The organism is Thermaerobacillus caldiproteolyticus (genome assembly GCF_013761245.1).
GTDB classification, from domain to species: domain Bacteria; phylum Bacillota; class Bacilli; order Bacillales; family Anoxybacillaceae; genus Thermaerobacillus; species Thermaerobacillus caldiproteolyticus.
Genome location: NZ_JACDUT010000004.1, coordinates 115344 through 173014, shown reverse-complemented (window position 1 = coordinate 173014; position 57671 = coordinate 115344). Strand labels below are relative to the sequence as shown.

Annotated in this window: 58 protein-coding genes and 1 pseudogene (2 of these 59 cut by a window edge); 21 read left to right on the top strand and 38 right to left on the bottom strand. The window is 40.8% G+C overall.

What is annotated here, in order from left to right; all coding sequences use genetic code 11:
* Window positions 1-324 (bottom strand): annotated as a pseudogene (locus HNR31_RS07845) (malate synthase A) (its annotated part extends 362 nt beyond the left edge of the window); the annotation flags it as partial.
* 223 nt (window positions 325-547) lie between these two features.
* Window positions 548-1813, bottom strand: coding sequence for a M48 family metallopeptidase (locus HNR31_RS07840; protein ID WP_181555700.1), 1266 nt, complete (start codon window positions 1811-1813; stop codon window positions 548-550).
* A 142-nt stretch (window positions 1814-1955) separates the two neighbouring features.
* Here HNR31_RS07840 and HNR31_RS07835 point away from each other — a divergent pair, with 142 nt between their 5' ends.
* The gene (locus tag HNR31_RS07835) at window positions 1956-2546 is read left to right on the top strand and encodes an SCO family protein (protein WP_181555699.1); all 591 of its coding nucleotides are present in this window, start codon (window positions 1956-1958) and stop codon (window positions 2544-2546) included.
* A gap of 22 nt (window positions 2547-2568) precedes the next feature.
* On the opposite strand, the gene HNR31_RS07830 is transcribed toward HNR31_RS07835, so the two are convergent.
* From HNR31_RS07830 to ade, 3 genes are all read right to left on the bottom strand, one after another.
* A complete protein-coding gene (locus tag HNR31_RS07830; RefSeq protein ID WP_181555698.1) occupies window positions 2569-2874 on the bottom strand; it encodes an AzlD domain-containing protein in 306 nt (101 codons plus the stop codon).
* Window positions 2867-3586, bottom strand: coding sequence for an AzlC family ABC transporter permease (locus tag HNR31_RS07825; protein ID WP_181555697.1), 720 nt, complete (start codon window positions 3584-3586; stop codon window positions 2867-2869). The genes HNR31_RS07830 and HNR31_RS07825 overlap by 8 nt, the downstream gene beginning before the upstream one ends.
* A 182-nt stretch (window positions 3587-3768) precedes the next feature.
* A complete protein-coding gene (ade, locus tag HNR31_RS07820; protein ID WP_181555696.1) occupies window positions 3769-5514 on the bottom strand; it encodes an adenine deaminase in 1746 nt (581 codons plus the stop codon).
* A 255-nt stretch (window positions 5515-5769) separates the two neighbouring features.
* On the opposite strand from ade, the gene HNR31_RS07815 reads away from it, so the two are divergent.
* The 5 genes from HNR31_RS07815 to HNR31_RS07795 all read left to right on the top strand — a co-directional run bounded on the left by HNR31_RS07815 (window position 5770) and on the right by HNR31_RS07795 (window position 10977).
* A complete protein-coding gene (locus HNR31_RS07815; RefSeq protein ID WP_220129453.1) occupies window positions 5770-6876 on the top strand; it encodes a sensor histidine kinase in 1107 nt (368 codons plus the stop codon).
* Window positions 6873-7511, top strand: a complete 639-nt coding sequence (locus HNR31_RS07810) for a response regulator transcription factor (protein ID WP_181555694.1) — start codon at window positions 6873-6875, stop codon at window positions 7509-7511. The genes HNR31_RS07815 and HNR31_RS07810 overlap by 4 nt, the downstream gene beginning before the upstream one ends.
* A 148-nt stretch (window positions 7512-7659) precedes the next feature.
* Window positions 7660-8592 (top strand): ABC transporter ATP-binding protein, encoded by a 933-nt coding sequence (locus HNR31_RS07805; protein ID WP_181555852.1) that lies wholly within the window; start codon window positions 7660-7662, stop codon window positions 8590-8592.
* Between the two features lie 13 nt (window positions 8593-8605).
* The gene (locus HNR31_RS07800; RefSeq protein WP_181555693.1) at window positions 8606-9880 is read left to right on the top strand and encodes an ABC transporter permease; all 1275 of its coding nucleotides are present in this window, start codon (window positions 8606-8608) and stop codon (window positions 9878-9880) included.
* A complete protein-coding gene (locus HNR31_RS07795) occupies window positions 9877-10977 on the top strand; it encodes an ABC transporter permease (protein WP_181555692.1) in 1101 nt (366 codons plus the stop codon). The genes HNR31_RS07800 and HNR31_RS07795 overlap by 4 nt, the downstream gene beginning before the upstream one ends.
* Before the next feature lie 85 nt (window positions 10978-11062).
* Here the strand turns inward: HNR31_RS07795 and HNR31_RS07790 are convergent, their stop codons facing one another.
* From HNR31_RS07790 to HNR31_RS07775, 4 genes are all read right to left on the bottom strand, one after another.
* Entirely contained in the window at window positions 11063-11857 is a 795-nt protein-coding gene (locus HNR31_RS07790; protein WP_181555691.1) for an ABC transporter ATP-binding protein, read from the bottom strand.
* Window positions 11823-12827 (bottom strand): ABC transporter permease, encoded by a 1005-nt coding sequence (locus HNR31_RS07785; protein WP_181555690.1) that lies wholly within the window; start codon window positions 12825-12827, stop codon window positions 11823-11825. Before HNR31_RS07785 ends, HNR31_RS07790 begins: the two co-directional genes overlap by 35 nt.
* A 57-nt stretch (window positions 12828-12884) precedes the next feature.
* Entirely contained in the window at window positions 12885-13874 is a 990-nt protein-coding gene (locus HNR31_RS07780) for an ABC transporter substrate-binding protein (protein ID WP_181555689.1), read from the bottom strand.
* A gap of 142 nt (window positions 13875-14016) precedes the next feature.
* A complete protein-coding gene (locus tag HNR31_RS07775; RefSeq protein ID WP_181555688.1) occupies window positions 14017-15561 on the bottom strand; it encodes a fatty acid--CoA ligase family protein in 1545 nt (514 codons plus the stop codon).
* A gap of 927 nt (window positions 15562-16488) precedes the next feature.
* On the opposite strand from HNR31_RS07775, the gene HNR31_RS07770 reads away from it, so the two are divergent.
* Window positions 16489-16737 carry a hypothetical protein gene (locus HNR31_RS07770; RefSeq protein ID WP_181555687.1) on the top strand — a complete coding sequence of 83 codons (249 nt, stop codon included), beginning with the start codon at window positions 16489-16491 and terminating at the stop codon, window positions 16735-16737.
* Window positions 16738-16831: 94 nt separating this feature from the next.
* On the opposite strand, the gene HNR31_RS07765 is transcribed toward HNR31_RS07770, so the two are convergent.
* Window positions 16832-17566 (bottom strand): MBL fold metallo-hydrolase, encoded by a 735-nt coding sequence (locus tag HNR31_RS07765; protein ID WP_181555686.1) that lies wholly within the window; start codon window positions 17564-17566, stop codon window positions 16832-16834.
* A 150-nt stretch (window positions 17567-17716) separates the two neighbouring features.
* Between HNR31_RS07765 and yhfH the strand changes: the two genes are divergently transcribed.
* Window positions 17717-17854 (top strand): protein YhfH, encoded by a 138-nt coding sequence (gene yhfH / locus HNR31_RS07760; protein ID WP_181555685.1) that lies wholly within the window; start codon window positions 17717-17719, stop codon window positions 17852-17854.
* 91 nt (window positions 17855-17945) lie between these two features.
* Here the strand turns inward: yhfH and HNR31_RS07755 are convergent, their stop codons facing one another.
* The 14 genes from HNR31_RS07755 to HNR31_RS07690 all read right to left on the bottom strand — a co-directional run bounded on the left by HNR31_RS07755 (window position 17946) and on the right by HNR31_RS07690 (window position 35108).
* Complete coding sequence (locus HNR31_RS07755; RefSeq protein ID WP_181555684.1) at window positions 17946-18773, bottom strand: carbohydrate ABC transporter permease; 828 nt, start codon at window positions 18771-18773, stop codon at window positions 17946-17948.
* Window positions 18774-18788: 15 nt separating this feature from the next.
* Entirely contained in the window at window positions 18789-20126 is a 1338-nt protein-coding gene (locus tag HNR31_RS07750) for a carbohydrate ABC transporter permease (RefSeq protein WP_181555683.1), read from the bottom strand.
* 68 nt (window positions 20127-20194) lie between these two features.
* Window positions 20195-21502, bottom strand: a complete 1308-nt coding sequence (locus HNR31_RS07745; RefSeq protein ID WP_181555682.1) for an ABC transporter substrate-binding protein — start codon at window positions 21500-21502, stop codon at window positions 20195-20197.
* Window positions 21503-21559: 57 nt separating this feature from the next.
* Entirely contained in the window at window positions 21560-22573 is a 1014-nt protein-coding gene (locus tag HNR31_RS07740; protein ID WP_181555681.1) for a LacI family DNA-binding transcriptional regulator, read from the bottom strand.
* Between the two features lie 415 nt (window positions 22574-22988).
* A complete protein-coding gene (locus HNR31_RS07735) occupies window positions 22989-25394 on the bottom strand; it encodes a YhgE/Pip domain-containing protein (RefSeq protein WP_181555680.1) in 2406 nt (801 codons plus the stop codon).
* 75 nt (window positions 25395-25469) lie between these two features.
* The gene (locus tag HNR31_RS07730) at window positions 25470-26042 is read right to left on the bottom strand and encodes a TetR/AcrR family transcriptional regulator (protein ID WP_181555679.1); all 573 of its coding nucleotides are present in this window, start codon (window positions 26040-26042) and stop codon (window positions 25470-25472) included.
* 97 nt (window positions 26043-26139) lie between these two features.
* On the bottom strand, window positions 26140-27564 hold the full coding sequence (gene hemY / locus HNR31_RS07725; RefSeq protein WP_181555678.1) for a protoporphyrinogen oxidase: 1425 nt from the start codon (window positions 27562-27564) through the stop codon (window positions 26140-26142).
* A 16-nt stretch (window positions 27565-27580) separates the two neighbouring features.
* Window positions 27581-28516 (bottom strand): ferrochelatase, encoded by a 936-nt coding sequence (gene hemH / locus HNR31_RS07720; protein WP_181555677.1) that lies wholly within the window; start codon window positions 28514-28516, stop codon window positions 27581-27583.
* A 4-nt stretch (window positions 28517-28520) separates the two neighbouring features.
* Window positions 28521-29567 carry a uroporphyrinogen decarboxylase gene (hemE, locus tag HNR31_RS07715; RefSeq protein WP_181555676.1) on the bottom strand — a complete coding sequence of 349 codons (1047 nt, stop codon included), beginning with the start codon at window positions 29565-29567 and terminating at the stop codon, window positions 28521-28523.
* A 197-nt stretch (window positions 29568-29764) separates the two neighbouring features.
* Window positions 29765-30895, bottom strand: a complete 1131-nt coding sequence (locus tag HNR31_RS07710; protein ID WP_258561033.1) for a M20 family metallopeptidase — start codon at window positions 30893-30895, stop codon at window positions 29765-29767.
* A 166-nt stretch (window positions 30896-31061) separates the two neighbouring features.
* Window positions 31062-32462, bottom strand: coding sequence for a hypothetical protein (locus tag HNR31_RS07705; protein WP_181555675.1), 1401 nt, complete (start codon window positions 32460-32462; stop codon window positions 31062-31064).
* A 195-nt stretch (window positions 32463-32657) separates the two neighbouring features.
* A complete protein-coding gene (locus HNR31_RS07700) occupies window positions 32658-33164 on the bottom strand; it encodes an antibiotic biosynthesis monooxygenase family protein (RefSeq protein ID WP_181555674.1) in 507 nt (168 codons plus the stop codon).
* Window positions 33161-34375, bottom strand: coding sequence for an ABC transporter permease (locus tag HNR31_RS07695; RefSeq protein ID WP_181555673.1), 1215 nt, complete (start codon window positions 34373-34375; stop codon window positions 33161-33163). The genes HNR31_RS07700 and HNR31_RS07695 overlap by 4 nt, the downstream gene beginning before the upstream one ends.
* Window positions 34368-35108 (bottom strand): ABC transporter ATP-binding protein, encoded by a 741-nt coding sequence (locus HNR31_RS07690; RefSeq protein WP_181555672.1) that lies wholly within the window; start codon window positions 35106-35108, stop codon window positions 34368-34370. Before HNR31_RS07690 ends, HNR31_RS07695 begins: the two co-directional genes overlap by 8 nt.
* A gap of 520 nt (window positions 35109-35628) precedes the next feature.
* Between HNR31_RS07690 and HNR31_RS07685 the strand changes: the two genes are divergently transcribed.
* Complete coding sequence (locus tag HNR31_RS07685) at window positions 35629-36057, top strand: HIT family protein (RefSeq protein WP_220129452.1); 429 nt, start codon at window positions 35629-35631, stop codon at window positions 36055-36057.
* A 39-nt stretch (window positions 36058-36096) separates the two neighbouring features.
* Here HNR31_RS07685 and HNR31_RS07680 read toward each other — a convergent pair whose 3' ends face one another.
* Window positions 36097-36930, bottom strand: coding sequence for a peptidylprolyl isomerase (locus HNR31_RS07680; protein WP_181555670.1), 834 nt, complete (start codon window positions 36928-36930; stop codon window positions 36097-36099).
* A 185-nt stretch (window positions 36931-37115) separates the two neighbouring features.
* Between HNR31_RS07680 and HNR31_RS07675 the strand changes: the two genes are divergently transcribed.
* Window positions 37116-37202 carry a YjcZ family sporulation protein gene (locus tag HNR31_RS07675; RefSeq protein ID WP_099458908.1) on the top strand — a complete coding sequence of 29 codons (87 nt, stop codon included), beginning with the start codon at window positions 37116-37118 and terminating at the stop codon, window positions 37200-37202.
* A 105-nt stretch (window positions 37203-37307) separates the two neighbouring features.
* Here the strand turns inward: HNR31_RS07675 and HNR31_RS07670 are convergent, their stop codons facing one another.
* Window positions 37308-37487, bottom strand: coding sequence for a hypothetical protein (locus HNR31_RS07670; protein ID WP_181555669.1), 180 nt, complete (start codon window positions 37485-37487; stop codon window positions 37308-37310).
* A 204-nt stretch (window positions 37488-37691) separates the two neighbouring features.
* Here HNR31_RS07670 and HNR31_RS07665 point away from each other — a divergent pair, with 204 nt between their 5' ends.
* On the top strand, window positions 37692-38039 hold the full coding sequence (locus HNR31_RS07665) for a YhaI family protein (protein WP_181555668.1): 348 nt from the start codon (window positions 37692-37694) through the stop codon (window positions 38037-38039).
* On the opposite strand, the gene HNR31_RS07660 is transcribed toward HNR31_RS07665, so the two are convergent.
* On the bottom strand, window positions 38034-38624 hold the full coding sequence (locus HNR31_RS07660) for an HTH-type transcriptional regulator Hpr (protein ID WP_181555850.1): 591 nt from the start codon (window positions 38622-38624) through the stop codon (window positions 38034-38036). The genes HNR31_RS07665 and HNR31_RS07660 overlap by 6 nt on opposite strands.
* 166 nt (window positions 38625-38790) lie before the next feature.
* Here HNR31_RS07660 and HNR31_RS07655 point away from each other — a divergent pair, with 166 nt between their 5' ends.
* Window positions 38791-38979, top strand: a complete 189-nt coding sequence (locus tag HNR31_RS07655; protein ID WP_181555667.1) for a hypothetical protein — start codon at window positions 38791-38793, stop codon at window positions 38977-38979.
* A 47-nt stretch (window positions 38980-39026) separates the two neighbouring features.
* On the opposite strand, the gene HNR31_RS07650 is transcribed toward HNR31_RS07655, so the two are convergent.
* From HNR31_RS07650 to HNR31_RS07625, 6 genes are all read right to left on the bottom strand, one after another.
* Window positions 39027-39551 carry a tryptophan transporter gene (locus HNR31_RS07650; protein WP_181555666.1) on the bottom strand — a complete coding sequence of 175 codons (525 nt, stop codon included), beginning with the start codon at window positions 39549-39551 and terminating at the stop codon, window positions 39027-39029.
* A gap of 115 nt (window positions 39552-39666) precedes the next feature.
* A complete protein-coding gene (gene serC, locus HNR31_RS07645; RefSeq protein WP_181555665.1) occupies window positions 39667-40749 on the bottom strand; it encodes a 3-phosphoserine/phosphohydroxythreonine transaminase in 1083 nt (360 codons plus the stop codon).
* A gap of 104 nt (window positions 40750-40853) precedes the next feature.
* The gene (locus HNR31_RS07640; RefSeq protein WP_181555664.1) at window positions 40854-41042 is read right to left on the bottom strand and encodes a sporulation YhaL family protein; all 189 of its coding nucleotides are present in this window, start codon (window positions 41040-41042) and stop codon (window positions 40854-40856) included.
* Between the two features lie 478 nt (window positions 41043-41520).
* On the bottom strand, window positions 41521-42468 hold the full coding sequence (gene yhaM, locus HNR31_RS07635) for a 3'-5' exoribonuclease YhaM (RefSeq protein WP_181555663.1): 948 nt from the start codon (window positions 42466-42468) through the stop codon (window positions 41521-41523).
* An 89-nt stretch (window positions 42469-42557) separates the two neighbouring features.
* A complete protein-coding gene (locus tag HNR31_RS07630; RefSeq protein WP_181555662.1) occupies window positions 42558-43796 on the bottom strand; it encodes an ABC transporter permease in 1239 nt (412 codons plus the stop codon).
* Window positions 43789-44688 (bottom strand): ABC transporter ATP-binding protein, encoded by a 900-nt coding sequence (locus HNR31_RS07625; protein WP_181555661.1) that lies wholly within the window; start codon window positions 44686-44688, stop codon window positions 43789-43791. The genes HNR31_RS07630 and HNR31_RS07625 overlap by 8 nt, the downstream gene beginning before the upstream one ends.
* Before the next feature lie 154 nt (window positions 44689-44842).
* Between HNR31_RS07625 and HNR31_RS07620 the strand changes: the two genes are divergently transcribed.
* A complete protein-coding gene (locus HNR31_RS07620; RefSeq protein ID WP_181555660.1) occupies window positions 44843-45028 on the top strand; it encodes a YhzD family protein in 186 nt (61 codons plus the stop codon).
* Window positions 45029-45209: 181 nt separating this feature from the next.
* On the top strand, window positions 45210-45353 hold the full coding sequence (locus HNR31_RS18430; protein WP_220129451.1) for a hypothetical protein: 144 nt from the start codon (window positions 45210-45212) through the stop codon (window positions 45351-45353).
* Between the two features lie 835 nt (window positions 45354-46188).
* On the opposite strand, the gene HNR31_RS07615 is transcribed toward HNR31_RS18430, so the two are convergent.
* From HNR31_RS07615 to HNR31_RS07600, 4 genes are all read right to left on the bottom strand, one after another.
* A complete protein-coding gene (locus tag HNR31_RS07615; protein ID WP_181555659.1) occupies window positions 46189-47688 on the bottom strand; it encodes a coproporphyrinogen III oxidase in 1500 nt (499 codons plus the stop codon).
* Window positions 47689-48082: 394 nt separating this feature from the next.
* Complete coding sequence (locus HNR31_RS07610) at window positions 48083-48970, bottom strand: Cof-type HAD-IIB family hydrolase (RefSeq protein WP_181555658.1); 888 nt, start codon at window positions 48968-48970, stop codon at window positions 48083-48085.
* A gap of 79 nt (window positions 48971-49049) precedes the next feature.
* Window positions 49050-49403 carry a YlbF family regulator gene (locus HNR31_RS07605; protein WP_181555657.1) on the bottom strand — a complete coding sequence of 118 codons (354 nt, stop codon included), beginning with the start codon at window positions 49401-49403 and terminating at the stop codon, window positions 49050-49052.
* 116 nt (window positions 49404-49519) lie between these two features.
* Window positions 49520-49924: a DUF445 family protein gene (locus HNR31_RS07600; RefSeq protein ID WP_181555656.1), complete on the bottom strand. Its 405-nt coding sequence runs from the start codon at window positions 49922-49924 to the stop codon at window positions 49520-49522.
* 204 nt (window positions 49925-50128) lie between these two features.
* On the opposite strand from HNR31_RS07600, the gene HNR31_RS07595 reads away from it, so the two are divergent.
* From HNR31_RS07595 to HNR31_RS07580, 4 genes are read left to right on the top strand one after another with little or no spacing between them, the layout of a single operon-like run.
* A complete protein-coding gene (locus tag HNR31_RS07595) occupies window positions 50129-51220 on the top strand; it encodes a YheC/YheD family endospore coat-associated protein (RefSeq protein ID WP_181555655.1) in 1092 nt (363 codons plus the stop codon).
* 5 nt (window positions 51221-51225) lie between these two features.
* Window positions 51226-52293, top strand: coding sequence for a YheC/YheD family endospore coat-associated protein (locus HNR31_RS07590; protein ID WP_181555654.1), 1068 nt, complete (start codon window positions 51226-51228; stop codon window positions 52291-52293).
* A complete protein-coding gene (locus HNR31_RS07585; RefSeq protein WP_181555653.1) occupies window positions 52290-53642 on the top strand; it encodes a YheC/YheD family endospore coat-associated protein in 1353 nt (450 codons plus the stop codon). Before HNR31_RS07590 ends, HNR31_RS07585 begins: the two co-directional genes overlap by 4 nt.
* Window positions 53639-54814 (top strand): YheC/YheD family endospore coat-associated protein, encoded by a 1176-nt coding sequence (locus tag HNR31_RS07580; RefSeq protein WP_181555652.1) that lies wholly within the window; start codon window positions 53639-53641, stop codon window positions 54812-54814. The genes HNR31_RS07585 and HNR31_RS07580 overlap by 4 nt, the downstream gene beginning before the upstream one ends.
* Here the strand turns inward: HNR31_RS07580 and HNR31_RS07575 are convergent.
* On the bottom strand, window positions 54771-55181 hold the full coding sequence (locus HNR31_RS07575; RefSeq protein ID WP_181555651.1) for a hypothetical protein: 411 nt from the start codon (window positions 55179-55181) through the stop codon (window positions 54771-54773). The genes HNR31_RS07580 and HNR31_RS07575 overlap by 44 nt on opposite strands.
* A 103-nt stretch (window positions 55182-55284) precedes the next feature.
* On the opposite strand from HNR31_RS07575, the gene HNR31_RS07570 reads away from it, so the two are divergent.
* From HNR31_RS07570 to HNR31_RS07560, 3 genes are all read left to right on the top strand, one after another.
* Window positions 55285-55473 (top strand): hypothetical protein, encoded by a 189-nt coding sequence (locus tag HNR31_RS07570; RefSeq protein WP_181555650.1) that lies wholly within the window; start codon window positions 55285-55287, stop codon window positions 55471-55473.
* 93 nt (window positions 55474-55566) lie between these two features.
* The gene (locus HNR31_RS07565) at window positions 55567-56469 is read left to right on the top strand and encodes a PucR family transcriptional regulator (RefSeq protein WP_181555649.1); all 903 of its coding nucleotides are present in this window, start codon (window positions 55567-55569) and stop codon (window positions 56467-56469) included.
* A gap of 119 nt (window positions 56470-56588) precedes the next feature.
* Window positions 56589-57671 carry the 5' portion of an ABC transporter ATP-binding protein gene (locus HNR31_RS07560; RefSeq protein ID WP_181555648.1) on the top strand. The gene runs 27 nt beyond the window's last position, so the window shows 1083 of its 1110 coding nt (coding positions 1-1083); the start codon lies at window positions 56589-56591; the stop codon falls past the right edge of the window.

The following is a 57671-nucleotide window of genomic DNA, read 5'->3' as shown; positions in this document are numbered from 1 at the left end:
TCGATTTTGTCCTTCGATGCAGGTTTCCCAAGTTGGAGAGTTTGCGTCTTCAAAATCCGCCATAAATACTTTTGCTCCGGAGTTTAATGCACTGATGATCATTTTTCTGTCGACTAAATCGGTAATTTCAACACGGCGGTCTAATAAATCTTGAGGAAGTGAAACTACTGTCCAGTTGCTGTTGCGAATATGCGCCGTTTCCGGCAAAAAGCCTAGCAATTTTCCGGCGTCAATTTCCTGTTGTCACTCTTTTCTTCGTTCTAACAGTTACCCTCTTCGTTCTCCGAAATTACTCTCTAATTTTTTCAATAAGCTCAAGCGCATCCGCTGTTAAAACCGGCTCCTACCGCTCCTTCATGGGTCATGGTCATTGACATGAAGCCCTAACATTAGCGTCTCCATATTTCCCCGCCCCTCTTGTTATAATACAAAAATCGAAAAATCCATTTTTATTATATAACAGAGTTTCTAAAAATAAAACTGTTTTTTTTAAAATTTCAAAAAAATAAGCAGAAAGGGAATCCTTTCTGCTTCGGACTTATCGATGTTATTGAGACTTGGAAGACTGTACATGCTGTAAAAAGACGATTCGCTCCAAAATTGTCGGATGTGTATAGCGAAACAGCTTCACTATATACGGCGGGTTCACTTGGCTTAGCCCCGCTTTCGTCAACTTTTGAAACGAGGAAACCGCCGCCTCTGTATCCCCCGTCAGCTCAATTGCATATTTGTCAGCGGCATGTTCTTCGTACCTTGATACCGCATTGACTAAAGGGCTGACCGAAAAGTTCAGCAGCGAAATAATCAGCAAAAATAATGGAAGTGATGCGATATCTCTCATTTTCTTGATTCGCAAGTGCGCTCCCCACCTTGCAATGACCCACTTCATCAACCAGTTTGCAACGAGCAGCCCAAAAAAAGTGAGAACGATATACCCAGCAACTCCCCAATATACATGTTTCATCACGTAATGTCCCATTTCGTGCGCCATAATAAATAACACTTCATCTTCCTGCAATCGCTTTAATGTCGTGTCCCATAACACGATGCGCGAATGAGAGCCAATACCGGTGACATAGGCGTTTAACGCATTCGTTTTTTCTGACATATTCACTTCAAATACATGTTTCGCAGGGATATGCGCTTCTTGTGCTAACGTTAAAATTTTCGCCTCTAGCGCTTTATCTTTTAGCGGATAAAAATCGTTATATAACGGGTCGATGACAACCGGCTGTATGAACATGAAAAAAATCGTAAACGGTACAGATAACCCCCATGCATACAACCACCACCGTTTTTCAAAACGACGAATGAGCCCATACAACACTGTTACAATGAAAAACGTGAGCACATAATTCACGAAAAAATCGATCAGCTCATCTCTTAGCCAACTAGAGACCGGCTGTGTGCTGATGTCATACGCTCGTGAAATGCGATAGCTCACAAAATCAAGCGGTAGCGTCAGGGCCATAACGATAAGCGATAGCCAAAATACATAAAGCGCGACTTGAAGAACAAACAGCTTCGTCGCACGCGTAGCGCATGTTTGCAACACCTTTGATACCCCTAATCCTAGCACTCCAAAATAAACGAGCCAGTCATAAGGAACGGATACAAAAAATAAAAAATTTTTGAGTTGTGAATATTGCTCGCTTAACAGCTGTTCCCTCGGCGTTAAAAACGTCGCCGGATCCGCGCTTGTCCCTTTCCATTCCGGCGGAATCGACGTATCGGCAAACGAAAATAAATACCATGCCATCCCTACACAATACAAAACATAAATAGCGACAGCCCAACCTATGATCTTTTTCACAAAATCCCCCCTTTTATATGGACAATGCTACTATTTAGTGTAATCAAATTTGTGTCAATTAGAACGCCAAAGAAAATTCACAAATAAAATTCGTACGTGCTTTTATTTTCTTGTATGATAAAAAATAAGGAGAGTGATTTGTTTGAAAAAAATATATTTGACATTAATCAGCTTATTTATTATTTGTGTCGGTGCCGGCATTTTATATCTTACCGTCTATCGCCAGGCAAAGATGGAGCTCCCTCGTGATATCACAATGGAAACAGCTTGGGGAGATGAATACCGTTTTAGCGAAATGAAACCGAAAGTGCGGCTTCTCGAATTTATTTATACGAATTGTCCAGATATTTGCCCAAACACGACCTTTCAAATGAAAAAAGTTCGCGATAAACTAGAGAACCAGCACGTTTTTGGCAACAAGGTCGAATTTATCACTATTACCATTGATCCAAAACGGGATACAGCGGAAAAATTACAAGCGTATGCGAAAACATTCGGCGTTGATAAAGGAGATCAAGGATGGATTTTCCTTCGTGGAAGTGAAGATGATACGAAAAAACTTGCTGACACATTTAACTTTCAATATCGTGACCCGGGAAACGGCATGATCATCCATACGACGTCGACCTATTTGTTAGATGAAAACAATCATGTCATCAAACAATTTGGCATGGGGGAAAAAGGCTTTCGACAACAGGACGTATATGAAGCAATTATGAATAAAATAAAGTAAACCACCGAAACATCGGTGGTTTTTATATCAAAATCGCATATATACTTAAAACGGCAACCGAAGTCAGTACAACAAGAATGACGTTGGCACCCAGCCACGCTGCAATAAATGCGCTAAGAAATCCAAGAATGCCAAACCAAATATCTTCATGAATGAAAAAAATGCCCGGAACTATAAGTGCTCCTAATGTGGCATACGGAACGTTTTTTAAGACGCCTTGCAAAAACGGCGGCAGTTTCACATTATGAAACACAACAAGCGGAAGCATGCGCGGAATATACGTCACAATCCCCATACCAATGATCATCCAAACAATTGTGCTATGCATGACGTTCCGCCTCGCTTTCCTTATCAAAAAATTGTACAATGACGGCTGCTAACACTGTTGCGATAACAATCGCCCAGCCTTTTGGCACATGAAACACAAGCAGGCATACCGAGTTAAGAATAGCTGCCGTTCCTGCAAGCCAAATCGTTTTTCGTTGTTTTTTCAATGCCGGCACTAGCAAACCGATAAACATCGCATAAAGCGCAACCGACATGCTTTCTTGCAAACTTTGTGGCAAACTCGCTCCAACAAGATGACCGATGCCCGAGCTAATCACCCAGCTTCCGTAAGAAACGGCAATGAGCCCAAACATGTAAGAAGTCGTGACCGTTCCTTCTTTTGTCGCGGCAACAGAAAACGTTTCATCAGTAATGCCAAACGCATAAAGCGCTTTTTTCCATAACACATCTGGCTCTACTTTTTCATTAAGCGATGCAGACATGAGGAAATGACGAATGTTTAAAATAAACGTCGTTAAAACTATTTCAAAAGCTCCTGTACCGAGAGAAAGCAAGTTTAAGGAAATATACTGGGATGCCCCCGCATAAACGATTACACTCATTAATACCGTCTCAAATAAACTTAACCCCGTCGTTTTCGCCAGCAATCCAAACGTAAGCGCGATCGGCATATACCCGATAGCAATGCTCGCTCCTGCCTGAACCCCTTGTCGAAAATGCGATATTTTCCTCGTTGCAAGTGTTGTTTCCACCTGTTTTCCCCCCTGTTCTTTGCAGTCACTTATTTTTATTTTCATAAAATTTCATCAAATTTTCAAATAAAAAATGACAAAACAGACTATTCCGCAAAAACATAGGCTGTTGTGATGTCAATTTTCGTTCTTCATTGTACAGTAGTGTTCTTTCCTCTTTTAGTTGCAAAAAACAAGATACTTTATTTCTCAGCTGCTTCTACGGAAATATGTTGAAATACTTTCACATCAAATAATCCTTTGTCGGTGATTTTTAACTCCGGAATGACTGGAAGTGCTAAAAATGCTAAGGTGACAAACGGGTTAAATTGTTGAGATGCTCCAATGTCACTCAGCGCTTTGTTTAATTCCTTTAGCTGCTTATAAACGGTTTGGTAACCGCTAGAAGACATTAATCCCCCAATTTCAAGTGGCAAGGAAGCAAGTACTATCCCATTTTTTACGATGACAAGTCCGCCTCCGATTTCATTTAAATAATTGGCAGCTGCGGCTAGGTCAGCATCGTTTGTCCCGACAGCAATGATGTTGTGTGAATCGTGAGCAACGGATGAGGCAATGGCGCCACATTTTATTCCAAACCCTTTTACTATCCCTACACCGATGTGGCCTAACCGTTTATGTCTTTCAACGACAATAAGCTTTAATACGTCTTTTTCAATCGATGGAACAAACACACCATTTTCTACATCTACGTTTTCGATGATATGCTTTGTATGCAAATTGTTTGGTATCACTTGAATGACATGAGCTGTACGCCCTTTTGTAAAATGAATTTGTATATCGTCTGCGGTAATTTTCGGTGCATTCATTGAATGGAACAATTTCTCATCAATTTTCGTTACTTTGTTTTGTTGGTTCAATACATATGCCCCATTTTCCGCCACAAGCACTCCTGCTTTATAAACATGGGTAATGTTCATCGTTTCAAGGTCATCCAGCAACAAAAAATCTGCATCGTATCCCGGAGCAATCGCCCCTTTTGTATGTAATTGATAGCACTGTGCAGCATTAATCGTCGCCATCTGTATCGCTGTAACCGGATCAATCCCGTTTTGAATCGCCAAGCGAACGTTATAATCAATGCTTCCCTCGCTCAACAAATCATCGACATGCTTGTCGTCAGTACAAAACAAAAAGCGACGTGACGTTTGAGGATTCACAGCCGGGATTAATCGTTCTAAATCTTTCGCCACCGTTCCTTGCCGAAGCAACACATACATTCCACGTCTCACCCGATCGAGTGCTTCTTCTGCGTTTACACATTCATGATCCGTCTTAATTTGTGCGCTTGTATAAACATTAATGGCATCCACATTTAATCCAGCAGCATGTCCGTCAACTCGATTGGTATATCGGAACGTAGTCACGAGCTTGTCAATGATATGCGAATCTCCCTGTAAAAGAGCTGGGTAATCCATTACCTCCGCTAATCCTATGACTCTAGGGTGAGAAAACAGCGGCTCTAAATCCTTTGCTGTCAATGCAGCTCCAGCATGTTCAAAAGGAGTAGAAGGAACACAAGATGGAATCATAACATATACATCTAATGGTACATGTTCGGAATCGTCTAACATAAACTGAATACCGTCTATGCCAGCCACATTCGCGATTTCATGCGGATCCGTAATCACCGTCGTCACTCCATGTGGTACAACCACTTTTGCAAATTCGCTCGGCCTTACCATCGCTGATTCGATATGAACATGGCCGTCAATCAATCCGGGACAAATGTACTTTCCATTCGCATCAATCGTAATTTTGCCTTCGTACTTGCCAATTCCTGCGATTACTCCATCGACAATAGCGATATCTTCTTCAATGATTTCATGCGTAAAGACATTAACGATTTTTCCATTTTTAACAACGATATCGGCTTGTTCTTTTTTGGACGCAACAGCGATCCGCTTGATAAGTGAATGTTTCTTCATACTAGATCTCCTTTCTTGAACTCTATCGTAACAACTTGGCTGACATAAGAAGGATATAGCTCCTCTTAGTTAAATCATGCATGGTAATAGTTTCATAGAATTTGGAATGAGCATAAATTTTTCTTATTTTATTATTAAGCCCATCGGCTCGTCAATGGGGGCTTCAAGTATTTTAGCCAAAGCGACAAAGTGACGATTGACCTTAACAATTCATTCCAGTAAATTAAAAAATAGACTGAGATATAGGATGGGGATATGGTGAAACTATTTATCGTGCGTTCGCTTGTTTTTGCTATTTTGTGGATGGGGTATTTATATGAGCACTTTCAAAATACAAATGAATTCTCCCTTCTCCTGTTCATTAGTGCTTGCACGATCGGCACATACTTTTTTCTTGCCATTGTCAAAGAACCGCTTATTCTATACATTCTTATCGATTGCCTCATTCTTTTGGAAGAATGGCTTTATCCGCTGCCGAAAAATATGTATGTGCTATTACTATTTCTTTATATTTATTTAGAAGCCATTTTTCAATTAAACACCAGAAAATTCCGTTTATTTACAGTTGCCACTTTTCTATGTTCTGTAGCGATTACGATGCTTTTCCAAGACAAAGAAGTAGAATGGCTCATTGCTTTGGGGATTTTTTCGATAATTTCCATCACCTTAAATGAATATGTATACGAAAGAGAAGAACAGAGAGAAATGTATGAACAATTATTAGGAGAGTATCGGCGGCTAAAACGGTTGAATTATGAGATGGATCGTTCAGCGCGGCTCGAGGAACGGACAAGAATTGCTCGTGACATTCACGATTCAGTAGGACATAAATTAACCGCTTTACTGATGCAGCTCGAAATGCTATCCATTAATGAACCGAAAAAAGAATATGATGAATTAAAGAAATTAGTCCATGATAGTTTAGAGGAAACGCGCCATGCGGTAAAAGCATTAAAAACCGAGGAGAATGAAGGAATTTCTTCTGTGTTACAGCTAATTCGAAAATTAGAATCAGAAAACCATATCATGGTTCATTTCACAACAAAACAAGGGGTATTATCGGTTAAGCTTTCTAATCAACAAAATATTGTGTTATATCGCGTTATTCAAGAAGCATTAACGAACGCCATGCGGCATGCGCAATCGCGTGAAGTATTTGTGACATTAGGGAGGTCAGCGATAGGAGATTTAGAGTTTTCTGTGAAAAATCGCGTGTTTGAACCGAAATTGTTTCAACTCGGCTTTGGGTTAACAAATATGAAGGAGCGAGTTAAAGAAGTGGGAGGAACACTACGCATTTTTCAAACCGATCAGGAATTCGTTGTTCAAGGAACCATTCCGGTAAAGGGGAATTCACGATGATTCATATTTTGTTGGTAGAAGATCAGGCTCTTGTAAGACAAGGGTTAAAAATGATGATTGAACAAGATGAGCAGCTACAAGTCATTGCCGAGGCGGAACACGGACTCGAAGCGCTGCAAAAAATGGAAAAGCATATGATAGATCTTGTCATCATGGATATCCGTATGCCTGTGATGAATGGTTTAGAAGCGACAAGAAAAATAAAAGAGCAATGGCCAAATGTCAAAATTTTAATTTTGACTACGTTTAACGATGATGAATATGCGGTTCAAGCATTGAAAGATGGGGCGAATGGTTTTTTGCTGAAAACAGCTGAACAGCAAAAGCTGATTCAAGCCATATATAGTTGTATGAGAGGCGGAATGGCTATTCATGAAGATGTAGCAGCGAAAATGTTACCAAGATTATTAGAAAAATCGAAACAAGCACCTACTACAAACATTCCATTAACTCCCCGTGAACTAGCGATTACAAAATTAGTTGGGGAAGGAAAAACAAACAAAGAAATTGCCGCAGTTCTCCATTTATCAGTAGGAACTGTCAAAAACCATATTACGCAAATCTTACAAAAGCTCGATCTACGTGATCGTACACAACTTGCGATTTATGCGGTTAAACATGATATTACCTCATAAACATTGACCGGAGCAACACGGTCAATTTTTTGTTACGAAAATGACTCAAGTCACAGTTTTTCTCATGAAGTAATGACTGAAGATAGTAAGCGCGTTTACAAGAATATCGTAACATAAATATCAGATGAGAGGAGGAGAGAAAAAAATGATGTTAGAAGCAGTAGAATTAACAAAACAGTTTAAACAAACAAAGGTGGTAAACGGTGTTAACTTGTATTTAGAAAAAGGAGAGATTGTCGGACTGTTAGGACCGAATGGAGCTGGAAAATCAACGACAATCTCCATGATTTCCACTTTAATTCCGCCAACGAGTGGAGATGTTCGATTAAACAATAAAAGCGTCATTAAAGAGCCAAGTAAATTAAGAAAAGTGTTAGGAGTTGTACCACAAGAAATTGCTTTATATTCCGATTTGTCAGCGAAGGAAAATCTACAGTTTTTTGGTAGAATTCATCGCTTATCAGGAGCACGATTACAAAAGAAAGTAGATGAAATATTGGAACAAATCGGTCTAACCGATCGACAAAACGATTTAGTAAAACATTTTTCAGGCGGGATGAAAAGAAGACTGAATATCGGGGTGGCACTCTTGCATGAGCCGGAGTTTATTATTATGGATGAACCTACCGTAGGCATCGATCCTCAATCAAGAAATTATATCTTAGAAACCGTCAAACGATTAAACGAAGAAAAGCAAATGACCGTTTTATACACGAGCCATTACATGGAAGAAGTCGAATTTTTATGTGATCGCATTTACATTATGGACAAAGGTAGCATTATCGCTTCAGGAACAAAAGAAGAAATTAAAAATATTTTGTCGTCAGAAAATACAGTGGAAATGAAAGTCGAGAAAGTACAAGAACCATTTATTGATGCTTTGCGCTTACAACCAGTCGTTAATCACGTAACAGTGCAAGACAGAGTGATTACGATTTTAGCCCCTAAAGAAATCAATGTATTTCGTCTTTTATTTAAGCTGGCGGAAGAAACAAACACCGTTTTCACTTCCGTTGAAATCAAAACACCGACATTGGAAGATGTATTTCTGCATCTAACTGGTCGGGCGTTACGGGACTAGGGGGAAAATGAAGATGATTCAATCATTTATCAAAAAGCAATTTTTATTGTTTATTCGAAACCCACATGAATTGCTTGTTCTTCTTGGTATGCCGTTTATTTTAGTGACCATACTCGGCTTTGCGCTTGGAAATGTCATGGACGGGGATGATGGTGCTCCTAAAATTCATGCTAAAATTGCACTTGTTAATGAGGGAAATGAGCAAGCAGATATACAAAGGTTTGTTCATGAAGTAGAAAGCATGAAGCTATCGGCAAATCAGAAGCAAATGATGGTACACACAGCAAAAGCCATGCTTCCTGTTACTACTCTTAAAAATGAGGTATTAGGTTCAAAAGAATTAAAGAAGTATATAAAAGTAGTTACAGTCCAGCCATCGAAACTGAAAAAAGTTCGTCAAGATGATAGCTATGCCGCGATTATTAAGGTGCCGAACGGGTTTACGTATTCGGTGCTACGAAATGCCTTATTAGGAGAACAACAACCGGCAAAACTCTCTTTCTATGTGAACGAAGGAAAAGAAATGACATCTGAATTTGTTGAAGATATCGTATTGGAATTTCAACAGCGCTATTCTATGTTTTCTGCTCTCGGAAAGTCCGGATTCATCAATCATTCGTTCACAATACCTGACATTCATGTCCAAGGAAAAGTCGAAACCGTAACAAAGAAAAAACCGATCCATGCCATTACTTATTATATGGTTGGAATGAGTGTCATGTTTGTCTTATATATTGCCTCGAACGTCGGTTCTTATGCTTTTAATGAAAAACAATTGCATGTGTTTGACCGAATTTTGCTGGCCGATGTGTCAAAATGGTCGTACATGACTGGGATTTTTATTTCAACTGTGCTTCTTGCGTTTGTACAACTCAATATTTTATATGGAGTGACATCCTCGGTGTATCACATTAAATGGCCTGCCTTGTTTTCCTTTCTTATCGTTACACTCGCTTTATCATTGGCTGTTGGAGGCTTGGGAGTTTTGTTGACAGCATTAAATTTCCGGATCAATTCAGAGCAGGTATCGAGATTCTTTCAAAGTGTTTTAGTAACGCTCTTTTCCCTTCTTGGCGGAAGTTTTTTCCCTTCCGGCCAATTATCCGATTTCATGAATACACTTGGAAATTTTACACCAAACGGCTCAAGTATGAGTGCATATTTAAAACTATTGCAAGGCTATGGCTTAACGGAAGTTACACACTCCATCTTATATTTATGTTTGTTTAGCGCAGCAATGGTAGTAGCGTCAGTATGGGCCTTCCCAAAAAGGGGGAATTTATCATGATGAGTATTTTAGCGGCCAAAATTCGTTTATTTATTAGAAAGCCATGGATGTTTGTCATCACGTCTATCATTTGTATATTCATCGCTTTTATTATAGGTACAGCCAATCAAGATAAAATAAAAGTTCCTGTCTATAGTAGCCTTTCCAAACATGAAACAAACGAACTTCTTCATTCTTTACAGCATTCTGACCTATTTGCGTTTCAACTCATGAATCAAGAGAAGGTTCGCACACTCGTGAGCGAAGGAAAAGTAGAGGCAGGCGTCAAGCTAAAGAAAGACGATTTTGATTTGATCGTGTCATCCCAAACTGCAAATACAAGTTTAATCCGCCAATATGTTCAAAAAGTATATAGAGAGAAAAAGCAAACAGAGAAAATTGCTGAACATTCGAATGCTCCGCTTGAAGAAGTGGCAAAGGTGGTCAATAACGCGACGGCAAATCCTGTGTTTACATTAGAGAAGAAAAGCTTCCGTGGAAAAAAAGCAATCATTATTGATTCGCAATTGCAACCTATATTTGGATTTTCTCTATTTTTCGTCATTTACACGATTGCTTTTAACGTTTTTCAAATTTTAAAAGAAAAAAGAGAAGGAATATGGGATCGAATGATTCTTTCGCCGCTCAAAAAGTGGGAGATGTATATAGGAAATTTAATATATAGCTTTGTCGTTGGTTATATTCAAGTAGCACTGATTTTCACTGTCTTTCACTTTGGCATGGATATTGATTTTCACGGAAGATTTGCAGAGATGCTTCTATTATTAGTTCCCTATGTGTTTGCCATCGTTGCTCTATCGATCTTCATAGTAGGGCTTGTGAAAAACGAACAACAGTTTAATGCCATCATTCCGCTTATCTCTGTCAGCATGGCAATGATCGGCGGAGCTTACTGGCCTTTAGAAATTGTCTCCTCTAAAGTTTTATTAACTTTATCTAAATTTGTTCCTGTTACGTACGGCATGGAAATGTTAAAAGGAGCAGCGATATATGGAAATTCACTAAACGATTTATTATATCCTATTAGCATTTTGTTTTTTATGGGAGTAGTGTTAATGGGGATTGGCATTAATTTGGTAGAAAGAAGAAATGTGTAGTTCACATCCGGAAACTTAATATAAATATAAACGAAAGAAGAGGATATCTCATCAACTTATGAGACATCCTCTTTTTCATACCAACTTATACTAACATCGCCCTGTCACTTGCAAAGTGACTGCTGCGAATGCGCTGGAATTCTTGCAATAGCTTCTCAACCGTTAATGATTGTTTTTCTTTTCCGCTCGCTTCGAAAATAATTTGTCCCTGGTCCATCATAATTAAACGGTTCCCTAATCGAAGCGCCTGTTCCATGTTGTGGGTCACCATCAATGTTGTTAATTGTAATTTTTCAACCATGTCTTTGGTCAGTTGGGTAATAAGCTCAGCCCGCGCCGGGTCAAGCGCTGCTGTATGTTCGTCTAACAAAAGCAAATCCGGCTTTGTAAATGTCGCCATCAATAGCGATAATGCTTGACGCTCACCGCCTGACAACAATCCGACTTTTGCCGTTAATCGATTCTCCAATCCTAGCTGCAACGTTTTTAACGCCTCTCGGAAAAATTCACGGCGCTGTTTTGTCACTCCAAACTTCAATGTCCGCCGCTTCGTTCGATTGTACGCAAGCGCTAAATTTTCTTCAATCGTCATATTTGGTGCCGTGCCAGCAAGAGGATCTTGAAACACGCGACCAATGTAGCGGGCCCGTTTGTGCTCGCTTAGCTGCGTCACTTCTTGTCCGTTAATCCATACGGAACCTGTATCAGGAAGCAATTTTCCCGAAATAACGTTCATCATCGTTGATTTTCCGGCGCCATTGCTGCCAATAATCGTCACAAAATCACCGGGAGCTAACGTTAAGTTGATTGATTTTAAAGCAACTTTTTCATCGACTGTTCCTTCGTTAAACACTTTTGTAATCTGTCTGAGCTCCAGCAACGTGCTCCCCCCTCTCTCTTTCTTGTGCTCTCCGCTTTTTGCGCCGTTTTTCCTTTTGCGAAGATAAAACGTTTGGAACGATGAGAGACAGCATCACGATCAGTGCGGTAATCAGCTTCACATCACTGGTTTCCAAAAACTGCACACGCAAAGCGAGCGCTAAAATGATACGGTATACAATTGCCCCACCGATCACTGCCAAAGTGGCGCGGGCAACCGAACGAGCCCCAAACAACGCTTCACCAATAATAACAGAAGCAAGACCAATAATAATCATGCCGATTCCCATTCCGACATCGCTAAATCCGCCGTATTGTGCCACAAGCGCCCCGGAAAACGCCACAAGCGCATTGGACAAACCGAGCCCGAAAATCGTCAACAAATCGGTATTGGCGGAAAAGCTCGAAATCATTTGCTTATTATCACCCGTCGCCCGCAATGCAAGACCAATTTCCGTTTTCAACAATTGATCAAGCAATAACTTAATGATAAACACGGTAAGAGCCATACAAAACAGAACTGCCCATGTTCTCGGAACAAATGACTGTAAAGAAATGACGCGGTTAATCGCTTCATCAATCCCTGCCTTTTGCCACGCTTCCGTCAGCACTGTCACGACAGTTTCTTGTTGTAAAAGCGGAACGTTCGAACGCCCCATAATTCGTAGATTAATGGAATAAAGGGCAATCATCATTAAAATTCCTGATAAAAGCGGATTAATTTTTCCTTTTGTATGCAATAATCCCGTTACACAGCCGGCGATAAATCCAGCCAATAGGGCAACGGCAGAAGCGATGAACGGATTCGTTCCATTAATAATCAATACCGATGCCACCGCTGCCCCTGTTACAAAACTCCCATCAACAGTTAAATCGGGAAAATCTAAAATTCGAAACGATAAATAAACTCCTAATGCCATAATGGCATAAATAAATCCTGCTTCCACCGAACTAAAAATCGCTGTAAACATGATGTCCCCGTCCTTTTAAAAAATATCCCCGCCTTATATTCAAGGAGGGGCTGTACATTATTCAATGTATTCTGCGATCGAATCCCACTCTGGATTGAGCTTGACTCCCATTTCTTTTGCCGCTTTTTTGTTAATGAGTAATTTCAACTTCTGCGGATATTGAGCAGGCAAATCGGCCGGTTTCTTTTTCCCGGTTAAAATTTCTGCAGCCATTTCTCCCGCTTCATAACCGATATCATAATAGTCAAATCCATAAGCCGCAAAACCGCCGCGTTTCACTGAATCAAGCTCTCCAACGAATAAAGGAAGATCATGGTCGCTCGCCACTTGAATGACCGACTCTAATGCGGAAACGACCGTATTGTCGGTAATAATATAAATACAGTCCGCTTTTCCGACAAGCGATTCAGCCGCTTGCTTGACTTCCGCTGATGTCGATACCGAAACAGGAACAATCTTTAAATCCGTTCCTTTCATCGCTTTTTTGACAACATCCACTTGCGCGACAGAGTTTTGTTCGCCGGAGTTATAAATCATTCCAATACGGTTCCCTTTTATGTACTTGTCAATAAATTGCACCGTTTTCGGAATCGCGTCCGGATGCGTATCAGTCGTTCCCGTCGCATTGCCGCCCGGCTTTTCCATCGATTGCACAAGCTGTGCCCCCACCGGATCCGTCACGGATGTAAACACAGTCGGAATGTCTTTCGTTGCATTGAGAGCAGCTTGAGCACTTGGCGTCGAATTGGCAAAAATTAAATCAACGTTATCTGAAACAAAATTATTCGCAATGGTTTGGTTGTTATTCATGTCTCCTTGGGCAATTTGCACATCATAGGAAATGGACAGCCCTTTATCTTTAAGTGCTTGCTTAAATCCCTTGAAAGCAGCATCTAATGAAGGATGCTCGACAATTTGTGTTACGCCGATTTTATATGTCTTCGTACCTTCACCTTCATTTTTGCTTGTTTCTTTTGCGCCGCATCCACCTAACAACAGGAAGCTAGCGGACAGCAGTATGGCCATGCGTTGAATCCCTTTTTTCATTTACTCCATCCCCTTAAAAACTTCATCACTTTTATGCTTTTATGTGTTAAATTATATAAGTTTATTATTCTACTTTCAACTATAATTTTCATAAAAATATAAAAATTATAAAAATAAAAAGCACCGAAAATCCGGTACTTTTTTACGCCTGAGAGGATGTTAATTTCTCTTTCAATGCTCTTCGTAAAATTTTCCCCGTCGTATTTTTTGGCAGTTCTTCTAAAAACTCGATCGAGCTTGGAACTTTATATTTCGCTAAACGCTCGCGGCAGTAGTCAATAAGCTCTTCCTCGGTTAGGCTAGGATTTTTGGAGACGACAAAACATTTGACTGCTTCACCAAAATTGGGATCAGGCACGCCAATCACTGCCGCCTCGATAACGTCAGGATGGCTGTACAACACTTCCTCCACTTCGCGCGGATAGACATTATAGCCGCCGACGATAATCATATCTTTTTTCCGGTCGACAATATAAAAGTACCCTTCCTCGTCCATTTTTGCTAAATCTCCCGTATACAGCCAGCCATCGCGAATCGCGTGCGCCGTTTCTTCCGGCATTTTATAATACCCTTTCATGACGTTCGGACCGCGGACGACCAGTTCACCGACTTCACCGACCGCAACTTCTTCTCCGAATTCATTGACAACTTTATTTTCGACATTCATAATGCTTGTGCCGATCGAACCGGGTTTGCGCGGCCGATCAAGAGGGTTAAAACATGTCACTGGAGAAGCCTCCGATAATCCATATCCTTCTGAAACGATCACCCTAAATTTTTTCTCAAAATTTTTGAGCAGCGCTACTGGCATCGATGCCCCGCCAGAAATGCAGAGACGAAGTGTACGAAAATCATCTGGATTTCCTTCTTCATATTGGTAAAGAAAATTATACATCGTTGGAACTCCAGCAAAAATCGTCGCTTTTTGCTCTCGAGCAAGTTTGAAAATTTTCGCCGGGCTAAACTTCGGAACGATTAGCACCGTACCACCGTTCATCAGCGGTGCATTGAGCGCCACGGTTAAGCAAAAGACATGAAACATCGGCAGCGTGGCAATGACGCGGTCATCCTCATTAATTTTTAAATAGTTTGCAATGTCTTGAGCGTTTCTATAAAGATTTTTATGCGTTAACATCGCTCCTTTTGGCTTTCCTGTTGTTCCCGATGTGTAAAGGATGACAGCTGTATCATCGTCGGCTAACGTTGGACCCTCGTATTGAACATCCCCTGACAGAAGTATATCTGTAAACGATTTCATTTTTTTCGTTAATGAAATACCTTGTTCTTTTCCTTGTGGTGTTTCACAAATGATGACATGTTCAACTTGCGGCAGACGTGCTTCCATTTTGGCAAACAACGGAACAAGTAAATCGAAAGCGATGGCTGCTTTCACATCTCCATTCGTTAAAATATAACTGATTTCATCTGGCGTATAAATCGGATTTATCGGTATGACCGTCGCCCCTAAACGCAACGCCCCATATAACCCAATGACAAAATGCGGTGAGTTTCCGACTATTAACGCAATATGATCCCCTTTTTGAATCCCTATGTTGCGTAACCCGCTTGCAAATTTCGAAATCGCCGCATTCAATTCTCCATATGTACAACGTTCCCCTTCGTATACATACGCCTCCTTATCCGGTAATTGTTGAGCCACCTCTGCTAACCGTGATGATAGATTCATGAAACTCCCTCCCCCATAAAAGATAATGAATGAATAATCATTCATTTCATAATTTGAAAAATTCTAACTATATTATATGTAAACAATTAGAAATGAGCAAGAAAAACACAAGATCTGGTTTCATTTTAATCTGTTTTCCTTTCATTCCTATTTCACCTGCTTACACAATGTCGAAACCTTCATTTTTTTCGTACGCCGACAAAGGAGATGATTTTATCACATATCCTTCCACCAGAAAATCAAAATCCATCTTCGATAAAGTAATAGAAATATATTACGGTCAAGTGATTCTTTTAGAGATAAAGTTTGAAAAATAGTTGTTTCAGTTGCACAACATGAGCGGGCAATCCATTTGATCAGTTAAAGAATGACAGGGCTGAACAACCTCATTGGTATGAGTTTCTCTATTTTCACCCTAGTTTTGCCCCCTCTTTCTTAAAAATTCATTTTTCGGAGAATTATATTTGTTTCATTTGGTAAATTTTGAGTTGAAGATAAACCAATCGGTAAATGATGGAGCTACTATTTAAAAAACAATACAGTTGGCAATGCATGCGGCTCAACAATGATCAGAGAAAGTAACTTTGCAGGAACAGCTGCTGCAGCAATGGCAATTGTAACACAGGAATTGGCGCGCATACTGTTCCAGCACAATTGGGGTGGAGTGTAGCAAGGTCTCATGAAGTTGCCGATTCTTATCACATTAAAGCGACAGCTGGGAAAACTTACCCCATTGTTGCTCGGCCATAGTATGATGCATACAATTTTGATGTTTGGTATGATCCCCGTTTTCTGAAGTGATTATCGTGTTGGGGATGGAGATGTGTCAAAAATCAATATTACTATTACTATGTTAATTAAACAAAAAGTGGTATTGAAGACGCTCTTCTTTAACAAGCACCGTCGCAAAATTAGGAGAGGATTTAGATGAATTCTTTAAAAAATATCAATCTCGTTAAAATCATATCTTTTATCATTAGTGTGATAGGACTATTTCTCATCTTAAAGAGTCCTGAATTAGGGCAAAGTTCTGCATCTGCATGGGCACGTGAAGCAGGAGGAAGTGTGAAATCAGACGAGTGGATGCAAATGCTGCATGCCTATACTACATCATATAGAGCAGTAGGGATAATCTTTTTATCTATTGGTCTATTTTACGTGTTAAAGAAAGAATAGTTATTTCATCTCTTTATACATCATCCAAAAGTATAGCAAAACAAAAAGGTAAGCCACATATTCACATAACGAATATGGGCTTACCTTTATTTTTTTACTTTTCCCAAACAAGCCCCGTTTTTGCCAGTTGTACTTTTCCAGAAAACAATGCAGTTGCTTCCTTTACTAATTGCGGTAATTCGCCAAAATGCGGCAAATGAGTAAGCCAAAGCTCGCCGACATTCGCATCGCGGGCAATGGTTGCCGCTTCTTCGCTTGTCATATGTCCAGCCGGAGCAGCATTTTGACCTGCATAAAAATTGCATTCACAAATGAGTAAATCAGCATTTTCGGAAAACGGAACAAACTCCGGCAAATAGCTTGAATCTGCTGTGTATACGACCGTTGTCCCCCCTGCTGTAATCCGCATCGCATAGCAAGTCACCGGATGCATCGTCTTCATAAACTGAATCGTAAACGGTCCAACTTCGAGCGGTTTCTCAGGATCATATGAGATCGCTTTTGTGATTCCTTTATGCGCCAATCGAGTAAACCCGTCGCGATCGAACGAATGGCCGTAAATCGGAAGTTCGTGCAATGAAGCTCCAAGGTTTGTTTTAATCAGGCGTGCATATTGCAAAGGACCGATATCAGCAACATGGTCATGATGGTAATGCGAAATGATAACAGCATCAAGCTCTTCGACAGAAATATAATTTTGCAGCTTAGAAAGCACCCCGCTGCCGCAATCGACTAACAAGCGAAAACCATCATGTTCAAATAAATAGCCAGACGTTGCCTCGTTCACTGCCGGAAATCCGCCCCAGTATCCAATGACAGTAACTTTCATTATATTCCTCCTTAAAAACATGCTTTTTCTTCATCATACATAATTCCTCAATATTTTGCATCATTGATGAAATTTGTTTTAAAACAGTTATTGACATATCAAATTCTGTTATAATACAATATAAACAACAAAAGAACGGAGGCGATGGTGATGTTGGTAAGAGTGTTAGAATTTTTCAAAAGTATCCCACCTAAAAAATGTGCGGAATGCGGGAAAGAAATCGAAGAACAGCATGAATGCTACGGGAACAAATGTAACGATTGTTTAGGCGTTATCTATCATCATTAATAAAAAAAGGGATGCTCACCGTCAATGAGTATCCCTTTTTTCATGCAGTGTGATTTCTCTTATGTCATCAGGATCAATTGCATATTTTCCTTTACTCTTTCACCGAACCGGACGTTAAACCGGATACAATCCGACGCTGGAATAATAACACCATAATCACAAGCGGAATCGTAACAATGACCGTTGCCGCGGAGATTTCTCCCCAAGGAATCGTATATTGCCCTTGGAACATCGCAATTCCGACCGGAACGGTTTTATATTTTTCCGCTGTGTTAATCGTGAAGGAAAATAAAAACTCGTTCCACGCCGCAATAAAGACGAGAATCGATGTTGTGAATACCCCCGGTACAGCCAATGGCAAAATGACTTTAAAGTACGTCTGCATTGGGGTTGCTCCGTCCATTTTCGCCGCTTCTTCTAAATCAAACGGAATTTTTCTGAAAAACGTCACTAACAGCCAAATCGATAGCGGCAACGCAAATGTCGTATACGGAATAATTAAACCTAAATAACTGTTCGTTAAGCCAAATTTTTTCACAAACATATAAATCGGTGAAATCGTCGCAATTTGCGGAAACATAGATACTGCTAACACAATGCCAAGAATAACCGCTTTTCCTTTAAATTCAAGGCGTGCGATCGCATATGCGGCAAAAGCGGCAACGAATACCGTATAAACGGTCGTAATCGTCGCAACAACGGTGCTATTCCATAAATATCGTAAAAACGGATAGTTCACAAACACAGACACGTATGATTTCAATGTCGGATGGCTTGTAAACCAGTTAAACGCTCTGTCTCCGAACAGCTCGCTTAACGGCTTAATCGAACTAAGCAAAATCCATAAAAATGGAAACATAACGAAAAACACAAAGACAGCTAAAAACACGTAAAATAACGGGCCTGCTTTTTTCTGCATAATCTCACCCCTTCTTTATTTTTTCGCACTATCGGAGAGCAAATCAGCACCTAACAATTTAATATAAATAATCGAAATAATGGCTACGCAAATAAAGACGATGACCGCTAACGCCGAACCTTCTCCGAAGTTCGTTTGTGAGAACATCACTTTATACGCTAAAATTGAAATCGTTTCTGTCGAGTTCGCTGGACCTCCGCCAGTTAATACGTAAATTAAATCGAAGACGCGGAACGCATCAAGCGTGCGGAACAATAGTGCAACCAAAATGCTCGACTTTAATAACGGCAACGTAATTTTTATGAATTGCTGCCATTTTGTTGCTCCGTCAATCGAAGCAGCTTCATATAAAGAACTTGGGATCGTTTGTAAACCCGCAAGTAATAATAGTGCCATATAAGGAGTCGTCTTCCACACGTCAGCAAAAATGACGGCAAACATAGCGCCCACTTCTGTCGTCAGCAAATCTCCCATTCTATGAATAAGACCAATATCCGCAAAATACTTGGCAACAATTCCATTTTGTCCATCATATAAAAATTTCCACATCAACGCAGATACTGCCGTTGGAATCGCCCATGGAATCAGAATAGTAGCCCGTACAAGACCTCGACCGAAAAATGCTTTATTAATTAAAAGTGCAATTGCCAATCCCAGTACAAGCTCAACTGCAACAGAAATCACCGTAAATACGGTTGTATTCCATAGCGCCTTCCAAAGTCGATCATCTGTAAAATTATCTTTATAGTGCTTGAGTCCAACAAAGTTTGGTTCAATAATCGTTCCTTTTAGTCCTTGAGCAAGACCCGTTATTTTATCCGCTTGCTTTAGTTCACCTGCTTCTTTCATCTTTCCAAGTGTTTTTGCCACTTCGCGAATCGTGTTGTTGAATTTTTCCGCCACTTCTTTGTCTATCTCAACCATTTTTATCTCATCACTCGGAGACTCAAAATTATTCAATGCTTCGTCAACTTGTTTGTACCGCTTTGCTACTTCTTCATCAGAACGGATTTTCTCATCTATTCGTTGGAGTTGTTGCTGAACATTCGCTAATGTTTCTTTCACACCTCCGTTGGCAGTAGAAATTTCTTGTTTTAATGCACTATCTAAAAACGGATAGTTTTGTAAGTATCCTTCTAGATCAAGACTATAGTTTAAGTGAATCGATGATTTCGTCGGATCGTTTAATCGATAGTCAAACAAACTATAATAAAACGACTGAATGACAGGACAAATAGCGACCGCTAAAATTAATAACATCGCCGGAGCAACAAGCGCATATCCTAATCGACGCTCTGAACGCTTCTCGTTTCCTAATGACTTCTCTTTTTTCACACGCTTTCCCCCTAGCATAAAGGATATTAGCCTTCAGCGCTTGTATCACAGCGAGCTGAAGGCTAATGAAATTGATGAAACAGCGCTTATTTTTGCATGGCTGCCTTAATTTCTTTTTCCATATTAGCAACCGCTTGCTCAACAGTGATTTCCCCTGTAATCGCTTTAGAGACATTAATTTGAATAATTTCAGATACCTCTGGATAGTTTGGAACAACAGGGCGTGGTACTGCTGCATCTAATGCTTTAACAAATCCTTCTTCTCCAAAGAACGGATTCGCTTTTAAAACATCCGCGTCTTTAAACAATTCTGGAAGAGTTGGTGCCAAGCCGCCGTAAATAGCGGAAATTTTTTGTCCCTCTGGACCTGTCATGAATTTCACAAATTCCCATGCCTCTTTTTTATGTTTAGAATATTTATTGATTGCTGTCATCCAACCGCCTAATGTTGCCGCTGAACCTTTATCACCTGCCGGCAGCGGCGCTACGCCTACTTTGCCAACAATTTTTGATTGTTCTTTGTCGTTCGCTAGTGCATATTGATAAGGCCAGTTACGGATGAATGGAGATTGCCCTTCAATAAAGGCCGTATGAGATTCAGGCTCCGTAAACGTTGTAATGTTGCTTGGAACAACGTCTGATTTGACGATCTCAACCATTTTCTTCAAACCTTTAATCGTCTCTGGGCTATTAACGACAACGTTATTGTTTTCGTCAACAATTTTTCCGCCATACGAAGCGATGAATTCTACCGCATTACATACTAAACCTTCATATTGTTTCGCTTGCATCAAATACCCGTATTTTGTTCCGCCTTTGCCTTTATATTCTTTTGCTTTTGCTAGTAACTCATCCCACGTTTTTGGTACTTGATCTTTCGGAATGATGTCCGTACGATAGAATAGCATTCCCGCATCGATAAACTTTGGCAGCGCCCATTGCTTCCCGTCAAAGTTACCTGCCGCTAATGCTCCTTGATTGTACTTGTTCAAATCAATACCATCCTGTTCGATAAAGCGATCTAATGGCAACGTATAACCTGCTTGAGCAAATTCTGCCGGCCAGACAACGTCAAGATCCATGACATCAATTTCGGATGACTGAGCGTTTAACATCGTGACATACGCATCATGTTGTTTGCCCGTGTCAGCAGGCATTTCGCGAAACTCAACCTTGATGTTTGGATGGGATTCTTCAAACGCTTCGATAATTTTTTCGGTTGCTTTTGTCGAATCTTGGCCGCGGGCATACACAATTTTGACGACTTTTCCTGAATTTTCGTTTGGTTTCGTAGTGTCTTTTTTATTGTCGCCTGCATTATTGTCGTTTGAACATGCTGTTAACCCAAGAGCAAGCGCTAACATTGCTGATGAAAATTTCATAGCCTTTTTCATCATTGATCCCCCCTGTATATGGTAACGATTTCAGATAACGGTTCCATCATTGCTCTGTTACAATTTTGCAAGCTTGTTGGTAACGGTAGATCCTCTTATGATTAGCTTTAATGGGAATTTATATATTTCGCGCTGCCGATACGTTCGAGAATGAATTTTTTCAATCATCACTTCGAGCGCCTTTTGCGCCATTTTTTCCACCGGCTGGTGCACTGTTGTAATCGTCGGTTCCATGAGTTGCGTAATCGCTTGGTTATCAAAACCGACAACCGCAAGATGGTCTGGAACTTTGCAACCGTGCTTTTTCGCTTCAGAAATAATTCCCGCAGCTACTTCATCACTACCGGTAAATACAGCCGTTGGTGGTTCAGACAGAGAAAGCATTCGATGGAACACTCGCCTGCCATCTTCACTATGAAGCGTATCTCGAAATGCATACTGTTCATCGAAAACAATCCCATATTCCGAAAGTGCTTTTCGAAACCCAATTTCACGATGATTGGCAACATTGCTCCGCGTGCTGCCACGACAATAGGCAATGCGGCGATGACCTTGTTCAAGCAAATGCTTTGTTGCTATGTATCCACCATGCACTTGATCAAGCATGACTGATGGGACATTCGCTTGTTCATCAAATTCGTTGCATAGAACGATTGGACCATAGTCTAAAAAAGGCTCGAGCACTTCCCAATCATTTTGAATCGACGCGAGAATCACCCCGTCGACCTGCTTGGTTTTTAAAAGATTCATATAGTTTAATTCTTTTTCTGATGAGTATCTTGTTTGGCAAATAATCAATTGATAATTGTGCTCAGCAGCAGCGATTTCCATCGACTCGACTAATTGGCTGAAAAATGGGTTCATAATTCGCGGAACAAATAATGCTATCAGCTCTGTTTTTTGGCTCCGCAAACTTCTTGCCGAAGAATTCGGAACATAACCGAGTCTCTCCATCGCTTCCATCACCAGTTTCCGCTTTTCTTCAGAAACATACGGATGGTTGTTGATCACCCTTGAGACGGTTGTCCGCGATAGTCCTGCCAATTTAGCGACGTCTTCAATGGTTGACATAATTTCTTCCCCCTTACGCTTGCAAAAATGTAACACCTCCCCAGGTTTTTGAAACCGTTTTCATATTCGGATTATAATGTACTTTATCTAAATATTCAACTAATAATCTTCAAAGTTTCAAAAAATTTTTTAAATAAAAAAACGCCATCTCTTCAATTTCTCCTAAAAACTCCCCGCATCCTGCGTACAAACAGCGGAATTCCGTGAGAAGCAAATGTTCTCTCACTCAAAGGTGTTCTTGTCGCTCCAAGGAGACTGATTGGCCCCAGTGCAGCTTAAATCAGCGTTTTCTAAGCCATTCTTTAAGCAAGTTTTGCATCTATATCATTTCAAGAAGAGAACTGCTTGGGTGTTGGAACTAGATAAATTTCCGTTTCGCATTTATACTTTCTTAATCTAAAAAAACTCCTAAAGGCTACAATGCCTTAGGAGTTTCTGACATATCTTGTACTGCTTTGTAAAATTGTCGTTTATGTTGTATTGTAAAGTAAGTGATTGTTCCGAGAGCAAACACGATCATAAAAGCAAGTAAAGTATATGCATTTTTCCACATAAACGCAAAATCACCACTCGAAATGACAGAACGGAAGCCGGCTACGGAATACGTCATTGGCAACCAGCTGTGGATCGGTTGCAACACTTTTGGAATTAACTCTAATGGGAAGGTACCAGCACTTGTTGTTAATTGTAAGATTAAGATAATGATTGCTAAAAATCTTCCCGGATCACCTAACGTTGTGACAAGCAACTGAATTAACGCCATGAACGTTAAACTTGTGATGATCGTAAATACGATAAATCTTGCTATACTTTGCACTTCAATGCCTACCCCTGCAAGTAAAATCGTATCGGCTATCAACGATTGAATGATGCTGATCATAACTAGAACACCGAACTTGCTAATAAACCAACTTATTCCCGTTTTCGGTGTGCCTGCAGGTTCACGAAGAGGGAACACGATCGATACGAGTAAGGCGCCAACAAACAATCCTAACGATAAGAAGTACGGAGCAATCCCCGTTCCATAGTTAGGCACTTCGTTTAATTTTTCGTTTTTAATTTTAATCGGTTTCGCGAACATATCGTATACATCTTTGTTCGCTTTCACATTGTTAGCATCTTTGGCTCCATCGTTCAACTTGGCTGCCAATTCATTAGAACCTTTGTCTAGCGTCGTCATTCCTTCCGTTAATTGGTCAGATCCGTTAGAGAGCTGCTCCATTCCATGTGATAAGTTTCCTAATCCATTCGTGAGTTTTCCCATTCCGCTTGCCAATTGCCCAGATCCGGCTGCAAGCTGATTTGTACCATCTTGCAGTTTATCAGAACCGGAAGCAAGCTCATGTAGGCCGACTGATAATTGTCCGCTTCCATTCATAAGCTGAGTCATTCCACTTTTCACTTCATTCATTTTTTCACCGAATGTCGCTAACCCTTGTACAAGTTCTCTCTGTCCATCGGCTAATGCTTCTGCCCCTGTAGTGAGTTGCTCTTGTCCTGCTTCTAATCGTTTGAGACCGTCGCTCAAAGCAATCGTTCCGTTATGCAATTGCGCTGCTCCAGAAGAAAGCTGATCAGCCCCTTCTTTCAATGCTGTAGCGTTTTCGGAAAGTTGGCTTATACCGTTGGTTACTTGTTTGCTTCCATCAGCGAGTTGCCCCACGCTCGCTCGCAATTCTTCAAGTGCTGCTTTTTGCTGTGGATCGGACGTTTGGGCGATCATATTATCAAGCCGGGCTGTCAGTTGTTCAAGTCCAGTACTTACCTGTGCTGCCCCCATTTTTGTTTGTTCTGCTCCCTGCGCCCATTGTCCTAGTGATGCAGACAGATTGCTAGCTCCGCTTCGTAATTGTGCTGCTCCGTTTGCGAGCTGAGGGGTTTTTTCATTCATTTGTTTCATCCCATAAAGAGATTGCTTTAATCCATCAGACAGTTGCTGAGAACCATCTCTCGCTTTTTCTGCACCATCAAACAATTTCTCTTGTCCTTCGATCAAGCGGGCAAAACCAGCATTGAGCTGATTCATTCCGCCGCTTAGACGCTCAGCTCCGGAACTAGCGGATTGTAATCCACTTTTGAAAACCAATGATTTTTCAGCCATCGTTTTTAAATGTGTGTACATTTCTTGAGCGCCATGCTCCGCAGAGAGCGCACCGCTGTGAAGCTCGTGTGTACCAGCTTTGGCCGAATCAACCCCATCCTTTAGCTTTATCGCTCCCTGTTTGGCGGAATCAATGCCATCATGCAGTTTCTTTGCTCCTTCGCTTGCTGATTCGAGTCCTTTGGCCAACTTCTTGATATTTTGAAACATCGTTTCGGCGTATGTTTCCGTCAATGTATCAGCAACGTCTTCTCTCAGTTTTTCAACGGCTTTATTTCCAATTTGCGCTGCCAAAAAGTTCATGCTCTCATTCGGCATATAAATGAGTTCCATTTTATGAGGATGTTCATCCCGCAACGTCGTTGCATGCTTTGAAAAGTTTTCTGGAATTTTGATAACTAGATAGTATTTACGGTTTTTCAACCCCTTTTCCGCTTCTTTTTCGTCAACAAATTCCCAAGAAAACTGCTTTTTCTTTTTTAGATTCTCCACTAGATCGTCACCGATCTTCAACTGTTCTCCATTCAATGTTGCGCCTTGATCTTGATTGACCACAGCGACTGGTAATCTCTCTAAGTGGCCATACGGATCCCAAAATCCCCATATTAACATTCCGCTATACATAATAGGGATAAACAAAATAGCGATAATAGGAATCATAATTTTGCGATTCGTCATAATTGTCTTTAGTTCTTGTAAAAATAATGAAACCCCTCGCATCAGACACTCCCCTCCTTTGTACGATTGACCGTTTTGTCCATTTAGTCATTTTATGTTAAAAAGAAGAAGGACTATCTATTTCGACAATCCTTTTAGAAAATACAACTCAAATAATTCAGCGATTTTCTCTTTTGTTAGCGGCTCATGTTCTTTTTCCCAATCAACAATTAAGGCAAGATACACTTTTAGCATTAAAAAGGCAGTGATTTCGGCATCACAATTGCGAATTTCCCCTTTTTTTATGGCGATGTCAATTTTCTCACGAATGTAGGCGATAATCGCCCGATCCAATTTTTTCATCACTTCTTGAACAGCCGGTGTTCCGATATCGCGAACTTCTTGAAGAAGCTTCACTGTTAATTGATGCTGTTTGCGAAACTCCGAAATGCGATATAAAGCGCGATGAACGTTTTCAAAAAACGGACGATCGGGATCCATTGCCTGCTCTGCCGCTTCTTTTATTTCTAAAATAAGCGAGGAGATAATTTCGTCTAACAAATCCTCTTTGTTTTTAAAAAACGTATAAATTGTCCCTTTTCCTACATTCGCAAGTTTTGCCACTTGCTCCATCGTCGTTGCCTTATACCCGAACAAGGAAAAAGATTTTGTTGCTGCATCAATAATTTGTTGTTTTCGATCGACTGCCATGTTCCTCATCCTTTTAATTGACTAAATGAACATTTTGGTCATTCCGTAAAATTATCATACCACATTGGTTGATAAAAATAAAGAGGTTAACTCCTTATTAGTTAACCTCCACGGTTTCCCGCTTATGCACTCGTAAATAATCAAGCACTTTTTTCACCGCTTCTTCGCCTTGGTCAATGCAATCTGGCAAGCCTAATCCTTCATATGAGCTTCCTGCTAAAAACACGCCCGGAAGCGCTTCTGCCATATTTGCTTTCACCTTCTCAAGCCGCTCTTTATGTCCGACCGTATATTGCGGCATTGCTTCTTTCCACCTTGATACGATCGAAAATTCAGGACGCCCGGCAATGCGCATAATTTTGTTTAAATCGTCCATGACGACATTGACAATTTCATCATCGGACTGTTCGACGATTGCCTCATCTCCCGGCCGTCCGACATAGCAACGCAGCAACGCTTTTCCTTTTGGCGCGGTATGTGGCCACTTTTTATGCGTCCATGTGCAAGCGGTAATCGTATAATCGCTTCGGCGCGATACAACAAATCCTGTACCATCAATGTCTTGTTCAATTGCACTTTCGGAAAATGCAAGAGCAACCGTTGCTACCGACGTTGATGGCACTGATTTAAACGGAGCAAAAAACGGATAATCGGAAAACATCGTCGGTACCGTTTGATGCGGAGTCGCCACAATCACGCTATCAGCTGTCCATACGTCGCCGTTGCTTAGCCACAAACGATATTTTGTTCCTTGTCTTTCTACCGTTTCAACGCGAACTCCTTTTATGACACTTCCCGGCTCTAATCTCTTTTCGACTTCATCGACCAATGATTGCAGCCCTGTTTTTAATGTTTGAAACGCTCCTTTTCGCTGTTTCTCCGCTTTTGGCGTTGTTCGTTTCGTCCCTAACACAAGGCTGCCATACTTTTGTTCAACATGGAAAAACTGCGGGAACGTCGCCATTAAACTAAGCTGGTCGATATCGCCGGCATATATGCCTGATAAAAGCGGTTCAATTAAGTTTTCGACGACTTCATTTCCAAGTCTTCTGCGGAAAAATTGTCCTAAAGACAAATCGCCTTCCGCCTTTGTCGGCGGTAAAATGAAGTCGAAAGCAGCACGCAATTTTCCAAATGGGGAAAATAACCCCGTCGTTACAAATGGAGCGATTTTTGTGGGAATACCCATCACGGCCCCGCCCGGTATCGGGTACAAATTTCCCTTCAAAAGAATATACGATTTTCCTGTTGCGTTATGAACAATTTCGTCTTGTAATCCCACCTCATGAACGAGACGTGACGCGCTTAATTTTCTTGCTAAAAATGAGTCAGGACCGCGCTCGATCACAAACCCGTCACGAATAACTGTTTGGACTTTTCCTCCTAATCGGTGAGTTGCTTCTACTAATTTGCATTCCATAGGGAGCTGTTGCTCCTTAATAGCCTTTTGTAAATAATAGGCGGCCGCAATTCCTGTAATTCCGCCCCCAATAATGACAACCGTTCGTTTATCCTCACTCACTGTTTCATCGCCTTCTTTATAGGAGTTTTACACGCTTTAAAACGACCGTCGCTAATGCGTCAATAAACTGTGGTTGCGCATTCGGCATATCCGGTCTGTAATACTTTGCTCCAATTTCATCAGTTACATTTTTGCATTCGATATCATTATCATAAAGCACTTCTAAATGATCAGCAACAAATCCGACCGGAATATAGACAAAAGTCGTATATCCTTTTTCTTTGTGCAATTGTCTTGTTAAATCTTGTACGTCCGGTTCTAACCAAGGCTCCGGCGTATTTCCAGCGCTTTGCCAACCCACCGCGTAATGTGGTACATCTGCTTTTTTCGCAATCAAATCTGCTGTTTCTTGCAATTGTTGAGGATACGGATCACCGCTTGCAATAATCTTTTCTGGTAAACTATGAGCGGACACAATGAGCACGGCTTTTTCCCGTTCGTCATCACTCATGGTGGCATAAATTTCTCTCACTTTTTCGACCCAATAGTCAATAAATTTCGGCTCTTGATACCAACTATCAATCGTGTGGATCACTGGACCACCTAACTTTTCTGCTTCCGCCTTGGCACGCACGTTGTACGATTGAATGCTAAACGTCGAAAAGTGCGGAGCAAGAACAATGCTCACCGCTTCCCTAATTCCGTCCTCATACATTTGCCGGACCGCGTCTTCTACGAACGGCTCGATATGTTTTAGTCCTAAATACATGTGAAATTCGATTTCGTCTTGAATGTCGTTTAATCGTTTTTCCAATTGTTTGGCTTGTTCTAATGTAATTTTAGCGAGCGGAGAAATACCGCCAATCGCCTCGTAACGTTCTTTTAAATCTTGCAATAGTTCAGGCAAAGGTTTTCTGCCGTGGCGAATATGCGTATAATAACGCTCAATGTCTTCCTCCTTGTAGGGGGTGCCATACGCCATGACAAGTAGCCCCATTTTCCTTTTTGTCATTTCTCTACACCTTCCATTGTCGTGATGTATATTCGTGAATAAACGCTGTTAATCGTTTTAACGTTTCCGGCTGAATGTCTGGGAAAATTCCATGACCTAAGTTAAACACATACCCCGGCTTCTCCATACCCTGGTCTAAAATCTCTTTCACCCGCGCCTCGATAACGTCCCAAGGTGCCAACAGCACCGCCGGGTCTAAATTTCCTTGAATCGCTTTTGTAATTCCGTTCGCGCGCGCCTCACGAATCGGCAACCGCCAATCTAATCCAACGACATCAAGCGGCAAATCATTCCACTCTTTCGCTAAATGGCTTGCCCCGACTCCAAACATAATGAGCGGGACGTTTTCTTCCCGCAATGCGGAGAAAATGCGTTCCATCGTTGGTTTAATAAAGTAGCGATAATCTTCAACATTCACAGCGCCTACCCATGAATCAAAAATTTGAATCGCTTTGGCACCAGCATGAATTTGCGCTTTGACATAGCGAATCGTCATCTCCGCAAGCTTGTCCATTAACGCAAACCACGCTTTTGGCTCTGCATACATAAATGCTTTTGTTTTATTATAGTTTTTCGATGGTCCGCCTTCAATCATATAGCTTGCTAATGTAAATGGAGCACCGGCAAAACCGATTAACGGCACGCTCAATTGTTCCGTTGTGAGCAGCCTAATCGTTTCTAACACATACGGAACGTCTTCTTCTGGATGGATTTCACCGAGTCTTTCCACATCCGCAAGAGAACGAATCGGATTAGCAATCACCGGCCCGATTCCCCCTCTAATCTCTACATCTACCCCAATCGCTGGAAGCGGTGACATAATATCTTTATATAAAATCGCCGCATCGACATTGTACTGTTCGACCGGTAAACGGGTAACATAGGCACAAAGCTCTGGTTGATGCGTAATTTCAAATAAAGAGTATTTTTCTTTTAACGCGCGATACTCCGGCTGTGAACGGCCTGCTTGTCTCATATACCAAACCGGAACATAATCGGTCTTCTCACCGCGACAAGCGCGTAAAAATGTATCATTGATCGCTTTTGTCATATTCATCCGCCTTTCTGACTCTCACTTCTATCGTATCAACAAACACTTCTATCTAAAAGAAAAATGACTTGTCCACTTTATTTGGCAAAAGAAAACTTGGCGCTACGCCAAGTTTATATTATAAGTACAATTACAACTATACAAAGTTCTTGCGACAATGTATAGGGAAGAAGCGAAACTGTCAAAAAATTGACGATTTATTTTTGCAAATACATAAGCGCCGCACTACCAAGCGTCTTCGCCGCAATAAGCATCGCTTTTTCATCAAAATCAAATTTTGGATGATGATGTGGAAACGGCTCAGTAATATGTTCCGCTTTTGCTCCGGTAAAGAAAAACGCTCCCTTGACATGTTGCAAATAGTACGCAAAGTCTTCTCCACCCATATGCGGCTCCGTCTCTTCCACTATTTTCACTTCTGGAATTTGTTTTGCAATTTCGACAATGAATTTCGTTTCCTCCTCATGGTTCACAACCGGTGGATAGCCACGCGTATACGTATATTCGTATGAGCAGTCCGCCGCTAAACAAACTCCTTTTGTGATTCTCCCAATTTCCCTCTCAATTTCAACACGAACTGCCTCATCAAAAGTGCGAACAGTACCAACAAGCTTCGCCGTATCAGCAATAACATTAAACGCATTATCCGCGACAAACGAGCCGATCGACACAACAGCTGGCTGTAATGGATTGACGCGGCGGCTGACAATTTGTTGCAGCGCAAGAACAAGCTGTGAGGCAATGACAATCGCATCTTTTGTTTTATGCGGCTGTGCCCCGTGACCGCCTGAACCTTGAATCGTAATTTCAAACCGATCTGCTGCCGCCATAATGGGACCGACGCGATATTGAATTTTTCCCGTTGGCTCCGTTGCCCATAAATGCGTACCAAAAATAGCATCAACACCTTCTAAACAACCGTCTTCAATCATGGAAATCGCTCCGCCGGGGGCATATTCTTCCGCATGTTGATGAATGAGAACAACCGTACCGGCCATCTCATCTTTCATTTCATAAAGTACTTTTGCTAACACGAGTAACGTCGCTGTATGTCCATCATGTCCGCACGCGTGCATTACGCCTGGGACAGTTGATTTATAAGGGACGTCTTTTTCGTCTTGAATCGGCAGCGCATCAAAATCAGCGCGCAATGCCACTGTTTTTCCCGGCTTCGCACCGACAATTTTTGCCACAACACCATTTCCACCTACGTTTTCCCGCACCGGAATTCCTAATGCCTTATAATAGTCGGCTATGTATTTGGCTGTTTTATATTCCTGAAACGACAATTCTGGATGTTGATGTAAATAACGCCGAATCTCAACCATTTTATCAAAATACGCTTCTAAACGATCATGCAAATGTACAAGCAACTCCCTCTCCCCTTTGTTTTCCTTTTTTTTCATTATATCATGGAAAAACGAAATCATTACTACAAAATGCTTCCATCCTCAAAAGCTGTCCCACTCTTATTGTGAGACAGCTCGATCTGCACTAAATGAGAAACATTGCAATAATCGTCGTAACAATAAGTCCGACTGTTACAGGAACCAAGTTTCGCCGCGCTAACTCAAACGGGTCAACACCACAAATGGCTGCTGCTGGAATTAATGCCCACGGAACAAGGGTACCACCGCCAACCCAAATCGCGGCAACTTGTCCTAACGCTGTTAACGTAGCCGCACTAGTCCCCATCGCCGTGGCAAATAAATGAGCAATCGAACCTGCTAACGAAATACCGGAAAAACCGGAGCCATCCAAGCCGGTAATCGCACCAACAGCCGTTAATGTGACAGCACCGATTTCTTTATTCATCGGTACAATATGCGCAAGCGCAACCCCTAAATCGTTGACAATGCCATGTGACATCTTTGGTAAATATTCACCAATGATTTTGAGAAATCCAGCGTCTCCTAAGTAAAAAAAGGCAGCAATCGGAATGACAGGACCGAACACTTTAAACCCAAATTGAAATCCTTCAATAAAGTAATTTGTAATTTCTTCAAAGCTTTCACGTTTATGAGCAAAGATGGAAATAAGAATGAGGATAAAAATCGCTGTTCCGCCGATAAGCGCCGTCGCTTCGCCACCTTGCAAATTCAAATACGACATCGCACCGACATCAAGCACAAATGAAAGAGGGATGATAACAGCTAACCATTTTTTTGTTTTATTAGACAGTAGTTGTTTTGTTTGCTCAGCGATAGGTTCGACCGCTACCGCAATTTCCTCCATCGTATGATGAAAGTAACCTCGTTTTATATCACGACGCAACAAAATGTAGGCAGTAACTGTTGTGACAATTCCCATAATAAATACGAGCGGAACACTAGCGGATACGACATCAGAAACTGGAAGCCCAGCTGCATCAGCGGTTAATTTTGGCGCACCTTGGATCACAAAATCCCCTGACAACGCAATTCCGTGACCAAACAAGTTCATCGCCATAGCTGCTCCTAATGCCGGCAATCCTACGCGGAGCGCCACCGGCAATAGTACTGCTCCCATTAAAGCCACGGCTGGCGATGGCCAGAAAAACCACGAAATAACCATCATGAGCAATCCAATCGTCCAGTATGCCCAGCTCGGGGTACGAATCAACCGAGCAAATGGTGAAATCATGACATCGTTAATGCCAGTTGCTGTTAACACCTTGCTCATAGCAACAATAATGGAGATGACTAAAATTGTCGGCAACAGTTCTGTAATTGCGTAAATAAAGCTATTAAATATACTGCTGATTGCCGCGCTTAATGAATGAGTAGCTGTAATGGCTAATAAAAAAATACCAACAATACAGACGAGCGATGTATCTTTTCGTGCTACCATAAAACTGATAATGAGCACGACAAACACAACGTAAATCCAATGTAACGCTGTCAATTCAACGCCCATACATTTTCCCCTTCCCTTCTAAATCTCAATTAAGAAATAGGACATTTACCTAATTGATGTACTACAGCATATGAAAAGGGGAAAAAGATGTGAAGCTCTAAAGCAGGAAACGAATACTTTTCGTATGTCGATTTCCTCGGAAATAGTCGAAAAAGCAAAAAAGCCGCTTACCGTGAAGCGACTTTTGACAATCCTTCAGCTTTGTTGAACAACGGTATACGTCGTCACATACGAAGGGCGAGGAAAGATTGTTTGTTGTTCTTCTTGATTGGCAGCATTGCGACGTTCATGCGCTTTTTCATACGCTTTTGAACGCTGCCAATTTTTAAAATGTTCTTCTCCTTCCCATAACGTCATAATGATATACGTATCATTCGATAACGGGCGAAGCACGCGAATCGCAACAAATCCCGGTTCTTTTTCAATGAGCCTTGTTCGCTGGCTAAAACGGTATTCAAATAGTGGCCTTCCTTCATCGGTCACCGGAATATTGTTCAATACGGCAAACGCTCCACCTAACTCTCCGGCAGCATCGAGCACTTCATAGCGGCGCGGTTCTTGAAACACAGTTGCTCCATTGGTTTCGTGAAGTAACATCACATGATCTTTTCCTTCAAGCAATAGCGTGTTTTCATTTGAAACATTTTCTTTCAGCTTTTGCAAATATTCTAACGTACCTGTGGTGATGTACATGTTTTTCATTTTCTCTCCCCCTGTTTCCAACGTTTTTGTACATACATAAACAACAGCAGATAACTAAAAATTACTCCCATAACTAATGACAACAAGCCAAGCCATAGATCGCCGAGGACGACTAAAAACAGAGCAAAAAGAACGTTTTGAATGAGTAACAATAAAAACAAAAGATGAAGTACCGCCCTCCTTTGTTTGTCGTAAGATAAAGGATATAGCTTCACAAATATGTTTGCACGATAATGGCGGGATAACGTAAACAACTGAATGACAGTCGCATAAAGAAAAAACAAGGATGTAACTATTTTCCCGTATCCTGTTGGAACAATATACAGCAAAAACAACGCGATAACCGTTAAGCGAACATAAAACGCAAAGTAATCACCGGCTCTTATAAACGTTCTTGCATATAAATATATAAACGCATTTTCTTGGCGATAAGGAATAAGAGCCAACACCCCGTCAAGCCAACGGCGACGTTTTGCCCGCTCTTTGAGCGTTGGAACATCTATAAATAAATTCGCTATCCGATAAAAAGCTCGTTTTGCTTTTGCCTCCTGCTCGATCAATCGCTCCCATTTTAGCCCTTTTTGTTGTGTTACACGGGAAAAGTAAACGGAAAGCGCAATCATAATGAAAAGCAAAATGAGCAAAAACGCGATGGAGACATTCACCAACAGAAAATATACGATAAGCGCATTGAGCAACAGGCGCGTTCCCCAGCTTAGCCACTGAGCGAGCGGTTCAACGAAATAATTTCCCTTCCAGCTAATGAATAAATTCCAGCTCTTCACCAACAACAAAAGAAGAAAAAGAGCCCATAACGGAAATCGAGAAAATTTCAAATGAAGCGGGGCGATGACTAATACAGCCAAGAACAAAACATATGCTTGTACGATGAAATTGAACACGAAGGCACGCTGAATATAAGGACGAAGCTTGGTTTCTACCGGCAGCAAAAACACGATATCTGCATCTTGAAAAAACGTTCGAACCGAACTAGTCGTTAGCATGAAAGAAAAGAAAAGTGCCGCAACCCATGCATATGGAAATTGAGAGGACAACGTTTCAACCCATCGTTCATATGCAAAAGCTCCTGCGCCGATCCCTATTAGTAAAACAAATAATAAATGATCATTAAACATGTAGCGCAAATAGCGCTTCATCTCCTGCATTTCGCGACCAAGTCGCTGCTTCCATAATTGACGGCTGTTAATCATACGCTTCTTCCTTTGTTAATTCCATATATAAATCATCCAATGTTGCCAAAGGACGGTTCAATTGTTGGCGCAGTTCCTCTAACGTCCCCTTCGCTTTCACTTTTCCATTATGCAAGATGACAAACGAGTCACAATATCTCTCCGCCGTCGCTAAAATATGGGTCGACATTAAAATGCCAGCTCCTTCTTCTTTTCGCTTTTGCATTTGCTGTAATAGCGAATGAATCCCTAGCGGATCTAGGCCAACAAACGGCTCATCGATAATATACAGAGATGGCTCTACTAAAAAGGCGCACATGATCATCACTTTTTGCTTCATCCCTTTAGAAAAATGCGCCGGGAACCATTTTAATTTTTTCTCCATACGAAATTCCTTCAATAGCGGTTCAAGCCTTTTTTCATATTCCTTTTTTGAGAGCCCATAAGCCATTGCTGTAAGCTCTAAATGCTCTTGCAATGTAAGCTCTTCATACAAAATAGGCGTTTCTGGTATGTAGGTAAATTGAGCTCGATACTGCTCAGGATTGTCAGCGAATGTTTTCCCATTAATCGTAATCGTCCCTTTTCTCGGTTCCATTAACCCGATAATATGTTTAATGGTCGTACTTTTCCCAGCACCGTTTAACCCAATCAAACCAATGATTTGATGACGATCAACGGTAAATGAAACATCTTCTAACACATTTCGTTTCGTATATCCACCACATAAATGCTTGACCTCAAGAAGTGTCATTATTGGCGTTCCTTTCTTTATAAATTGCATGATTGTATTCTTATTTTATCAAAGTCACTCCGCACTTTCCAAAAATTATATAGATGCACCTTCGTATAGATCGTTCATTTCGGGATATGATAAATAGCGAAGAGGGGACGAGGAGCAACTCATACAACGTCACGTTGTTTGGTGAAACGTCCACATTGAAATGAGGTGTTCACGAAAGACTCTTTCCTTGTCGAAGTAACACCGTCTTAGTGAAGTGAGTAAAGCAAAAACCCTTAATAAATAAGGTGTTCATTAAAGACCAGCAAGCAAATCTACAGCTAAGCAAATCCCTATAATAAGGGGATGGTCATCTTGAACAATGAAAGACTCACGCGATAAAAACCTTTTTTGTAAATGAGGTGTTCATCAAACGTTACCTTGTTTACTAATCCTCTCCCCTTTTCATGACGAACAGGATGTAACCTTTTGCGGCTTACATCCTGTTCTTTTTATGGTAAAATATAAGCAAAAATGTCGAGAAAGGTGGCCTATGCAAGTGAGCGAGTGCATTTTTTGTAAAATTCTTAATGGCGACATTCCTGCGGCGAAAGTGTATGAAGATGAACATGTTCTTGCGTTTCTTGATATTAGCCAAGTAACAAAAGGACATACTCTCGTCATTCCAAAAGTACATAAGCAAAACATTTTCGAACTCACACCAGAAATCGCGAGCCACGTATTCGCTGCTGTTCCAAAAATTGCGAATGCGATCAAAAAGCAGTTTTCTCCTATCGGACTGAACTTGTTAAATAACAACGGGGAGCAGGCAGGACAAACGGTATTTCATTATCACGTTCACCTCATTCCGCGTTACGGCAAAGGCGATGGATTTGGCGCTGTTTGGAAATCCCATGCGAGCGACTATACCTTTGACGATTTACAAACGATCGCTGCCACAATTCAAAAAGGGATTGAATAAAAAGAAAGGGAAGCGACTTAATCGTCGCTTCCCTTTTTGTTATTGTTGGAAAACACTTTTTAAATCATCATCTTTTACTTGAACATCTGCTTCTTTTACTAATTTCTCCACTTTTGACTCCACTTTTGTTGCGTCTAACTTGCTCTTTTTCACTTCAAATTCAATTTCGTCTTTCATTTCGTTATATGGTTTTTTCTTTTCTTTGTCAGTAACTTTGATAATATGGTATCCAAATTCTGTTTTCACCGGCTGACTAATTTCTCCAACCTTTAGCGAATACGCAGCATCTTCAAATTCTTTCACCATTTTTCCCGGACCAAACCAGCCTAAATCGCCGCCCTTTTGTGCAGAACCTGGGTCTTGAGAATATTCTTTCGCAAGCTTCGCAAAATCTTCACCTTTGTCCAATTTCTCTTTAATCTCTTTTGCTGTTTTTTCATCTTTCACTAAAATGTGGCTTGCTCTTATTTTTGGCTTATATTCATCATAATACTTTTTCAATTCTTTTTCTGTCACTTTAATATCTTCCATGGCTGCTTTTTGACGTAAGAGATCTAGTTTTACCATGTCGCGGATCGCTTTTTCACCATTTTGTTGTACCGCCAAATCATATTGCGTGCCATACGTTTCCTTTAAGTTCTCGATTTCTTTGTCGATTTCCTTATCAGTGACTTTATACTTCTTGCTCAATACTTTTTCATGAACAAGGTCACGAATGACATCTTTACCAAATCGCTGTTTCATCTCATTGTAAAATTCCTCTTTTGTAATATTGCCAGCCTTTGTTTTCACAATAACTTCTGAGTCGCCATTATTGCACGCCGATAAGGCGAGCACAGAAGCGGCTGCCACAGCAATCATCCATTTTTTCATCCGTTTCACAACTCCTACATCAAATTTTTTACAAAAAGAAAAATCACAACAATAACTATAACATATTTCCTTCGAATAAAAAAACTTTTTCCATTTTAGTCTATGGCCCATACATATATTTTTTCGTTTACATATGATGAAATATCCCAAAATGAAATCGCCTTTTGGGGAAGGAGGTGTTATTCATGAGCGCACCTTATGCAGGAGGTTTCGCGTTAATCGTCGTGTTGTTCATTTTATTAATTATCGTTGGTTGTGCATGCTTGTTTTAAGAAAGGCTGAAGCGGCTTGCTTATCCGTAACTAGATTCTTGTTTGACACTGGAAAAGCTAGATACGAATAGCAAAAAAGCTGGCAGTGAGAACTGTCAGCTTTTCCTATGTAAAAAGCACCTCGAAATAAGAAGAAATTAATAAGATCGTAATGAGAACATTAATCGTCCGAAAAACGCCCGGTTGCTTTTCTTCTGGAATCTCTCTTTGCACGCAAAGCGTATTTGTTAATTTATTAATCGAAAATAAAATGACTACAGCAAGGGGTATGAAATAAAGAGTCAATGTCCAGTTCCCCTCCTATCCCTGACACAAAAATATTCATAATTTTACTCATCTACTTTACAATGTTTCTTTCCATAAATCAATATGGTTTTCAGTAAAAAATCCTGTACGCAATAAAAACTTTGGGATTGGTTGGCGAGCATAAATTGGTTAAAATATACATGATACACTAAAAACTATTGACCATTTAAAGGGGTAACATATATGGGGGCGCTGGAAGAACGAATCGCAAAACTGGAATACTATCAATCATTATTAATGGAGATGATAGATGAAACGAAAAAGCCGTTTTATCATCTTGTTATCCAAGCTAATTTAACAAAAGAAGAAGTGGATGAAGTCATAGAACTTTGTGAGCATTTGAGCAAAGAATATGAAAAACAAAAAGAGGAAGGTCTTACCATTTTTACCCCGCTGTTGCTCCATTTTGCGGGAATGCTAAATCCGAACCTTCCGCTTGAAAAAACCGTCGATGCGCTCTTAAAACAACAAATGTTTGTCCCTCTCATGACAGAGTTTCAAAAATTAATAAAAGAAATCAAGCGCTTATAATTGGTTCGTGACTTCTTTTTCTTGTTCGTTGCGTTTTACTAATTTTCCGTCTTTTTCAATAAAGTCTGATTTAATATTTTCAAATGATTTCTCGAAAATCTCCATAAAGTCATCGCCATAAATATTCCTGATAATACACATCATTTCTAAAATTTCTGGAAACTTACCGTATAGTTCACGCAACGGTAACGCTCCGTTAAACACAGCGTTTTGTGTTGGATCATAAGACTCCATTAATTGAAGCAATACTTGTTCTCCTTTTTCTGTCAACTCAATGTATGTGTTTCGCTTATCATCTTGCTTTTTGGAAAAGGATAATAACCCTCGCTCTTCTAACTTTTTGGAAAAGTTAAAAGCTGTTGACACATGCATGACTCCGAATTTAGCAATTTCCGAAATCGATGCTCCTTTAAAATGATACGCAATCCATAAAATATGGTGCTCATTAATATTTAAGTCAAACGGCTTAATCCATTGCTGCCAATCTTTTTCAATCGACTTCCAAAGCGCCTTGCTTAACTGGGCAATTCGTTGACTAAATAACATCGCCTCTTTTATAGAATAATGTTGTTCCGTCATTTTCATCGTTCCACCCACTCTTCCCTCACTTGATTTTTTTATCTACTATTATGCCAGTAAAATAAAAATTAATAAAGATAAAAATATTAGAATTTTTAAATTTCCTTGTCATTCTCCTCAAATTCATAGCCAAGAAATGGGAGACATATAGTGGTTGTAGGAGGAGAATAAGATGATCTATATGAAATCATTTTTTTATATACTAAGCTTTATCTTCGCTTGTCTTTCGGTAAGTACATTCCTTTCAATGTATAAAGTAAAAATGTATCCGCCTAAAAAAGTTTTAAAACAGCAAGCTACTATCTATATTGGTGGAGCGCTTCTTTCCATTTTTATCGCCTGGATTGTTGGTTACTTTTAGCTCTATAGCAAAAAACCCGACCAACGATGATCGGGTTTTTGCGATTTTTATGCCTGCGTTGCCATATTTGTCCGCTTAAAAATCGCCGAAACAATTGGATACACAATCACCATCACAACCGTGTTAATGACCGCTGTCGGCAACACAACGGCAACGAATAAGCTTGAAAAAGCCGCTCCACCCGGCAATCCAACAATCAGCAACGCAGCAGTTAAAAAGACCGTACCTGAAACGACCGTACCAACCGCTGTTAACACCGCAGCGGAGACAACCGTTTGGCCGTACTTTTTAACAAACAAACATAATGTAAAGAATACAAATGCAGTAATCGGTTTATCGATGATATTCGGCAGCAGTCCGCCCGGAAAACTTGTCGTCATCCCTGAAATAATTCCCGTAACAACCCCGACTAGGCCGACTGCCTTTTTGTTAGGAAACAGCAAAATCCCTAAAAACATCATCGTTAGCATCATATCCGGCTTCATTCCGAAGAAAAATCCAGGAATGACCGCATGTAATACCGCCCCGATTCCTACAAGTAACGCAAGTGAAACTAGTACTCTCGTATTCATGCTCATCTCTCCTCGTCTACTCTTTCCTAAGCTTCTCCAATAGTGCTCTCATGCCTATTGCAAGAATCTCAGTCACATTATATCACTTTATCGTGTAAAAGTGAAGTGGGAATTTTCAGGCAAATCGCTTCTGAAATTGTTTCATAAACTCGGCTAGCGCTTCACAAGCTTCATAAGGAACCGCGTTATAAATCGATGCACGACAACCGCCAACCGAACGATGTCCCGCTAGTCCGACAAACCCTTGTTCTTTTGCCTCCGCTAAAAATTTCTTTGTGATTTCTTCATTCGGCAGCGTAAATGTCACATTCATAAACGAGCGACTTCCCTTTTCCGCATGTGGCGAATAAAACCCAGCGCTTGCGTCAATGGCTTCGTACACGACCGATGCTTTTTCTTTATTGCGCTTCTCAATCATTTTCACGCCTCCTTGCTCTTCGACCCATTCAAGCACGAGAGAAAGCATATAAATCGCAAACGTCGGCGGCGTGTTGTATAAGGAGTTGCTGGAGCTGTACGTACGGTAATCTAGCATCGTCGGTAAGTTTTCCGGAACGTGCTCTAGTAAATCGTTGCGAACGATGACGACCGTGACACCAGACGGTCCTAGATTTTTTTGTGCTCCCGCGTAAATAAGCGCAAATTGCTCGATGTTCACTTCGCGGCTTAAAATATCGCTCGACATATCAGCGATTAAATCAACAGGCAAGTTCGGGAATTCATGCCATTGTGTTCCGAAAATCGTGTTGTTTGATGTAATGTGTAAATACGCTGCCCGCTCGGAAAGCTGGATTTGGTCAAGTGATGGAATGTACGTATAATTCGCTTCTTTACTTGATGCTGCGATATGGGTTTGCCCCACTTTTTTCGCTTCTTTAAGCGCCTTTTCTGACCATACCCCCGTTAAAACGTAATTGCCCACTTTCTCACGAGGGAGTAAATTCATCGGCACCATTGAAAACTGCAGACTTGCTCCGCCTTGTAAAAATAAAACGTCATGTGTGTCAGGAATATTCATGAGTTTTCTTAATAACTGTTTTGCCTTGTTGTGCACCGCATCATATTCTTTGCTGCGATGGCTCAGTTCCATCACTGACATACCGGTATTTTGAAAATTGAGCAATTCTTCTTGCGCACGTTGTAACACTGGAAGTGGCAATGCAGACGGCCCTGCATTAAAATTGTATGCTCGTTTCATGTTCAATCCCCCGCTTTATCTCTTTAGTGAATAACAGTTACTATTATCCTAACACGAAAAAGAAAAAAATAAAGGAAATTTTTCAAAAAATAAAAGCCCTTGATTTACAAGGACTTCGCTTCTCTCTGGCGCCGCTCTCGTTCCTTTCGAATCCGCTCCATATAAATTTCCCCTTCTTTTTCAATAAATGCTTCGTCAATTTCTCTTTCTTTGGCGGCTGTTCGCACCGTCATATAACCGCTAAAAATAATTCCGGCAACAACTAAATAAATCCACCATGGTAAACTGAACATAATCACGCCCCCTTTTTTTCAGCTTGTCTTACTACACTATACGCAGCAAACAATAAGGATATTCGTAAGAAAAACACAAGTGTCCTCTCAGGATGACGGGCAGATGTTCTTTACCCGCAAGGGGGATTGCATCCCAAGAGGATGATTTGTCCTCAAACTGTCGAACCTTTCCGATTACAGCCATGCTTTGCGCAAGTGTTGTATCGCTGCCGATTCAAGAAGCAAACGGGTTGGTCTCTGGAGATAGGCGGTTTTTTATGATATAACAAGAAAGAGGCGGTCGAATTGACCGCCTCTTTCTTGCAGGGACAACGCAATGTTTATTCGTTTTTTCTTTTTATACCTGTTGAAGCTCCTCTTTCACATTCCGCTGCCTGCATCATTTCAACTGCTGATTCAATCATGCCTAGTCCGCTTTTTCAGGACGTTACATTATATGTACCCCTTTTCTTGTGTTTTGAAACATAAAAAAACTCTCTTATGACTGAGAAAATGTCGGTTTATAAAACGAGCGATTATCAAGCGCAAAAATTCGTTCTGTAAATTCGCCCGGTTTCACTTTTTCCAAAGCGCGGTCCATCATATTCATTTTCGCATCTAAATTGTCAATGTAATGAAGAATTTCCGCCTCTTTAATCATCGGCGGCTTCGGGCTCCCCCACTCTGCCTTGCCATGATGGCTTAGGACCATATGTTGCAATACGACGACTTCTTCTCCGGTAATCCCAAGATGCTCAGCTGCTTTACTGATTTCACTGACCATAATCGAAATATGTCCAAGCAAATTCCCTTCAAGCGTATACGACGTCGAAACTGGTCCCGATAGTTCGATGACTTTGCCGAGATCGTGCAAAATCACGCCGGCGTATAATAAGTCTTTATCCAACGACGGATAAAGATTGGCAATCGCTTTGGCTAAATCAAGCATGGACACGACATGGTACGCCAAACCGGAAATAAATTCGTGATGGTTTTTTGTCGCTGCTGGATAGTCGAAAAATCTTTGTTCGTATTTTTTTAATAAATGTCTTGTAATGCGTTGAATGTTCGGGTTTTTCATTTTGAAAATGTACTGGGTAATTTTTTCCATCATCTCATCCCGCTTCAACGGCGCGACTTCAAGAAAATCGGTGACGCGCACAGGGTCGTTCTGATGAACGGGACGAATGTTGCGAATTTTCAATTGCGTACGTCCGCGATAATTGCTAATATCTCCGAATACTTTCACAATACTTTCCGGTACATATACACTTTCATCCTCTGGAGAGGCGTCCCATAACTTTGCCTCGATTTCCCCAGTTTTGTCTTGTAATATAAGAGTTAAAAACGGTTTCCCGTTACTGGCAATTCCTTTTGTCACTGATTTAATAAGCAAATATACATCGACTTGTTCGCCGACTTCATAATGAATAATGCCTTTTGCCAAACCCCTCTCCTCCGTTTCCATGTTTGCGTATATTTTAGTATACCATACTCGGGCGCGGGCAAAAAATAAGACCTTGCATGCGCAAGGCCTTATTTTTTCGTTAATTGAATCGCTTTTTTAATATCTTTGAGTGAGGTTGATTTTCCGTACATCAATACTCCGCCGCGATAAATTTTTGACCCGAAAAAGGCAAACAGTCCAATGGTAACGATTAATAAAGCAAGGCTAACAGCAATTTCCCAAAACGGAACCGGCAGCATGCCAACGCGCAAAAACATGATCATCGGCGCAAAAAACGGAATAAACGATGTTGCGGTAATGAATGAAGATTCCGGTGCATTAAGACCAAACATCGCGATAAAGAAGGCGGCGACGACAAGCAATGTCACCGGTGTAATCATCGGCTGCACTTCTTCGACCCTGCTGACTAGAGAGCCAAGTACCGCAAATAACGTGGCGTATAAAAAATAGCCAAGCAGGAAAAAGATAACTGCATACACAAACGTAGAAATCGGAATGTGTTCAAACCCAAGAAACTGCAACAATTCCTTTCCGCTGCTTTTGAGCGAGCTAAAACCAATTGCAAACAAAACAATAAATTGCGTCAAACTTACTAAAGCGACCCCAATGATTTTTCCAAACATTTGCTGTACCGGCGGAGCGCTTGAAATTAAAATCTCCATGACGCGCGACGATTTTTCTGTCGCTACTTCTGAAGCGATCATTCCTCCGTACATAAGCACGAACATGTACATTGCAAATAGCAAAATGTAGACAAGACCGCGCGCCTGATTCAGCTCTTCCTCTGTCTTTGCGTTTTTCTCTAACGCTACTTTATGAAATGGAACCGATTCGTATAACTGAGTCACTTGCTCTGGTTTCAAACCGATTTTAGCAGTGGCTAACGCGGTTTTTACTTGCTGAAGTGATTGCTCAAGCTTATTTGGTGTATCGCTATCAGCAATCGTGTTTGCGTAATACGTCGCTTTAGGCAGTTGTTTGTCATCATAAGCAAGGGAAAGAAAAGCATCCCATTTTCCTCGCTGAACGTTCTTTTTTGCTTCGTCTTCGGAACCGGTAAACGATTGAAGCCGAATATCGCTTTCCCCGCTTTTCTTTAGTTGCATTTGTAATGGCTCGTAAAGCGTCCCTGTTTGATCGATGACACCTACCGTCTTCTTTTCGTCTTTATTAAAAAATTCAATAATATGATTCAAATTCGTCAACGCAAACACAAGCAAACTTGTAATAATTGTTGTAATGATAAACGATTTCGCCTTTAGTTTTGTCACATACGTATGCCAAAGAATAATCCAAAATTTATTCATACGCCGCACCTACTTTTTCAATAAAAATATCATTTAAGGAAGGTTCCTCCAATGCAAATTTACGAATGAAGCCTTTGTTAACGATATGGGCAAGAATGTGCTGGGAAACGTCTTCGCTTTCGATTTGCAAATGAATGCCTTCTGCTGTTGTTTTTGCTTTGACAACCCCCGGAAAATCTTTTAATTCATCAAGCGGAATATCAGCATGAATGATGATGTTCTTTTTGCCAAATGACCGTTTAATTTCTTTCAAAGCGCCGTGAACAACCGGCTTGCCGCGATGCATAATGCAAAGATGCTCGCATAACTCCTCAACATGTTCCATGCGATGGCTCGAAAAAACGATCGTTGTGCCATTATTTTTTAAATCAATGACGGCTTCCTTTAACAATTCGACATTTACAGGATCAAGTCCGCTGAAAGGCTCGTCTAAAATTAACAACTTCGGCTTATGTAATACCGCAGCGATAAATTGAATTTTTTGCTGATTCCCTTTTGACAGCTCCTCAACCCGCTTTTCGGCGTATTCCGGTACTTTAAAGCGCTCAAGCCAATATTCTATTTCTTTCAAAATGGCCTCCTTATTCAGACCGCGCAATCTTCCTAAATAAATGAGTTGTTCTTTCACTTTTAATTTCGGATACAAGCCGCGCTCTTCCGGCAAATAACCGATTAAGTGGCTCTTTGCGTAATTAATTTCGTGACCGTTCCACGTAATCGTCCCTTCAGTCGGATCTAGCAATCCTAAAATCATGCGAAATGTCGTCGTTTTCCCAGCTCCGTTCGCTCCAAGGAATCCGAACATTTCTCCTTCTGGAATGCTTAGTGTGACATCGTTTACTGCTGTCACATCGCCAAATCGCTTTGTGACATGTTCCAAACGTAAACTCATTCTCACTCCCCCAATTTTGTTAATAAAAACTAAAATTACCAACATTCTATTACACGTTTTATTGTAGCGAAAAGTTTCATTATTTAGAAGGAAAATTAAAAAAATAGCAGAATAGTAATCACAAAGAAGCATTCGACTAAGGAGGAAAACGCATATGCCTTTCTTTACACTAACTGCATTTGATAAAAGCGGGGAAAAATTATTGGATGAAATGTTTGAGGCCGTAAATGAAGAAGAAGCAAAAAAAATTGGTGAGCAAAAATTGCGTGAACATAACTGTTACGATAAAACACATCGCTGTACATCATCAAGCGGCAAGCTCATCCTTTTCCATCGCTAACATTTGCTGCGGGGGCAATCGGGTATTCTAGTGACTTTGCTTCACTAGATTTTTTACAAAGTTAGCTATGTTTATAAGTTCCTCTTTCAGTAATCCCTCCTTAAAGACTATATTTCTGCTTTAAAGATTTCAGAAGATGAATAGTGCAATCAATATGCTGTACTAGGAAAAGGCTCTAAAAATGACGGAAAATAAAAATGCTACTGCTTTTGAAAAAGATCAACAAGCATTCATGCATGAAGCAACTACAGATATTACAATAGATGGGCTAGTTCAGCCAAAAAGCTTCAATAAAATTATTTACTATGGTAATAGATTCTATTAATAAATGATATTGAAGGAAGTGGGGATAAAAAAATTCATGAGACACAATCGGCGGAAGAATTTCATAATGTAGGCGAAGATAAATTATTTACATCGATAGAAGACTTACAGAAAATTGAAGCGGGAAGAGTATTCAAAGGGAATATATTCCATTTGAGTACTCTACCTAAGAGAATTAAGTATTTAGGATATTTTATTTTTTGCTTTATTATTGTTACAGTTTTTTAATATTAATCTTAAATTTATTTTCTTTAAGGGGTTATTGGTACATCACCACGTTTTGATTATTTTTATGTTGCATTCAAACTTTCTCATAAGACTGACACTTCCTTTGGATGTCAAGGGATTTTTCTTGTTTCTCTTCTCGACTTCAAAAGGAATTAGAATGCAATAATACTACATAGAAAAGGCGATTGTATGGAAAAAGAAATGAAACCTGATTTTTATAGGGAGGAATGCGCGTAATATCTGTCATCCGCACTTTTTTGAAAGTTTTGTTTCAGCAGATTGGGCATATACGTTGTAATGATGACTGTTTGTGGCAGCTTTGAATTTATGGACAGCAATGGCTCCCAATCCCTCGTCGTTTATGATTCGAGCCGTTGTTTCTGGAGACATACGAATCCTTTATTTACATAGCTTTTGTGTAATTTTTGGACTTTCGCAGGTTTTGCAGAACTTTTAAATACTCATTTCTAATCTGTTCAACCAATGGCTCTTTTCGTTGTTTCTGATTTCTTTTCGAATGCTGGAGCCAGGCGTAATCCCCCCACGCTTCCACAAAAAATAGGCCTCAGACATCTGTCTGAAGCCCATGATAGCCGCTCCAAGAAACCTTATCGAAACAGCTCTTCCATCATTTTTAGCTTTTCGTTCGTATAGTGGACGAAATGTTCGTTATACACTTTCGGTTCTTTTGGGTTCGCAAACCGCGTAATAGTTCGTGTCTTTGGATGAACAAACTTGCTCGATGCTCCGCAGCCAAGTCCGATAATCGATTGCTGTTCTTCCATGATCATAATGTTATAAATGCTTTCTTGGCCCGGAAGCGCATAACCGACATTTTCAAGATTGCCAAGAATATTTTTTTGTCGATATAGATAATAAGGAACATAGCCGTGCTGCTTTGTCCAATCTTGGGCCGCTTTCATCATCGCGCCGATTTCGTCACGGTCCGCGACTTTATACTTCTCTTTATTCTTCGTCATCTCGGACGCCCGTTTAAAGGACAACGTATGAACGGTCAACGACTCCGGCATTAATTTTTCCGTTTCCACTAATGTATGGTTAAATTCATTGATTCCTTCCCCTGGAAGCCCGATGATTAAATCCATGTTAATGTTGTTCATTCCCATGCTGCGGGCAAGATGGAATTTTTCAATCGTTTCGTCTACCGTATGATGGCGTCCAATCGCCTTTAACGTTTCTTGAATGTATGATTGCGGGTTAATGCTAATGCGGTCAATGTTCCACTTTTTGAGCACATTCAATTTCTCTGGAGTAATCGTATCAGGGCGCCCTGCCTCAACGGTAATTTCACGGACGCGATCCACGTTTGGAAACGACTCATACATTTCCGCATACAATCGATCCATTTCTTCCGCAGTAATGCTCGTTGGCGTACCGCCACCATAGTAAATCGTTGTAATGTTAATGCCGCGCTCCTTTAAAAACCGTCCAACTTCCCTCATTTCATAATGAAGTCCGGCTAAAAACGAATCAACAGAGCCTTGGCGTCCATTAATCGCGTACGCCGGAAATGTGCAATACGCGCATTTCGTCGGACAAAACGGAATGCCGATATAGATGCTTACTTCATTCGTTAGTTCGTATAAGTCAGGAACCACAGTTAGCTGGCGATCCACGATCTGTTGCATAAGCTGAATTTTTTCTTCCGTCACTAAATAATCTTCTCGAAGCTGGCGATGCGCTTCCTCTTTGGACAGACCTGATCGCAATTTTTGATGCAACAACTTCACCGGGCGCACACCGGTCAAAATTCCCCAATGCTGAATGAGCCCGGTATATTGTTGCATAAGCGTCAAGTATACATGAAAAACGGTATTTTTTACTTGCTTAAAACGCTCTTTCTCATCGGTATATGGGCGTAGATTTTTTTCATATTCCGCTTTCAACACGTTTCCGTTCGCTGTAAGAGTTCCGCGCACAACGCATACGTCTTCTCCATTTAATAAAAACGTCACGATCATATCGGGATCATGAACCGGCTCAAACGATACGTCATTTTCTTCAAAAAATAAATCGGTAATGACTTCAAGCGGGCGCTGAAATCGTTCGACATCTCGCAGCCCATTAATTTGAATACGCAACGACATCACCTTTCATTTCAAATTCCATTTCAAACTTATTTAAGTGTACAGAAGGCCCTCATTACTCGTCAAGAGACGATTATTTCCGGTATTAAGAAAAGCGCAAGCGCCCCAATTTCTCCTAAAAACTGTCCACGTCCTGTGTGCAAACGGTGAAAGGTCTCCATCCCGGTTCCCGCGACAGACAAATGTTATTTCCCCGTAGATATGCTTGTACTTCGGAGAGAACTGGGCTTTTCTCCGAACTCTCGATCATCACTTTTTAATTCTTAAAGCAAGCGTTGCATGGATACTCATTCAAGAAGCAAACAAGGTTGGGAGCTGAAACTAGATAGTTTTCCTCGAAAAAGAAAGCGAGATATGAAAATAAAAGCTGGGCTCGACGCTCCCAGCCTTTTACCTAACGCTTCATTTTTAGTTTTCGTAAAAACTCTGGACGTTGTTGTTTTCGGAAATGTTCTTTAATCATATACGCCACGCCGAGCTGTTCGTTAGAGCGTGTCACCCAGTCGGCGACTTTTTTCACTTCCGCCGGAGCATTCCCCATCGCCACTCCTAAGCCTGCTGCCTCAATCGCCGGAATATCATCAATTCCATCGCCAATAACAACCATTTCGTTCAATAAAATTCCTAAATGATTTCCGAGTCGTCTTAATCCCGCTAACTTCGACACCCCTTGCGGCACAATTTCCATCTTTCTGTTCGGTTGCATAATGATCTCAATATTCGGAAAGGCTTCCCTTAACACTGCAGCAGCTTCCTGTCTTTCTTTCCCATTTGCAAAATATACATCGATTTTAGGAACAGTTAACGGATCATCGCGCAGCACATCACCGAGAGAATCAACAAATTGTGTTGGATAAAAAAATGGATCCCCTGACGACAATACTGTTTTAGCCACTAGATCTTTTTGAACTTTTTTCCGATTGCCGATCGAATATCGTTCATGCATTAAGCGAATATTGCAAGAGAAATTTTCCAATACTTGAACAATATTAAACGTACGTTCTTCAGGGATAACTGCTTCGTATATTTTCTCATTCAATGATTTTCCAATGATCGCTCCTTGAAATGTAATAAGCATGCTATCTAGTTTTAACGCTTTGGCGATTTTTCGCGCCGCTAATAAGTTCCGGCTCGTTATTAGTGTCACATAAACCCCTTTTTTCTTTACAAACTCGACCGCTTCTTTCGTTTCTTTTGGCAGACGACCGTTATTTTTCAAAATCGTGCCATCAATATTGAGAGCAAGCAATTTATATGCCACAGATGCCTCCCCCTTTTTCATGTTGTCACACTTGCCTTATCACTTCATAGCTATGACAATACGGACAAAAAAAGAACACCCACTATATGAGTGTTCTGATTTATTCAGCAAAAGAACGATATAATTCTTCGAGCGGTTTCATCGCAATTTGTTGAATATCCGCCATGACCATACTCATTCGTTGCTCGATCTCCATTAAATTCGCCAATTTTTCATTTCGTTGTGCCTGCGTCATTGCATTTTGCGCTTGTTCCACTTCTTCAGGGGAAATCGACGTTCCCATGAGTTGTTTTTGATGAAGCTGCATTTGCAAATCGCGAAAATAAGTGAACATCCGATATGCTGTTTCATCACGGCGCACTTCTTCATACGCATGCTTTAACTGTTGAAAATCATTGCTAGAGCGAATGGCTTGTTGTAGTTGCTGAGCGAGATTATACAGTTGGGTCGACATGAGAAAGCCTCCTAATATAAAAAGTAACGTTTCACTACCACTAACGTATGCACCAATCAAGCGCGATATTCCTTTATTATAGCACAAAACTCCCAATACTTCTCCATGAATGACACTCAAATCCAAAGGCCGACGATTCCTTGTAAAATTCTAATTAATCCGCCCAACAGCGCTCCTAAATACGTAATCATTTTGAATTCGCGCTGCGAAATCGACAAAATCATTTCTTCTAGACGTTCGACAGAAAACGTTTCGACTTCGGAACGAACAATATCCGCTAATTGCAATCGCTGAACAATCTCTTCCACTTGTCCGCTCAGCCATTGTCCTCCTATGGACACCACTTTTGGAATCCATTCGTTCATGATTTTCGCTTGATATGGGACAACAACATCCGCTAATGGTTTTTCCACTGTTCTTGCAACAAATTGGTGAATCGATTGCCGTATTCGTTCTTTTCCAACTAGCTCTTCAATCGCTGTAAACGGATAATCAATAAGTTTGTTCCATTCTGTTAACAAAAGGCGAGCAAGTTAGTGACACCGCCAATAATTGCCCCGACAGCAATCATAAATAACAAATACAAAATCGTTTCCATGTTTCTCCCCTTTCCCACATTCCATCTATCACCAATACTAGGCGAAAAACATACGATACCATATGAAACGTTTGCTTAAATTCCCATTATAGAGCTTGTTGAACGAAAGCGTAAATGAGGGAGAACGATGAACCATCCCCACGTCATCGCTGTTTTGACGGAAATTTTTCATACAGAATCTGGCGTTCATTTTGGCTCTATTCACGAATTTTGCCAGGAATTAGCATATTACAGCCAAAAACAACAGGTAATGCTGTATGTCACTTCGTTACCAATGTATTTAGAAAATGATCGACAAGGATACTGTTGGATTGATGGAAAATGGCAGCAAATCTCTGTTCCGCGGGCGCATGTTATTTATAATCGCATTCATTCGCGAAAAACAGAGCATTCTTGTTTATTTGAACAATTAGTAAAAAAGGTAAAAGATGAGCATATTCCGATGTTTAACCATCGTTTTTTACACAAATGGGAAGTGCATCAACTTTTATCAAACTATCATTACTTACAACCGTACTTGCCCAAAACGGAGCTATTGACAACAAAAACAATATTGGATGACTTTCTCGAACAATTCCCTGTCGCTTTTATCAAACCGATTCACGGTAGTCAAGGGAGGAATATTTTTCGCATCGAAAAAACAGAAACCGATTTTCGGCTTGATTATTCAACTTTTACGAAGGATATGGTACAGCAATATTCTTCAACTTGTTCATTGTTTTTTTCGTTGAAAGAAAGAATAAAATATCCGGTCATCATTCAGCAAGGATTATCGCTAAAAACCGTTCAACGCCGCCCTGTTGACTTTCGCTTATTATGCCATCGCATCCATGGCAGCCAGTGGCAAGTAACATCCGCGATCGCCCGCATCGCTCAAGAAGGACAATTTGTCGCCAACATTGCCCGCGGTGGTGACATCGTTCCACTCTCCTCGCTGCTAAGGCAATTTTACGATAAAAAAACTGCTTCATTGCAAAAAAGCTTTTTAAAAGAATTAGCGTTAGAAGTAGCGAATGCATTGGCGAATGAAGCCGATGGGTTATATGGTGAATTCGGCATCGATTTGGCGCTTGATCATGATGGAAAACCGTGGATCATCGAAGTGAACACCAAGCCGTCGAAACAGGCGGATACGTCGACCGCTACGCAAGCGATTCGTCCTTCTGCCAAAGCCATTATTCATTATTGTTTGTCGCTTAACAAGCAAAAAAAGGAGTGAGATAATTGATTTCTCTCGGTTTTTTGACAGTGTACGAATACCAAGAGCATGACTACGTTACAGAAATCGCTAAACGGGCACATCATTATGGAATCAGCGTATATCGCTTTACTCCGCTTTCGATTGACCCACTAACGGAAAAAGTGAATGGAGAGCGCTTTGATGACGAGTCACAGTCTTGGATTTCTTGTATGTTTGACATCCCTTCGCTTTTATATGACCGATGCTTTTACCGTTCCGATGACCGTTCGAAAAAAAGCAAGCCAATTGTACAATGGCTAAAAAACCGTCCGGACGTCACGTTTTTAGGGCACGGATTCCCGAATAAGTGGGAGTTATATCAAAGTGTTAGCAACCATCCCATTCTTTCGTTTTACACGCCTAAAACCGCTCAGTTACATTCAGCCAATGACCTCACGCGAATGCTGCGAAACGAAAAGGCGGTCATTTGCAAGCCGGAACAAGGCTCTCGTGGAAGAGGAATTTATATTGTAAAAAAAGCGGGCAAACAGCTGCATGTGATAGATGCCTTTGGAGACACGATCTTACACGTTAACACAAGACAAACATTAAATCATTGGCTTGACTCATTACACAGCACCTCACCTTATCTTATTCAGCCGCTTTTCTCCTTTCAAACGGACGAAGGAAACCCATTCGACCTTCGCTTTCTTTTACAAAAAAACGAACATGGCCAGTGGGTAGAACGAGGCAGAGGGGTGCGCATTGGCAACACCGGTACTTTCGTAGCGAACATAAGCGCAGGAGCTACCATTTATCCTTTTTCGGAATGGGTTCATCATCTTTCTCCGCACAAACGCTTGCTGATTGCGGATGGGATTGATACCATTCTTCGCTCATTACCGCCATACCTTGAACAGCAATTCGGTCCGTTGTTTGAACTTGGCCTCGATATCGGCGTCACAGGTGATGGAGCGGTATGGATCATCGATATGAACTCAAAACCGGGGCGGAAAATCGTCACAGAAACCGCGCCGCACGAAAGCGAGACATTATATCACTCTCCACTTCGCTATTGTCAGTTCCTAGCCAAAGAGGTGAATATACAATGAACATCTATGCATTAACAATTCAAAACCACGGCGAAAATACGGTTTGGCTTCCCTCTACAGCTCCCTTGTCAGGGCAAACGGACATCGCCTTCGGAAGCGTATCTACTTCTTGTCAAATTGTTTCATCTTCTGCCCTCAACAATGAGATTATCATCACTAAAGATGTCGCAGAACGTCTACGCATTCCTTTTGCCAATCGCATTCATCTCTTCCTTGATGAAGATACCATTTATATTGGACCGTTAATTGGCATCTTTACAGCCGGATTTACGAAATCATCCATTCGACCAATTGGAAAAAGAAGCTTTTTCTTTGCGAAATTATTATCGAACGAAAAAAAGGTCGGCGGATTTGCGTTTGTATTTGGGGCTCACCATATTCATTGGGACAAAGGAACAGTCACCGGCTACTTTTACACGAAAACAGGCTGGGAACAACATGAAATTCCGTTTCCTAACGTCATTTATAACCGTCTTCCCAACCGGCGAACTGAAAATGAAACAATGTTTCAAGAAATTAAACAAAAATTAAAAACGGAATATTTTATTCCATGGTTTAATGAAAACTTTTTTAACAAATGGGACATTTATTGTTTGTTGCAACAACATCCGCTTGCTCGCGCCTATCTTCCGGACACAGCGAGCCCTCCAACAATAGAGGCAGCACAACAATTTTTGGATGAATATCAACAAATTTATATTAAACCAGCAAACGGCAGTCTCGGTTTAGGAATTTATCAACTTATTCAGCGTAACAACTCCTATTATTGCCGATTCCGGGACCATCAAGGATGCAACCGATTACAAAAGTTTCCAACCCTTTCGGATTTATGGGGAAAATTGTTAGCAGATAAGAACATGGAGCTGTACATTCTCCAACAAGGGATTCCACTCATTGAAGTGAACGGAAGAAAAGTAGACTTTCGCATTCATACCAATAAAGACGAGCATGGAATATGGCAAGTGAGCGCCATCGCTGCCAAAATTGCGGGGAAGGGAAGCGTGACGACCCATATCAATAACGGAGGAATCGTCAAAACGGTAGAAGAGGTGTTTCCGAAAAAAGAGGAACAAACGAAAATGACAGAGCGGTTACAACACGCTGCCCTTACATTAAGCCGCTGTTTAGAGGAGCAACTTGATATGATGATCGGCGAAATCGGCTTTGACATTGGAATCGACCAACAAAACAACCTATGGTTATTCGAAGCCAATTCCAAACCCGGCCGCTCCATTTTCAAACACCCGAAATTAAAACAATACGATGAGCTAACGACCGTTCTATCACTGGAATACGCCGTATATTTAAGCAAACAAATGATTACTGCACCAGAGGCATTGCTGACATGAAAACCATTTATTATAGCGTGCATACGCAAACATGGTTTCACCGAGACAAAGGGTGCACCTACACGCTCGGCCATAACAACCATGCGTTATCATTTTCTGAGCAGATTCCTTTTTTATCGTTTCGCGTCAAAGAAAGGCACGGGAAAGTCGGACCGCTCGTTGGAATACTACTGAGCGAATCGTCGATTCCCCATCTTCAAAAACGGCAGAAACGTTACATCGAAATGATTAATTCTCATTTACAAACGTCCGGCGGAATCGGGATTGTCTTCACATTAAACGGAGTCCGTGCTAATACGCTTCATGGATACATCTTTTCTGAGCAAAATGAAGAATGGATCGAAACGATTACCCCGCTTCCCGATGTTGTATATAATCGAATGAAAAGCCGCAGCGAAGAAAAATCAGAGACATTTCGCCAATTCATTCAATGGCTTCATAACCATCGAATCCCATACTTTAATCCTTGTTTTTTTGCAAAATGGCAGCTGTATGAGCTGCTGCATACAAACGAACGGTTGCGCCCACATCTTCCTGCAACCGTTCAAGTGCACACAATTGATGACATTCTCACCATGCTACACACATACAAACACATTTACATGAAACCAAACGCGGGCTGGAAAGGAAAAGGTATTTTTACCTTAACGTATACCCCAACAGAAGAAATCATTTTTGAACGAATGCATGAACGAAAGCTTCTCTCTCGAATCGATGAACTGAACGAGCTTTACAAGTTAACAGAGTATATTGCTCAACAAGCGATTGATTCCGACACGTTCCATGGCAACCGTTACGATTTGCGTATCCTCGCTCATTACAACAACGGAACGCATACGATAAGCGGCATTGGCGTGAGGCTGTCACAAACCCAGCAAATGACGACGCATATTCCGAACGGGGGAAGAAAAATTCCATACCGCCTTGTCAAAGAGCGATTTCATGAATCCCTTTTACACACGATCGTTCGTGAATGCGGACTAACATTATCTGAACACTTAGGGTTTATCGGAGAATTTTCCATTGACATCGGACGGGGAACCGACGGGCAATTATACATTTATGAGCTGAACTCTAAACCGATGATTTTTGATGAACCGGAGATTCAAACTCACGGCGCCAAACGCCTCATCGCTGTATTTGATCAGTTAAGCGGGTTTGCATCATCATAACAAATAACTTTCCGTATTCTAATGCACGCTCCAAAGCTCGGTCCGCCGCTTGTTGCGGTGCCCCAGAAAGAGCCGCTCGCAATTCATAACACAACATTGCTTTCTTTATTTCGTTGCCAAGCGCAGCGTTGACGAGATCATCAACTGATCCATCCATGACCTCATCGTCTACGCTTTTCTCGCCATATCTTCCCGCGATTAAAAAATAAATATATTGCCATAGCTCATATTGCTTTTGCTCGTATTGTAAATAAGAGGCTAACTGTTGCTTCCATCTCTCTTCTGGCAACCGTGCCATTAACTTCTCACCGAGACGTTGGGAGACACTCGTCGCCTGTAATATTTGTTTTAACGTACCAATCATCATCTTCTTTCCTCCTTGCTTGTCCAACTGCCACATATATATGAAAAAGACGGGGAACATATTCCTAAATACACATACACTATTCATATACCAAGGAGGAAAAACGATGGCAGACCACAGTCAGCAGGCTCGAAAGGACTCCCATTATGAGGGGAGAGATAAATATTATATGGACATCGACCGCATGATTAATGAAGGCATGGGCGGTGGCTACGTCCACGCACGCAGTGATGTTACAAACATTGAAGAAGCTTGTGATTTAACAAAAGAGGAACCTCCTCACGAGATATCATAATGGTAAGAACCGATTTTCTCCTTCGTTGAGAAAATCGGTTCTTCTTTCTGCTATAATAGAAGTAACGATCTGGCGGAAAGGAAAGTCATGCTCATGATTGAACAACTACAATCACATTATAGGGATGCGATGGTTATTAACATAGATCCTAAAAACCGAGAGGATTATGAATGGTTTTATACGAAAACAGGCGATCAAATCGGGATTTTAAAGCATGTATTAACAGAGCGGGAAAAACAATTGTTGTCCATTTTTTTAACACCACTGCCGAACCATGATCTCTTTATGACGAGAGAAGAACTTGCATGGTATCGGTTCATTGTACATGGAGACTCTACACAACTCAATCTTCTTTCAGAGCACGCACCTTTCTATAGATTCATTCAATTCCACATCAAGCAAACAACCGTTGACAAAGATGATTTTCGTGAAGCGGTAAAAGGATTGTTCCGCGAAAATGTTATAATTATTTGGGAACAAAATCATCGCGGAACGATTATTGAAAATAAGTATGATCAAACCGATCATGACGTACCTTTTGCTGAAATGATTGATACGCTATCAAGCGATTTTTACATTACTCTTCACGTATTTATCGGCCAAATCTATCGCTTCGATGAAAATCTTTTGCACTTATTTCGTTTAGAAAAACAATATTTTCAACTCTCACAGACTTATATTCCAAAACAAACTGTTTATACTATCGAAGACATTATCCCTATTTTATTTATTCACCAGCATCCAGAATTTGAGAAGATCAAACCATCACTTCAGTTTCTCAACACCATTGATAAAGAATTACTTGATACAGTAAAAGTGTTTTTACAATGCAACTTAAATGTCTCATTAGCGGCAAAAAAGCTATATATGCATCGCAATAGCCTTCAATATCGCATAGATAAATTTATCGAAAAGACAGGGATTGATATTAAACATTTTAAAGGAGCGGTTGCTGTGTATTTAGCCATCCTTATCAACGAATATACCGATCGCTAAATTCGTCATCATGCCTGAACCTCTTTTCATTTTTTGTGCACGTTGTCCATTTACGCCCTACGCCATTTTTCGGTACGCTTAAACCAAATGAAACCGATTTCAAAATGGAGGTGCTGGACATGGCTGAACTTCGTTTAGAACACATCTATAAAATCTATGACAACAACGTCACTGCTGTAAAAGATTTTAATCTTCATATTCATGACAAGGAATTCATCGTCTTTGTCGGTCCGTCTGGTTGCGGTAAATCAACAACCCTTCGGATGATTGCTGGACTTGAAGAAATCTCAAAAGGCGATTTATACATCGATGGTAAGCGCATGAATGATGTTGCACCAAAGGATCGCGATATCGCAATGGTATTCCAAAACTACGCGCTTTATCCGCATATGAGCGTCTATGACAATATGGCATTTGGTTTGAAATTACGTAAATTTCCAAAAGATGAAATCGATCGACGTGTTCGTGAAGCAGCACGCATTCTTGGTCTCGAACAATACTTAGACCGCAAACCAAAAGCGCTATCCGGTGGTCAACGTCAACGCGTTGCCTTAGGTCGAGCGATTGTTCGTGATGCAAAAGTTTTCTTAATGGACGAACCGCTTTCAAACCTCGATGCAAAACTTCGCGTCCAAATGCGTTCAGAAATCGCGAAATTACATCAACGTTTAGGAACAACGACGATTTATGTTACACACGATCAGACAGAAGCGATGACGATGGCCACTCGTCTTGTCGTCATGAAAGATGGGGTTATTCAACAAGTCGGTACCCCGAAAGAAGTATATGAAAAACCAGAAAACATTTTCGTCGGCGGCTTTATCGGTTCACCGGCAATGAACTTCCTAAAAGGAACATTACAAGATGGTACTTTCGTCATTGGCAATGTCACTATCGGAGTTCCTGAAGGAAAAATGAAAGCACTTCGCGAGCAAGGTTATGTTGGTAAAGAAATCATTTTAGGCATTCGTCCGGAAGACTTCCACGATGAACCTGTGTTCATCGAAGCATCACAAAATACAAAAATTACGGCAAACGTGGAAGTCGCGGAATTACTCGGTGCTGAAACGATGATCTATTCGCAAATTAATGGTCAAGAATTTGTCGCTCGCGTTGATGCCCGCACAGAAATTAAGCCTGGTCACCAATTAGACCTTGCGTTAGATATGAATAAAGCACATTTCTTTGATGTAGAAACAGAA

Bases quoted from the DNA above. Each gene is read 5' to 3' on its own strand.
- HNR31_RS07830 (WP_181555698.1), bottom strand. From the start codon at position 2,874: ATGCATAGCACAATTGTTTGGATGATCATTGGTATGGGGATTGTGACG.
- ade (WP_181555696.1), bottom strand. From the start codon at position 5,514: ATGAAGAAACATTCACTTATCAAGCGGATCGCTGTTGCGTCCAAAAAA.
- HNR31_RS07815 (WP_220129453.1), top strand. From the start codon at position 5,770: ATGGTGAAACTATTTATCGTGCGTTCGCTTGTTTTTGCTATTTTGTGG.
- HNR31_RS07810 (WP_181555694.1), top strand. From the start codon at position 6,873: ATGATTCATATTTTGTTGGTAGAAGATCAGGCTCTTGTAAGACAAGGG.
- HNR31_RS07805 (WP_181555852.1), top strand. From the start codon at position 7,660: ATGTTAGAAGCAGTAGAATTAACAAAACAGTTTAAACAAACAAAGGTG.
- HNR31_RS07800 (WP_181555693.1), top strand. From the start codon at position 8,606: ATGATTCAATCATTTATCAAAAAGCAATTTTTATTGTTTATTCGAAAC.
- HNR31_RS07795 (WP_181555692.1), top strand. From the start codon at position 9,877: ATGATGAGTATTTTAGCGGCCAAAATTCGTTTATTTATTAGAAAGCCA.
- HNR31_RS07785 (WP_181555690.1), bottom strand. From the start codon at position 12,827: ATGTTTACAGCGATTTTTAGTTCGGTGGAAGCAGGATTTATTTATGCC.
- HNR31_RS07780 (WP_181555689.1), bottom strand. From the start codon at position 13,874: ATGAAAAAAGGGATTCAACGCATGGCCATACTGCTGTCCGCTAGCTTC.
- HNR31_RS07775 (WP_181555688.1), bottom strand. From the start codon at position 15,561: ATGAATCTATCATCACGGTTAGCAGAGGTGGCTCAACAATTACCGGAT.
- HNR31_RS07770 (WP_181555687.1), top strand. From the start codon at position 16,489: ATGAATTCTTTAAAAAATATCAATCTCGTTAAAATCATATCTTTTATC.
- HNR31_RS07765 (WP_181555686.1), bottom strand. From the start codon at position 17,566: ATGAAAGTTACTGTCATTGGATACTGGGGCGGATTTCCGGCAGTGAAC.
- yhfH (WP_181555685.1), top strand. From the start codon at position 17,717: ATGTTGGTAAGAGTGTTAGAATTTTTCAAAAGTATCCCACCTAAAAAA.
- HNR31_RS07755 (WP_181555684.1), bottom strand. From the start codon at position 18,773: ATGCAGAAAAAAGCAGGCCCGTTATTTTACGTGTTTTTAGCTGTCTTT.
- HNR31_RS07750 (WP_181555683.1), bottom strand. From the start codon at position 20,126: ATGCTAGGGGGAAAGCGTGTGAAAAAAGAGAAGTCATTAGGAAACGAG.
- HNR31_RS07745 (WP_181555682.1), bottom strand. From the start codon at position 21,502: ATGAAAAAGGCTATGAAATTTTCATCAGCAATGTTAGCGCTTGCTCTT.
- HNR31_RS07740 (WP_181555681.1), bottom strand. From the start codon at position 22,573: ATGTCAACCATTGAAGACGTCGCTAAATTGGCAGGACTATCGCGGACA.
- HNR31_RS07735 (WP_181555680.1), bottom strand. From the start codon at position 25,394: ATGCGAGGGGTTTCATTATTTTTACAAGAACTAAAGACAATTATGACG.
- HNR31_RS07730 (WP_181555679.1), bottom strand. From the start codon at position 26,042: ATGGCAGTCGATCGAAAACAACAAATTATTGATGCAGCAACAAAATCT.
- hemH (WP_181555677.1), bottom strand. From the start codon at position 28,516: ATGACAAAAAGGAAAATGGGGCTACTTGTCATGGCGTATGGCACCCCC.
- hemE (WP_181555676.1), bottom strand. From the start codon at position 29,567: ATGACAAAAGCGATCAATGATACATTTTTACGCGCTTGTCGCGGTGAG.
- HNR31_RS07710 (WP_258561033.1), bottom strand. From the start codon at position 30,895: ATGGTTGAGATTCGGCGTTATTTACATCAACATCCAGAATTGTCGTTT.
- HNR31_RS07705 (WP_181555675.1), bottom strand. From the start codon at position 32,462: ATGGGCGTTGAATTGACAGCGTTACATTGGATTTACGTTGTGTTTGTC.
- HNR31_RS07700 (WP_181555674.1), bottom strand. From the start codon at position 33,164: ATGAAAAACATGTACATCACCACAGGTACGTTAGAATATTTGCAAAAG.
- HNR31_RS07695 (WP_181555673.1), bottom strand. From the start codon at position 34,375: ATGATTAACAGCCGTCAATTATGGAAGCAGCGACTTGGTCGCGAAATG.
- HNR31_RS07690 (WP_181555672.1), bottom strand. From the start codon at position 35,108: ATGACACTTCTTGAGGTCAAGCATTTATGTGGTGGATATACGAAACGA.
- HNR31_RS07685 (WP_220129452.1), top strand. From the start codon at position 35,629: ATGCAAGTGAGCGAGTGCATTTTTTGTAAAATTCTTAATGGCGACATT.
- HNR31_RS07680 (WP_181555670.1), bottom strand. From the start codon at position 36,930: ATGAAAAAATGGATGATTGCTGTGGCAGCCGCTTCTGTGCTCGCCTTA.
- HNR31_RS07675 (WP_099458908.1), top strand. From the start codon at position 37,116: ATGAGCGCACCTTATGCAGGAGGTTTCGCGTTAATCGTCGTGTTGTTC.
- HNR31_RS07665 (WP_181555668.1), top strand. From the start codon at position 37,692: ATGGGGGCGCTGGAAGAACGAATCGCAAAACTGGAATACTATCAATCA.
- HNR31_RS07660 (WP_181555850.1), bottom strand. From the start codon at position 38,624: ATGAAAATGACGGAACAACATTATTCTATAAAAGAGGCGATGTTATTT.
- HNR31_RS07655 (WP_181555667.1), top strand. From the start codon at position 38,791: ATGATCTATATGAAATCATTTTTTTATATACTAAGCTTTATCTTCGCT.
- HNR31_RS07650 (WP_181555666.1), bottom strand. From the start codon at position 39,551: ATGAATACGAGAGTACTAGTTTCACTTGCGTTACTTGTAGGAATCGGG.
- serC (WP_181555665.1), bottom strand. From the start codon at position 40,749: ATGAAACGAGCATACAATTTTAATGCAGGGCCGTCTGCATTGCCACTT.
- HNR31_RS07640 (WP_181555664.1), bottom strand. From the start codon at position 41,042: ATGTTCAGTTTACCATGGTGGATTTATTTAGTTGTTGCCGGAATTATT.
- HNR31_RS07630 (WP_181555662.1), bottom strand. From the start codon at position 43,796: ATGAATAAATTTTGGATTATTCTTTGGCATACGTATGTGACAAAACTA.
- HNR31_RS07625 (WP_181555661.1), bottom strand. From the start codon at position 44,688: ATGAGTTTACGTTTGGAACATGTCACAAAGCGATTTGGCGATGTGACA.
- HNR31_RS07620 (WP_181555660.1), top strand. From the start codon at position 44,843: ATGCCTTTCTTTACACTAACTGCATTTGATAAAAGCGGGGAAAAATTA.
- HNR31_RS18430 (WP_220129451.1), top strand. From the start codon at position 45,210: ATGACGGAAAATAAAAATGCTACTGCTTTTGAAAAAGATCAACAAGCA.
- HNR31_RS07615 (WP_181555659.1), bottom strand. From the start codon at position 47,688: ATGTCGTTGCGTATTCAAATTAATGGGCTGCGAGATGTCGAACGATTT.
- HNR31_RS07610 (WP_181555658.1), bottom strand. From the start codon at position 48,970: ATGAAAAAGGGGGAGGCATCTGTGGCATATAAATTGCTTGCTCTCAAT.
- HNR31_RS07605 (WP_181555657.1), bottom strand. From the start codon at position 49,403: ATGTCGACCCAACTGTATAATCTCGCTCAGCAACTACAACAAGCCATT.
- HNR31_RS07595 (WP_181555655.1), top strand. From the start codon at position 50,129: ATGAACCATCCCCACGTCATCGCTGTTTTGACGGAAATTTTTCATACA.
- HNR31_RS07585 (WP_181555653.1), top strand. From the start codon at position 52,290: ATGAACATCTATGCATTAACAATTCAAAACCACGGCGAAAATACGGTT.
- HNR31_RS07580 (WP_181555652.1), top strand. From the start codon at position 53,639: ATGAAAACCATTTATTATAGCGTGCATACGCAAACATGGTTTCACCGA.
- HNR31_RS07575 (WP_181555651.1), bottom strand. From the start codon at position 55,181: ATGATGATTGGTACGTTAAAACAAATATTACAGGCGACGAGTGTCTCC.
- HNR31_RS07570 (WP_181555650.1), top strand. From the start codon at position 55,285: ATGGCAGACCACAGTCAGCAGGCTCGAAAGGACTCCCATTATGAGGGG.
- HNR31_RS07565 (WP_181555649.1), top strand. From the start codon at position 55,567: ATGATTGAACAACTACAATCACATTATAGGGATGCGATGGTTATTAAC.